Source organism: Streptomyces sp. FXJ1.172 (assembly GCF_001636945.3).
Lineage (GTDB): Bacteria > Actinomycetota > Actinomycetes > Streptomycetales > Streptomycetaceae > Streptomyces.
In genome coordinates, this window is sequence record NZ_CP119133.2 from 5,668,399 (window position 1) to 5,726,069 (window position 57,671).

Consider the following 57,671-nt stretch of genomic DNA (forward strand, 5'->3'; position numbering starts at 1 on the left):
CACCCTCCGCAACAACGTCCACACCACCCGCCTGCTCGTCTCGCTGTTCGAGGCGCGGATGTCCCCGGACCGGCAGAAGGCCGGCCTCGAGATCACCGACGCCCTGCTGGAGGAGCTGGACGCGGCCCTGGACCAGGTGGCCAGCCTGGACGAGGACCGCATCCTCAGGTCCTTCCTGACCGTCATCAAGGCGACCCTGCGCACGAACTTCTTCCAGGAGGCGGCCGACGGCGCGCCGCACGACTACGTCTCCATGAAGTTCGACCCGCAGGCCATCCCGGACCTGCCCGCGCCGCGCCCGGCGTACGAGATCTGGGTGTACTCGCCGCGCGTCGAGGGCGTGCACCTGCGCTTCGGCAAGGTCGCGCGCGGTGGCCTGCGCTGGTCCGACCGGCGTGAGGACTTCCGCACCGAGATCCTCGGCCTGGTCAAGGCGCAGATGGTGAAGAACACCGTCATCGTGCCGGTCGGCGCCAAGGGCGGCTTCGTCGCCAAGCAGCTGCCGGACCCGGGCGTGGACCGCGACGCCTGGCTGGCCGAGGGCATCGCCAGCTACAAGACGTTCATCTCGGCACTGCTCGACATCACCGACAACATGGTCGCCGGCGAGGTCGTGCCCCCGCAGGACGTGGTCCGCCACGACGGCGACGACACCTACCTGGTGGTCGCCGCCGACAAGGGCACCGCGACCTTCTCGGACATCGCCAACGGGGTCGCCGAGAAGTACAACTTCTGGCTCGGCGACGCCTTCGCCTCCGGCGGCAGCGCGGGCTACGACCACAAGGGCATGGGCATCACCGCGCGCGGCGCCTGGGAGTCCGTCAAGCGGCACTTCCGCGAGCTGGGCGTGGACACGCAGACCGAGGACTTCACGGTCGTCGGCATCGGTGACATGTCCGGTGACGTGTTCGGCAACGGCATGCTGCTCTCCGAGCACATCCGCCTGGTGGCCGCCTTCGACCACCGGCACATCTTCATCGACCCCACCCCGGACGCGGAGACGTCGTACGCCGAGCGCCGCCGCCTGTTCGAGCTGCCCCGCTCCTCCTGGGCGGACTACGACAAGGAGCTGCTGTCGGCGGGCGGCGGGATCTTCCCGCGCAGCGCCAAGTCGATCCCGGTCAACGCCCACATCCGCGAGGCCCTCGGTATCGAGGACAAGGTCACCAAGATGACCCCGGCCGACCTGATGAAGACGATCCTGCACGCGCCGGTGGACCTGCTGTGGAACGGCGGCATCGGCACGTACGTGAAGTCGTCGGCCGAGTCCAACGCCGACGCCGGCGACAAGGCCAACGACGCCATCCGGGTCGACGGCCGGGACCTGCGCGTCAAGGTCGTGGGCGAGGGCGGCAACCTGGGCCTGACCCAGCTCGGCCGCATCGAGTTCGCCCTGCACGGCGGCAAGATCAACACGGACGCGATCGACAACAGCGCCGGTGTGGACACCTCCGACCACGAGGTGAACATCAAGATCCTGCTCAACGGCCTGGTCGCGGACGGCGACATGACCGTCAAGCAGCGCAACAAGCTCCTCGCCGAGATGACCGACGAGGTCGGCGCACTGGTGCTGCGCAACAACTACGCGCAGAACACCGCCCTGGCCAACGCGCTGTTCCAGGCGGGCGCCATGCTCCACGCCCAGCAGCGGTTCCTGCGCCACCTGGTGCGCGAGGGGCATCTGGACCGGGCGCTGGAGTTCCTGCCGGCCGACCGGCAGATCCGCGAGCGCCTCTCCCAGGGCCTCGGCCTGACCAGTCCGGAGACGGCGGTCGTCCTGGCGTACACGAAGATCACGGTCGCCGAGGAGCTGCTGCAGACCTCGCTGCCGGACGACGCGTACCTGCGCGGCCTGCTGCACGCGTACTTCCCGACGGCGCTGCGCGAGCGCTTCGCCGACGCGATCGACAACCACCCGCTGCGCCGCGAGATCACCACGACCGTGCTGGTCAACGACACGGTCAACACGGGCGGTACGACGTATCTGCACCGGCTGCGCGAGGAGACCGGCGCCTCCCTGGAGGAGATCGTCCGGGCGCAGACCGCGGCCCGCGCGATCTTCTGCTCGGCCCCGGTGTGGGACGCGGTGGAGGCCCTGGACAACAAGGTCGACGCGGCCGTCCAGACCCGCATCCGGCTGCACTCGCGCCGGCTGGTCGAGCGTGGCACCCGCTGGCTGCTGAACAACCGGCCGCAGCCGCTGCAGCTCGCCGAGACGGTCGAGTTCTTCGCCGAGCGGGTCGAGCAGGTCTGGCAGGAGCTGCCGAAGCTGCTGCGCGGCCCGGACCTGGAGTGGTACCAGCACGTATACGACGAGCTGTCCGAGGCCGGCGTCCCGGACGAACTCGCCACCCGCGTGGCCGGTTTCTCCTCCGCCTTCCCGGCGCTCGACATCGTTTCGGTGGCCGACCGGATGGGCAAGGAGCCACTCGACGTCGCCGAGATCTACTACGACCTCGCCGACCGGCTGAACATCACGCAGCTGATGGACCGCATCAGCGATCTGCCCCGTAACGACCGCTGGCAGTCCATGGCCCGCGCCTCCATCCGCGAGGACCTGTACGCGGCGCACTCCGCGCTCACCGCGGACGTGTTCGCGGCCGGCAACGGCACCTCGAGGCCGGAGCAGCGGTTCAAGGCCTGGGAGCAGAAGAACTCCGCGATCCTGAGCCGGGCACGCACCACGCTGGAGGAGATCCGCAGCTCGGACTCCTTCGACCTCGCCAACCTGTCGGTGGCGATGCGCACGATGCGGACGCTGCTGCGCACGCACTCGTAGGCACCGTACGGTCGTCACGACACCGAGGACGCCCCGGGCACCATCGCCCGGGGCGTCTCGTCTCTTGCCGGACCTTAGGAAAAAGATGTACGGCGAATTTACTGTTTCCCGCTAAACGATGGGTTTCGGATAGGGTCGGCGCGTGACACCGAACCTCGAGACCCGCCCGGCACCCCCGGCGCCCGCGCCGGTACGGGCGGCCCGGGGGGCACTGTCCATCGCGCTCGCTCCAACCTTCCGTTCTGTCGTCTATCGCACCCGGGTGTTCCAGCAGGATGCACACCGCACCATCTGACACCGAGCCCGTGAGCCGTACGGAGCCGCTGCCCACCACCGCCCGAGCCGGGCGGGCGCTGCCACAGGCCGTCGCCGCGCTCGTCGTGGTGCTGATGCTCCTTGTGATCGTCCGCCTGCCCTGGGCGGGCGACCTCGGCATGCACGCGGCCACCGTCCAGCGCCTGAGCCACAACCTCCTGCATCCCGGCAATCCGCTGGTCGACGCGGACACGCCGAGCCCGTACTACTCGCCGTGGATGGTGGTGCTCGGCTGCCTCGCCAAGATCACTGGTCTGTCGGTGTTCATGGTCCTGCGCATCGCCGCGGTCATAGGCCTCGGCCTGCTGGTCACGGGGGTCTGGCGGTACGTCCGCACGCTCAGCGCCCACCGCGCGGCACCCGCCCTCGCCCTGCTGAGCCTGCTCCTGCTCTGGGGCCCGGTGCTGTTCAACTGGTCCGGCTTCCTGGGCCTGAACTCCCTGGCGCTGACGGTGTCGTACCCCAGCGTGTTCGCACTCGGCCTCGCCTTCCACTTCTGGGCGTGGCTCACGCGCACGCTGCGCGAGCCGGAGCCCGCCTCATGGGGGCGCTGGCTGCCGCTGGGCCTGCTCTGGGCCCTGATCCTGCTCTGCCACCAGTTCACCGGGGTCGTGTCGACCCTGGGCGCGCTGGGGATGGTGATCGCGGCGCGGCCCACCCGTGCGGTGCTGCTGCGCCTGGCGGCCGCGCTGGCGCTGGGCATGCTGCTGCTGGGCCTGTGGCCGTACTACGACTTCTTCTCGCTCTTCTCGGCGGGCTCGAACCTGGAGGCCATCCACAAGCCGCTCTACGAGCAGCTGGCCGGGCACTTCGGTTTCGTCCTGCTGGGCGTGGCCGCCCTGGTCCTGCGCTTCCGCCGTGACCGCTGGGACCCTCTGGTCCTGTTCTTCGCCCTGGGCGCGCTGATGTTCGCCGCGGGCGGTCTGACCGGCCACTACTCGTGGGGCCGGGCCCTGCCAGCCGCGCTGATCCCGGCCCAGCTGGCGGCCGCGCTCGAGGTCGTGACGGCGGGTCGGCGTGCGGTGCGGACCGGTGCGGCGTGCGTACTCGGTGCCGTACTGGCCGTGGGGGCGTGGACGCAGGCCGGGACGCTCGGGTACGTGATCCCGAAGAGTGCGCTGCCGTCGGCCGTCGCGGACAAGTACGAGACGCCGTGGGTGGGCTACCACTGGCTCACGCCGTGGGTGAAGTACGGGGACGTGGTGATGGCACGCACGCTTCCGTCGCGGCAGATCCCCGCGTACGGGCCGTACACCGTGACCACCGGATATCCCGATTTCTTCCTGCCGGACGAGGCGAAGCGGGACGCGGCGGTGGAGCGGTACTTCGCCGACGGGACGTCCGCCGCCGAACGGCAGGGGATTCTGCGGGAGTACAAGGCGCGGTGGGTCGTGGGCTCGCGGCGCCTGGCCGGCCCTGGCCTGCGCAAGGTGACGACCGGTCCCGATCACCAGGTCCTGTACCGAGTGGTGCGCTGAGCCACGAACACGTGAATGCCTGAAGGGGCGCGGGGAAGTTCCCCGCGCCCCTTCAGCGCAACGGCGCTAGGAGGTCACCGGAGCACGCTGGACAGGAGCTTCGCCGCCTTGCGGACCTTCGGGCGGGCGACCTTGCGGACCACCGGACGGATCACCTTGGCCGTGACCCCCACCGGGCGCCAGCGGATCTGCAGGCGGCCGGGGTTGCGGCCCTCCGGCTCTATCGTGACGTCGTGCGGGGTCGCGCCGGAGCGGTAGTCGACGCGGGCCGTGATCGCCGGGAAGTCCAGCGGGGCCAGCAGGACACCCGAGTGGGCCAGGCCCTGCTGCTGGAGGCGGATCTGCGGGTGGCGAAGGCCCTCGAAGCCCTGGAACGGGACGGGCGCGGCCGACAGGTCCAGCCGGACGGTGCCTTCGAAGAGGCCCGGGCTGACCGGGTCGAGACGGAAGGGGACCGTCATCCTGCGGTTGCCGGGCGACAGCAGCAGGCTGGCCCGCTGCGGGCCGACCGGGAGGCGCAGGCCCGGGTCGTACGTACGGATCGAGAGCGTCAGCGTCGCGCCCCGGCCGCGCTCCAGCCCGGTGATCTCGTGGCGGAACTGCGCGCTCGGGAACGGACGCGTGTCCAGCTCCAGGTCGGAGAGGTCCAGCTCACGGCGGGCACGGTCCGTGGTGGGGACCTCATCGCCCCAGTACGGCACACCCGAGGCGTCGGCGGTGACGTGGCGCGGTGCCACCCTGTCGCCGAGGCCGCGCGCCGCGAGCTGGGCGTCGGCCAGGCGGCCGTCCCGCAGCAGCTGCAGCACCACCCGCTCCGGGCGCGGCAGCCGGGCGTACGCACCCTCCGCCAGCGTCTCCAGGTACGGGTTCATGATCTCGGCGAAGGCCTCAAGCCACTCCTCGTCCCGGTAGGGCAGGTCGCCCGCGTACATCCGGAAGTCGTGCTTGAGGAACTTGAAGTCCTTGTCCTCACGCAGCCCGGCGTGCCCGCTCTCCACCAGGAACTCGTCGATCAGCGTCTGGACGTACACGCGGTCGCGGACGTTCGTGACCTTGTGCCGCTGGTTGGAGATGGACGCCGAGGCCGCCGCCGCGTACGGGTCGATGTACCAGACGTAGACCGGGTCCGGGATGATCGTGAACGCCTTCGCCAGGCAGTAGGCCTGGGCCGAGAACAGCTGGTCCTCGTAGTGGATGCCCTCGGGGAAGCGCAGGTCGTGCCGGTCCAGGAAGGAGCGCGCGTACATCTTGCTGGTCGACAGGTGCTCGAACAGCAGGCGCGGGTCCTTCTCGATGCCCTCGACCGTGCGCTTCTCGGTCACCACGTGCGGCATCCAGGTCGAGCGCTTGCCGTTGTCCACCCGCACGCGGCGGACCGCGCCCATGGTGAAGTCGACCTCGCGCTCGCGGTGCGCGGCGAGCAGCAACTCCACCGCGCGGGGCGGCAGTTCGTCGTCGCTGTCGAGGAACATCAGGTACGGCGCCCGGGCGATCTCGATGGCCCGGTTGCGCGGGGCGCTGCAGCCGCCGCTGTTCTCCGGCAGCCGGAGGTAGCGCACGCGCTCGTCCTGCGCCTCCAGCCGGCGCGCCACGGTGGGCGTGTCGTCGGTGGAGTGGTCGTCGCTGATGATGATCTCGATGTTCGCGTGCGTCTGCGCGCGCAGCGACTCCACGGCCCGGGGCAGGCGCTCCGCGTCGTTGAAGACGATGACCGTGACCGTGACGTCAGGGGTCGTGGTCGTGGTCGTCATGCCGAGGCCTCCTCGGGGGTCGGGGCGGGGGTGCGTTCCTCGATCGGGAGCACCGGGGGCAGGGACTCCTCCGGCTCGCCGAGGAACACCCGGCGTACGACCCGTTCGGCGGCGCGGCCGTCGTCGTACTCACAGAACCGGCGCCGGAACGCGGCCCGTGCCTTGGCCGCGCTCTCGCCGCGCCAGGCGCCGGAGACGAAGATCTCCGTCAGTTCCTCCTGGGTGCGCGCGACCTGGCCGGGGTGTTCTTCCATCAGGTCGAAGTAGACGCCACGGGTGGTCCGGTACGTCTCCCAGTCGTCGGCGTAGACGACGATCGGGCGGTCCAGGTTGGCGTAGTCGAACATGATCGACGAGTAGTCCGTGACCAGCGCGTCGGCGGCCAGGCACAGCTCCTCGACGGGGTCGTAGGAGGAGACGTCGATGATCCGCCCGGAGCGGCGCAGGCCGGTGAGCGGGGAGGCGGCGCCGCCGTAGAAGTAGTGGGCGCGCACCAGCAGGACCGTGTCCTCGCCGAGCCGGTCGGCGAATTCCGCGAGGTCCAGGCGCGGGGTGAAGCCGGCCTCGTAGTCGCGGTGGGTCGGGGCGTACAGCACGGCCTTCTTGCCGGGGGCGATGCCGAGGCGCCGGCGGGCGGCGCGCACGTCCTCGGCCGTGGCCTTGTAGAAGACGTCGTTGCGCGGGTAGCCGTAGTCCAGCGAGGTGAAGCGGGCCGGGTAGGCGCGCTCCCACATACGGGTCGAGTGGCTGTTGGCGCTGACGCTGTAGTCCCACTTGTCGATACGGCCCAGCAGGGCGTCGAAGTCCAGGCCCTTGGCGGCGGCCGGGTGCTCCATCTGGTCCAGGCCCATGCGCTTGAGCGGGGTGCCGTGGTGGGTCTGCAGGTGGATGGCGTCCGGGCGCTTGACCACCGCGTTGGGGAAGTTGACGTTGTTCACCAGGTACTTGGCGGTCGCCAGGATCTCCCAGTAGCGGCGGGTGCCGGGGATGACGTAGTCGGTGCCGGGCGGCAGCAGGGCCTCGTTGCTCTTCGACACCACCCACACCGGGTGGATGTGCGGCGCGAGTTCGGCCATCTTGGCGGCGATCGCGGCCGGGTTGCAGGCCACACCGCGCTCCCAGTAGGCGGCGAACACGGCCAGGTGCGGGTTGACCGGGCGGTTCAGCGCGCGCTGGTACTGCTGGTCGCGCAGCTTGGCGCCCAGCTCCTTCTTCCGGGTCCTGACGGCCTTCTTGGCGGCGCGGCGGGTGCGGTTGGCGGCCTGGAACGCGCGGTACTTGGTGTACGCGCCCTCCTCCAGCAGGGCGTGCCGTACGCCCTCCACGCCCGCCGGGCGCTCGTGGTTCTCGGGGCGCCAGCGGACCGCGGCGAGGGAGGCGCGGCGGAAGAACTCGCGGGCGATCGCGTCGGGGAGGTTCTCGCCGGCGAAGGTGCGCACCAGGTCGCGCATCATCAGGTCGTACAGCACCGCGCGGGTGGCGCGGCGGTCCCGGGTGAGCGGGAGCAGCGACTCGTAGCGGTCGATGAGCGCGAAGCGGTCCTCGGGGTCGAGCGGCGGCAGGCTCTCGGGACGCAGCTCGCGGTTCTCGTACGCCGCCTGGTTCAGGCAGGCGACCCGGTCGGCGTGCAGCAGGACGGCGTGGGCGGCGTGCGCCTCGTCGCCGGCGGTGAGCTGCTCCTCGTGGGCCCGCCAGAAGTCGGCGCGCAGCGCGCGGTTGCCGAGGATCGGGGTGAGGCGCAGCAGGTCGGCGGACTCGTTCAGGGCGAAGCCCTCGCGGCCGACGGCGGCGAGCAGACGGCCGTCGCGGGAGGCCCGGGCGGCGGTCTGCCAGGTGGTGACGACGTGGTCGAAGAGGAGCACGTCCACCGGGGCGCCGGTGGCCTCGGCGTCGAGTTCGGCGGTGCGCTCGGCGATCTGGCGCGGGGCGCCGGCCGGCAGGCTGTCCTTGGCGTGCACGAAGTGCAGCCAGCGGCCGGAGGCGCGGGCGGCGCCGGCCGCGCGGGCCGCCGCGTCACCGGTGCCCTCCGGCAGGGGGACGACGATCGTCTCGGGGGCGTGGCCCTCGGCCGTCTCCTGCGCCCAGTCGCCGACCGCGGCGACGACGATCTCGGCGTCGAGGAGGGGATGGGCTTCAACGGAGTCCAGTAGCTCTGTCAGATGCCCCTGTGCGTTCGGTCCGTAGACGATGACGCTGAGTTGGGGCATCGCAGGGGACTCCTTAAAACTATGGGTGTGGCCACTCTTCATAACATATGTTCACTCAGTGGATGAAAGCGATCATGCCACGTGGGGGAAGAGGCGGACCTAGGCAGGAAGACGAACTTCCGTGGGCTGGGGTTTCTTCCCGCGTAACTTTCCGGCCGCCTTCTTACCGTCGTTTCTTGCGATGCGCTTACTGTATCGATCCGGCACAGGGGCCCCGGTCAGGCCGCCTTCTTCTTGTCGCCCTTGTCGCCGGTGAAGGCTTCGTACTCCTTCATGACGTCCTCGGTCGGACCGTCCATGCGCAGCTCGCCGCGCTCCAGCCAGATGGTCCGCTCGCAGGTGTCGCGGATCGACTTGTTGTTGTGGCTGACCAGGAAGACCGTGCCCGCCTTCTCGCGCAGCTCGCGGATCCGGTCCTCGGAGCGCATCTGGAACCTGCGGTCACCGGTGGCGAGGGCCTCGTCGATCAGCAGTACGTCGTGGTCCTTGGCGGCGGCGATGGAGAAGCGCAGACGGGCCGCCATGCCGGAGGAGTACGTTCGCATCGGAAGAGTGATGAAGTCACCCTTCTCGTTGATTCCGGAGAAATCCACAATGTCCTGATAACGCTCCCTGACCTCCTCGCGGGACATGCCCATGGCGAGGCCGCCGAGCCAGACGTTGCGCTCGCCGGTGAGGTCGTTCATCAGGGCCGCGTTGACGCCGAGCAGGGAGGGCTGGCCGTTGGTGTAGATGCGGCCGTTCTCCACCGGGAGCACGCCGGCGATCGCCTTGAGCAGGGTCGACTTGCCGGAGCCGTTGGTGCCGATCAGGCCGACCGCCTCGCCCTTGTAGGCGACGAACGAGACCTTCTTCACGGCGTGCACCCGGCGCACGCCCGCCGCCTTCTCGGTCTGCTTGCGGCGCAGGATGCGGTTGAGGGCGGCGGTGGCGGAGCCGCGGCCGGAACCGGTGCCGTGGACGCGGTACACGATGTCGACGTTGTCGACGACGATGGTGGGGATCTTCTCGCTGCTCGCGAGGCGCTCGCGCCGCTCGCGCATCATGCGCTCGTCGGCGCTCTCCTCGGTGATCTCGGCGATCTCGGTGATCTCGGGGTTCTGGGGGGTCTGCTCAGCCACGGCCGTACTTCTCCTCTGCCTTCCAGAAGTAGATGAAACCACCGATGCCGACGACCAGGGCCCAGCCGATCGCCGTGGGCCACACGTGCGGGGGCAGCTGCTTGGCATGGAAGCTCTTGATCAGGGCGAACCGCATGAGGTCGATGTAGACGGCGGCCGGGTTGGTCTCCAGCAGCGTCGTGACGATGTGCGGCAGGTGGTCCTTCTTGGTGAGGCTGTGGATGCTCCACATCACACCGGACACGTACATCCAGGTGCGCAGCACGAACGGCATCAGCTGGGCGATGTCCGGGGTCTTGGCGCCCATCCGCGCCATGATCAGCGACATCCCCGCGTTGAACACGAACTGCAGGACCAGTGTGGGGATCACCAGCAGCCAGGAGATGGAGATCGGCACGCCCAGGCTGAGCAGGATGACGACCAGCGCGGCCATCGAGAACAGCAGCTGCTGCAGCTGCTGGATGCAGAAGGAGATCGGCAGGGCGGCGCGCGGGAAGTGCAGGGCGCGCACCAGGCCGAGGTTGCCGGAGATCGCCCGGGTGCCGACCTGGATCGAACTCTGCGTGAACGTCCACACGAACACGCCGGTGACCAGGAACGGGATGTAGTCCGGAACGCCCTTCTTGGTGCCGAGCAGCACGCCGAAGATGAAGTAGTAGACCGCCGCGTTCAGCAGCGGGGTCATGACCTGCCAGATCTGGCCGAGCTTCGCCTCGCTGTACTGGGCCGTGAGCTTGGCCGTCGCGAAGGCGGTGATGAAGTGGCGCCGGGCCCACAGCTGACGGACGTATTCGGGCAGGGTGGGTCGGGCACCGCTGACTGTCAGGCCGTGCCGGGCGGCCAGTGCCGCGAGGTCGTCGTCCGGGACCTGGGTAGGGGGCGGTGTGTCGAGGACCTGGCTCACATCCGCTGCTTTCGCTCGGGGGAGGGGGGATGCGCGTCCGGCTGGCCGCCGGGGCGCGTCGGGCCGTCCGTCCGATGTTTCCTTACGTTTCTCTTCACGTTCTCTTACGTCAGGACGGGACCGTATCGTCGCATCGCGAGAGTAGAACCAATCGACGTCGGAACGCAACCGTATCGTCGTCACGGACCTATGCTGTGAGTCATGACGACGAACGCCGACGAGCTCCCGAAGCGTGAACGCCGCAGGGCTCCTGCCGGAGCCGCCGTGCTCCGGCAGGACGTGACCGAGGCCATCCGGGCGGCGGTCTTCGAGGAACTCGCGGCGGTCGGGTACGCCCGGATGTCCATCGAGGGCATCGCGCGCCGCGCGGGCGTCGGCAAGACCGCGGTGTACCGCCGGTGGCGTTCCAAGCTGCACCTGGTCCTGGACGTGGTGTCGGCGATGGCGGTCCTGGGCCTGCCGGTGCCCGACACCGGCTCCCTGGAGGACGACCTGCGCCTGCTGTACGAGGTCACGTCCCGGGCCCTGCGCCATCCGGTGGCCTCGCAGATCATCCCCGACCTCCAGGCCGAGGCGGCCCGCAATCCCGACATCGCCGAGGCCTTCCAGAAGGCCCTGCGGGACGGCCAGGAGGGTGTGGCCAGCAAGATCGTCGCGGCGGCGGAGGCGAGGGGAGAGGTGGGGCCGGGCATCGATCCCGACCTGGCCCTGGACCTGATCTCCGGGCCGCTGTACTGGCGAGCGGTGGTGATCCGGTCGGCCAAGCTGCCGAAGGGATACCTGGCGAATCTGGCCCGGGCCACGGCGGGGGCGCTGAAGGCGCTGTAGGGCGCGTGGCGCGGGGGCTACGCGGCTTTCGGGGTAAGGAGCCTCTCGGTCAGTTCCGTCAGGTCCCGGGCGCGCAGCACCCGCCCGCCGAATCCCGGCAACGGCACATGCAAGGGCCCGGTCCAGCGGGCCGGCAGCGCGCTCACTCCGTACACCGCGCCCGCCAGCGCTCCCGTGACCGCTGCCACCGTGTCCGTGTCGCCGCCGAGGTCGACCGCCGCGCGGACCGCGTCCTCGTACGACCCCGTGGTCCGCAGGGCCCACACCGCCGAGCCCAGGCACGGCCAGACCGCTCCGTTGAACTCGGTGGCCAGGTCCGGGTGCCAGTCACGGGCGAGGACCACGGCGTACCGCTGCCGGTGCGCGGGGTGCAGGGCGGTCAGGGTGTCCGGTACGGCGCCGAGCGGGTCCGCTCCGGTCAGGGCGACCCGGATCAGTTCGTGCAGGGCCGCCGTGCCCTCCCCGGCCGCGGGGTCGCCGTGGGTGAGGGCGGTGAGGCGGCGGGCGGCGGTCATGGTGGATTCGCGGCCCCGGTGGGCGAAGTGGACTGCTGAGGGGGCCGCTCGCATCAGGGCGCCGTTGCCCGCCGCCCGCCCGCTGCTGCGGAAATGGAGGGCCGCGGCCGTGTCCCAGGGGGCGCCGCCGGTCAGGACCGCCTCTGTCTGGAGGCCGATGTCCTTCGGGTCGGCGCCGGCCCACCGCTGGAAGCGGCGGAAGACGTCCGCGGGATCCAGGCCGCCGCGCTCCACCAGGGACTCGGCGGTCAGCACCGCCATCTGGGTGTCGTCCGTCGCCTCGCCCGGGTCCCAGCCGCCGCCCCCGCACATCTCGCCGCCGTGCCCCGGACGCGGGAAACGGGCGGAGAACGCGCCCTCGGGCCCGAACTCGAAGGGGGCTCCGAGGGCGTCGCCCACGGCGGAGCCGAGCACGGCGCCGAGGGCGCGTTCCATGGGGGTCATGCCCGGCGGGCTACGACCGGGCCGCCTCCGGGTGGTGGTGGACCCAGCCCTCCCAGGCCGAGGTGATCATGTCGTGGACGTCGTACTTGGCCTGCCAGCCCAGCTCGGTGCCGATGCGGGTCGCCGAGGCGACGACGCGGGCCGGGTCGCCGGGGCGGCGCGGGGTGACCGTCGGGGGGCGGTCGTAGCCGGTGACCGCGTTGATCCGGTCGATCATCTCGCGGACGGAGACGCCTTCGCCGCGGCCGATGTTCAGGGTCAGATCCGTGCCGGGGGCCGAGCGCAGGGCGCGGGCGACCGTGACGTGGGCCTCGGCCAGGTCGACCACGTGGATGTAGTCGCGTACGCAGGTGCCGTCCGGCGTGGGGTAGTCGTCGCCGAAGATGCGCGGCGGGGCGCCCTCGGTGAGCTTCTCGAAGACCATCGGGATCAGGTTGAAGACCCCGGTGTCGGCGAGTTCGGGAGTGGCCGCGCCCGCCACGTTGAAGTAGCGCAGGGACGCTGTGGACAGGCCCGTCGCCTTGCCCGTCGCGCGGACCAGCCATTCGCCGGCCAGCTTCGTCTCGCCGTACGGGGACAGCGGGACGCAGGGCGTCTCCTCCGTCACCAGGTCGACGTCCGGCATGCCGTAGACGGCCGCCGACGAGGAGAACAGGAAGGACGGGACCTGTGCGGCCGTGACCGCCTCCAGCAGGACCCGCAGGCCCTCCACGTTCTCGCGGTAGTAGTGCAGCGGGAGGTCCACCGACTCGCCGACCTGTTTCTTCGCCGCCAGGTGCACCACCCCGCTGATCTCGTGCTCGGCGAGGGTGCGGGCCACCCGCTCGGCGTCCAGGGTGGAGCCCCGCACCAGCGGGACCTCCGCCGGCACGCGCTCGGCGATGCCCGTGGACAGGTCGTCGTAGACGACCGCGCGCTCGCCCGCCTCGGTCATCGCTCGTACGACGTGTGCCCCGATGTATCCGGCACCGCCGGTGATCAGCCAGGTCATGAGAAGGCCGTCCTCTTGTCAGTTGGCCCGTGGAACCGCTCGGTGGAGCAGCGGGCGTCTTTCAGTGAAGCAGCAGGTGTGAAGCACCCGCGACACGGCATGCGCGCAGCGGGTGCGACGGGTGGCCGGTGGCACGCGCGCGTACCAGTGCCCAACAGGGGCACTAGCGCAGCAGCCGCTTCAGGCGCCTGCGGGCCACCCGCAGGGCCCCGCCCGCGCCGCTCGCCACCCGCAGGGCGAGCGCGCCGGAGTGCGTAGCGTACGGCTGTACCAGGAGCACACCGTGCCGGACGTTCGGGACGGCGCGCCGGAGCAGCCGGCCGGCGCCCGTCAGGGCGTGCGCCGTGACCTCTCGCTCCGTGCCGTCCGCGAAGCGCACGGTCAGGCGCAGGTCCCAGGTGCCCGCGCCGAGCGCGGCCAGGTCGACGGGCACGTCGGCGGACCAGCCGTCCGCGTCCGCGCCGGAGGGGGTGAGCGGGACGGTCGTGCGTTCCCGCGCCCGTTCGTCGTCGCGTGCGCCCCACTCCACGTCCACCTCGCGCGGGCCCGCCTCGGCCACCCTGCCGTACATCTCGTGCAGCGTCAGGCGCAGGCGTGCGGCGCGTGCGCGCAGGCGCAGTTCCGCGTCCACCGCGAGCGGGAGGAGTTCGGTGGGGCGGGTGAGGAACGGCGCCAGGGAGACCTGGGGGAGGTCGGCGGACCAGACGGGGACGCCCTCGGCGTCACGGGCGTACGGCGGCAGCAGACGCGCCGGGCGCGCGGCCAGCTCCCGCAGGCGGGGCAGGTCGCGGGGCTCGGGCGACTCCAGGACGACGCGTGCGAGGACGCGGCCCGGGGCGCCCGGGTTCAGCTCCCAGTCGGCGGCGTCGTAGCGCGTCAGGTACTCCTGGGTGTGCGTCCACCACGCGCGCTGGTAGTGCGCGTCGCGCAATCCCAGCTCGCGCGTGTACATACGCACCTCGTGGTCGAGGAACTTGGCCCGCGCCGCCCGCGCCAGCTCCTTCTGCCCGGCGCCCAGCAGAATCTCGTACGCCAGCGCGCACGCCTGCGTACGCGCCTTCCAGTTGTCGATGCGGTCCCGGTCCAGCGAGAGCGACAGCTGCTCGGCGCTGCGGCGCACGTGCCACACGTACACACGGTCCGGTACGAGCGCCATGCGCGGGTCGGCGGCCAGCACGCGCGAGGTGAAGACGATGTCCTCGTAGAGGAAGCGGCCCTCCGGGAAGCGGATGCCGTGCTCACGCAGGAAGTCCGTGCGGTACAGCTTGTTGACGCAGAGCGTGTCGTGGACCAGGCGGGGGTGCCGGGCGGGGCGGGCGAGGACGGTGTGCTCCGTGTAGAGGGGCGCCTGCCAGGGCTGTTCGCGCCCCGAGGGCAGCTCCCGGCGGACACACAGCCCGGCCGTGACCTCGGCACGCGCCTGCGTCGCCGCCGCCAGCAGCGCGTCCACGGCACCGGGCGGCAGTACGTCGTCGCTGTCCAGGAACATCACGTAAGGCGCCGTCACCGCGTCGATGCCGTCGTTGCGCGGGCTGCCGCAGCCGCCGCTGTTCTCGCTGCGGCGCACCACCCGCAGCCGGGGTTCCCCGGCGGCCAGCCGCTCGAGCAGGTCGGCGCTGCCGTCCGCGGAGCAGTCGTCCACGGCGATGACCTCGGCGACCGCGGGCCCCTGTGCCAGCGCCGAGCGCACGGCATCACCCACATGGCCGACGTCGTTGTAGCCGATGACGACGACGGCGACCTGCGCCGGGCGCGTCGGCTCAGGGTCGCCGGCCGGGTCGGCCGCGCCGGGCACGTCGGCTATGTCTGCCACGCCCGACGCGTCAGGCGTGTCGGGCGTGTGCGGGTCTTGCGGGTCTGGTCGCATGGGGTCCACGGGCCGGGAGCGTAGAAATTTTCGGTAATACCAAGGTAAGGATACGTTAAGGGACGCTTACGGCTTGCCCCGGAAGGCGATCAGGACCGACCAGGGGTTCCACCCTGTGCGCCGTCCTTTCCTCCGGTCGTGCCGCCCGCCACAGCCGGACGAACGACAGCACGGCCGCGCAGGCCAGGAGCCCGTTGCGCGCCAGCATCAGCAGGCAGCCGGTCCAGGTGCCGTCGATCACCTCGCCGTAGGTCATCGGGAACACCACCGTACTCAGCGCGGTCGCCGCCAGGATCAGCACCGCCACCGGCCGCTGGCTGGTGTGCCGTGAGGTCAGGCACACCGCGGCGAGACCGAGCAGCCAGATCATGTACTGCGGGCTGATGACCCGGCTGGTGACCGTGAACAGCAGCACCGCGCTCAGTGCAGCGTCGAACGGGGTGGCCTCGCTCCAGCGCCGCGCCCGTACCCGCCACACCACCAGCAGTGCGGACGAGACCGCTGTCAGCGCCAGGCAGGCCGCGGCGACGGCGTTCACGTGTGGGCCGACCAGTTCGGCGGAGCCGTACTGGTAGCGCTCGTGGCCCGGCCAGCCGGCGTGCCGCGCCAGGTTCAGCGCCGTACCGCCGAGCGACTCGATCTGCACCCCGCGCCCGCCCTGCTGCCGCACGAAGGACAACGGGTTGCGGAACGCCAGGGTGAGCAGCCCCAGCGCGACGGCCCCGGCCGCCGCCGCCCACTTCCACGCCCCGCGCGTCACCGGCCCCCGGGGCATCCCCAGCAGCACCAGCGCCGGCCAGACCTTCACCAGCGTGCCCAGCGCCGCGCACACACCGCCCGCGCGTGGGGAGCGTGCGGTGGCGAGCAGGGAGAGCACGGCCAAGGCGGTGACCTGCACGTCGTAGCGGACGAGCGGGACCTGGAGCAGCAGCGGCAGGCCGCCCGTCCACAGGGCCGCGCCGCGCAGACTGCGCCCCGCGCGCGTGCCCGCGCGGACCAGCGCCGCCGTGACCAGCGCGTCCACGGCCAGCGTCAGCACCACGAACGCCTGGAAGTACGTCAGCCCCGGCACCAGCCCCGGCGCCAGCAGCACCGCGCCCGCGCCCGGCGGGTACTGCCACAGCGTGTCGTGCGCCGGGAAGGCGCCGTGCGCGAGGACGCCGTACCACCGGTGGTACAGGTGCGACACCTCGCGGGCCACCGCGCCCCCGCCCAGCAGCGGGGCGCTGTCGTGGAGGAGGAGCCACAGCATCAGGGCGCGAGTGGCCGGCCAGAGAGCGGTGACGCCGAGGACCCCGCCGGTGTTGACACGGTGACGGTTCATCGCATGGGAGCCTAAGGCGAAAGAAAGGTGCATCCATGCCGATACGCCGTCATGACCGCAAAAGGATTGGTTAATCAGAAAAGATCGGGCGGACCGTGGCGAACGTCGGGCTTCCTGCGACACCCCAGCCGCCGACACCCCAGCCGCCGGCACCCCGAGCCGTCGTCGTACCGGGCGGCGTGGCACCGCCCGGGCCGGTGGACCGCGGGGCGCGACTTCGCCGCCGGGCCGCCGTGTGCGGGCCCGCGCTGGTGATGCTCGCGGTCGGGCTCTGGGGGCTCGACCGGGGCGGGATGTGGCGCGACGAGGCCGTCACCTTCCAGGTCGGGCGCCGCTCGGTGCCGCAGATCTGGCGGCTGCTGCACGGGGTGGACGCCGTGCACGGCCTGTACTACCTCCTCATGCACGCCGTCCTCGCCGTCCACCCCGGCGAGGTCGTCCTGCGGCTGCCATCGGTGTGCGCGGCGGCGGTGACGGCCGCCCTGGTGGCCGCGCTGGGCACCCGGCTGGCCCGGCCGCGCGTCGGGCTGTGGGCCGGCCTGCTCTACGCCGCCGCGCCCATGGCCGGCCACTACGCCCAGGAAGGCCGCTCCTACGCCCTCGTCGCGGCCGGCGCGACCGGCGCCACGCTGCTCTTCGTACGGGCCGTGCGGGGTGGCTCCTGGTGGGCCTACGGCGCCGTCCTCGGCGTCACCTGCTGGCTGCACGAGTTCGCGGTGCTGCTGCTGTGCGCCCACGCGGTGTCGCTGGCGTCGGCCCGGGCCGGGCTGGGAGTCGCCCCGCCCGAGCGAGGCCGGGAGTGGGGGAGGGTATGGCGGGGCTGGGGGTGCGCGGCGGGCTCGGTCCTGCTCGCGCTGCTGCCGATGGTGCTCGTCTCGCGGGGGCAGGCGGCGCAGGTGGCGTGGCTGCGCAGGCCCACGGCGGATACGGCGCAGGAGCTGCTGCGGGTGTTCCTGGGGCCGGGCCGGGCGGTGTACTGGGTGTGTCTGGTGCTGGCCGGGACGGGCCTGGCCGGGCTGTTCGGGCGGCGGGGGGACCTCACGCTCGCCGGGGTGGCCCTGCCGCTGACGGTGGTGCCGCCGGGGGTGCTGATGCTCGCTTCCCAGGTCTCGCCGCTGTTCGACGACCGGTATGTGCTGTACGCGCTGAGCGGGGCGCCGTTGCTGGTGGCCGCGGGGGCCGAGCGGGTGGCGGCCGCGGCCGGCACGCTGAGAGGCCGCGCTCATCCACGGGCCGGGCATCCGCGGTCCCGGCTGTTGTCGGCGCGGTTTCCGCGGCCTGGGTCGCCGCGGGCCCGGTTGCCGCGGCCCAGGCTTCCGCAGTCCCGGCAGCCCCGGCAGCCCCGGCAGCCCCGGCTGCCACGGCCCCGGCTGTTGCCGGCCCGGCACCCTGAGTGCGTTCTCCTGTGGTCCCGTCTCGGCACCCTCGTCGGTGTTCTCGCGATCGCCCTCGCCTTCCTTCACCGGCTCCCCCTCCTCCGGGCGGACCGGGACCCCGCGACACGGCCCGACGATCTCGCCGCCGTTTCCCGGGTCGTCGCGCGGGAGGCCCGGGCCGGGGACCCCGTCGTCTTCCTGCCGGCGAGCGCGCGGAATGCGGCGCTTGCCTATCCGGGGGCGTTCCGGGGGAGTGCGGGACGTGGGGCTCGTGGCGGCCCCGGCCGCGTCGGGGACCTTGTACGGGCGGGAGGCGGGACCTCGTGGGATGCGGCGCAGGCTGGAGCGGCTCGACCGGGTCTGGGCCGTGGCCGACGACGATCTGCTCGCCGGGCGCTGGAGTCCCGGCAGCCGCACCGAGCGGGCCAAACTCGCCGTACTGGCACGGGAGTTCACCGGGCGCGAGACGATCGTGCGGGGCGGGATGACCGTACGGCTCTACGTCCGCGGCCCCGCCGCCCCGCGTCAGTCCCGCTGACCGGCGTCCCGGGCTGCCGCCGTCGCCGCCGCGTCCAGTGCGTCGGTGAGCTGATCGAGGCGTTCGCGCAGGTCGGCGATCTCCGCCGGGTCGAAGCCGGTGGCGCCGACGATGCGGCGGGGCACCTCCAGGGCCCGCTCGCGCAGGGCCGTGCCCTCCTCGGTGAGCCGCACCCACACCGAGCGCTCGTCCTCGGCGCTGCGCTCCCGGCGCACCAGACCGGCCGCTTCCAGCCGCTTGACCAGCGGGGACAGCGTGCCGGAGTCGAGTCGCAGATGTTCACCGAGCTTCTTGACGGGCAGGTCGCCCTGCTCCCACAGCACCAGCATCACCAGGTACTGGGGGTAGGTGAGCCCGAGGTCCTTCAGGACCACGCGGTAGACGCCGTTGAAGGCGCGGGACGCGGCGTGCAGGGAGAAGCAGATCTGGCTGTCCAGGCGGAGCCAGTCCGCGTCGGCGGCTGTGCGGGTCGTGGCGGTCATGCCCCCAGGGTAGCTCTTGCGAGCCATTCGATTGCGCACAACTTAATTGTGTGCTCTACTTGTGGTCGTGAGGCGGTCAGGACAGGGGCCGCCGGACACCGACTTCGTAAAGGGATGGTCTTCATGGACGCGCTCTACACCGCCGTAGCCACTGCCACCCACGGCCGTGACGGTCGTGCCGTCTCCTCCGACGGCAAGATCGACCTCAAGCTGGCCCCGCCGGTGGAGCTGGGCGGCAACGGTGAGGGCACCAACCCCGAGCAGCTCTTCGCCGCCGGTTACGCCGCCTGCTTCGGCAGCGCCCTCGGCCTCGTGGGCCGGCAGGCGAAGGTCGACGTCAGCGACGCGGCCGTGACCGCCGAGGTCGGCATAGGCAAGCAGGGCGAGGGCTTCGGGCTGAAGGTGACGCTGCGCATCGAGCTGCCCGACACCGTGGACCAGGAGACCGGCCGCAAGCTGGTCGAGACCGCCCACCAGGTCTGCCCGTACTCCAACGCCACCCGCGGCAACGTCGAGGTCGACCTCGTCGTCGAGTAACCCGCGCATGTCCGAGGGGGCCGGTGCCACGCCTGCACCGGCCCCCTCGCGCGTACGTCCCCGGGACCGGAGCCGTTCAGCGGCTCTCGGCGACGGGAACGCGACCGGAAGGCCGCGGCACGGTGGCCGACGGGGAGAAGGTGGCCGCCGGCGGCACCGGATTGCGTCGCGCGAGCGGTACCACCGGCGGCCGGTCCGGCTCGCGCAGCACCACATGGCGTACGACCCGTTCGGCCGCGCGCCCGTCGTCGTACGGGCAGAACCGCTCCCGGAACGCCGCCCGCAGCTGCGCCGAGCGCGAGCCGCGCCAGTGGCCGGTCGCGAAGATGTCGATCAGCTCGTCCTCGCTGCGCGCGACCGCGCCCGGCGGGCAGGCCCGCAGATCGAAATAGCAGCCACGGGCCGCCTCGTACGCCTCCCAGTCGGCGGTGTGCACCACGATCGGCCGGTCCAGTCCCGCGTAGTCGAACATCAGCGACGCGTAGTCGGTGAGCAGCGCGTCCGAGGCCAGACAGAGGTCCTGCACGCGCGGACGGCCGCGGACGTCGATGATCCGGCCGCCCCCGGCATCCGGGTCGTACGGCGTACGGGCCAGGAGCACGAAGCGCGGGCCGAGGCGGCGCGCGATCCGCGCCAGGTCCAGCAGCGGGCGCTGGGTGCGCAGATGGTCGCGGGGGGCCGGTGCGTACAGGATCGCGACCGCGCCGTGCGGGATGCCCAGCGACTCGCGCAGCCGGACCACGTCCGCCGAGGTCGCCCGCTGGAAGACGTCGTTGCGCGGGGCGCCGTACTCCAGCGTGGTGTAGCGGCCGGGCAGGACCCGCTCCCCGACGAGCGTGGAGTGCCGGTTGGCGGACAGGACGTGGTCCCACCGGTCGACGTCCCGCAGCAGCTCGGCGAAGTCGGTGTCCCGGGCCGCCGCCGGGCGCTGGAGCAGGTCCAGGCCCATGTGCCCGAGCGGGGTGCCCTGCCGGGTCTGGAGCAGCACCTGCCCGGGCCGTTTGCGCAGCCGCCGGTCCAGGGCGCCGTCGGTGACCAGGTACGCGGAGCGGGCCAGCGCCGTCCAGTAGGCGGCGGTCCCGGGGCGGATGCCGCGCGGACCGGACGGGAGCGCGGGTCCGTGCCCGGGGCGGGCGATCCATGCGGTCCGGATGTGCGGGGCGAGGGCACGGAACGCCTCCTCCAGCGCGCCCGGATCACCGCCGCCCGTTTCGGAGGCGAACACCGCCCGGTCGGCGCGCACGGGCAGCCGCAGCTGGATCCGGTAGTGCAGCCGCAGCACGCCGGCGTGCACGGCACGGGCGGGCTTCACCATCGCCTTCAGCGTGCGCCGGCGCACGGCCGAGGCCAGCCGGAGCGCGAGGAAGGTGCGGTGCAGGCCGAAGCGGATCAGGACGCTGCGTCGCCGCATCCGGACGCCCGGGACCCGGTAGCGGCGGTAGTGGGCGCGGGCCCGGCGCAGGAACTCGGCGTGGCTGCCGCGCGGCAGCCGGCCCCGCCTGGTGAACACCGTCGCGTAGTGGTCGATCATGCGGCGGAACAACGCCGGCCGCCACCGCGCCAGTTCGGGCCGCCCGGCGAGGTAGGCGAACACCCGGTCGTACTGTTCGAACAGGTCGAAGTGGCTGCGGCTGGTGGTGGACAGGATGTTGCCCTGCCTGCGCTGCCGGTAGCCCACGCACACCCGGTCCAGGGTCGCGATCGACTCCGCCGTCATCAGCACCGGGAACGTCCAGGGCGTGTCCTCGTAGTAGCCCGGCGGGAAGGTGAAGCCGTGCTCCGCGACGAACTCCCGCCGACAGGCCTTGTTCCAGGCCACCATCAGCACCCGCAGCAGCTCCGGCCGGTCCTCGAGACGGAACGGCGCCGGGCCCCGCTCGGTGAGCAGGCCGGCGAGGTCGTTGCGCACCGTGCGGCCGTCCCAGTACGTGCGCGCGTAGTCGTACACCAGGACGTCCGGCTCCCCGGTCTCCTCGATCCGGTCCGCGATCGCCCTGAGCGCGCCCGGGGCGAGGGTGTCGTCGCCGTCCAGGAAGATCAGGTAGTCGCCGCTCGCCTCGGCCGTCCCCGCGTTCCGGGCGCCGCCGAGTCCCTGGTTGCGGGCCAGGTGGACGGCCTTCACGCGCGCGTCCCCGGCCGCGTACTCGTCGATGATTGCGCCGCAGGCGTCCGGTGAGCAGTCGTCCACGGCGATCAGTTCCAGATCGGGACACGACTGCGCGAGCACCGAGTCCAGGCACTCGGAGAGATACGCCTGGACCTGGTACGCGGGGACAATGACACTGAACCTGGGCACGGGACATCCAAGGGTCGGCGGTCGGCGCGGGGCTGTGACCGGGAACGGCCGTTGGAGTGAATTGGTTACGCCCCGTGTACGGCAAGTGGGGGACGCTCGGTGAACGCCAGGGGGCGGGCCGTTGAAGACCCGCCCCCGGCCCCGTGCCACGGGTGACTACTTGACCGCGCCCGCCATCACGCCGGACACGAACTGCCGCTGGAACGCGAAGAACACGGCCAGCGGGATCACCATGGAGACGAACGCGCCGGGCGCCAGCACGTCGATGTTGTTGCCGAACTGCCGTACCTGTGTCTGCAGCGCGACCGTGATCGGCTGGGTGCCCGACTTGGTGAACACCAGGGCGACCAGCATGTCGTTCCACACCCACAGGAACTGGAAGATGCCGAGGCTCGCGATCGCCGGCCCGCCGAGCGGCATCACCACCCGTGCGAACAGCCGCAGTTCACCGGCGCCGTCGAGGCGGGCCGCCTCGAGGAGTTCCCTCGGGATCTCGGCGAAGAAGTTCCGCAGCAGGAACACCGCGAACGGCAGGCCGAAGCCGGTGTGGAACAGGATCACCCCGAAGATCGTCCCGAACAGGCCGATCCTGCCGAACAGTTCGGCGATCGGGATCAGCGCCACCTGCACCGGCACCACCAGCAGGCTCACCACGCCCAGGAACCACCAGTCCCGGCCCGGGAACTCCATCCACGCGAACGCGTAGCCCGCGAGGGAGCCCACCACGACGACCAGGACGGTCGCCGGGACCGTGATCAGCACGGTGTTCCACAGGGAGTGGGTGATGTCGCCGTTCTCCAGCAGCTTGCGGTAGCTGTGGAAGGTCAGCTGGGACGGCTTGGAGAACACCGTCCACCAGCCGCTCGCGCTCATGTCCTCGGGCGCGCGCAGCGAGGAGACGAGCAGGCCGATGGTCGGCACCAGCCAGAACAGGCCGACGACGATCAGGAACACCCGGACCAGACCGCCGCCCAGCTTCCCGGCGATGCGCGAGCCGAGCGGCTGCCGGGCCCTCACCACCGTGGCGGCCGGGGCCGGCTTCCCGACACTTCCGGCGGTCGCCGTCATCGCCTGACCTCCCGCCTCAGCCGGCGAACGTTGAACAGCATCACCGGGATGACCAGCACCAGCAGCAGTACCGCGATCGCGCTCGCGATGCCCGGCTGGTCCTCCGCGAAGCCCTTGCGGTACAGCTCCAGGGCGAGCACGTTCGCGTCGGCCTGGGAGGAGCCCGGGGCGATGATGTAGACGAGGTCGAACACCTTCAGCACGTTGATCATCAGGGTGACGGTGACGACCGCGAGGACCGGTGCGAGCAGCGGCACGGTGATCTTGCGGAACACCTGCCACTCGGTGGCGCCGTCCACCCGCGCGGCCTCCAGCAGCTCCCGGGGCACGCCCGCGAGCCCGGCCGCGATCAGCACCATCGCGAAGCCCGCCCACATCCACACGTACGACCCGATGATCGCCGGGGTGACCAGCGCCGGGCCGAGCCATTCGACCCCGTTGTACGGCTCCCTGAAGTTGCTCGCCGGCAGCCGCAGCCTGGCCCCGTCGGCGGACGCGGGCAGGGTGAAGGTGCCGTCGCCGGCCGCCTTCGTGGAGGCGACCACCTTGCCGTCCTTCACCGCCTCGATCCGCATCCCGGCATACCCCAGCTCGGACGGGTCGGGCCGGCCGAGCCGTCCGACACCCTTGCCGCGGGTGAAGTCCTGCCAGGTGGTGCCGGTGATCCTCGTCGGATCCGGCTTCGCGGCCACGGCCTTCTTCGCGCCGTCCGGCATCTGGTCGGGTGCGACGCCGACGAGGGGGAGCATGACCGGCTGCCCGGCGTGGACCGTGGCCGACGTGATGAACCCGCCGTGGTCGGGTTCCAGCGGCGACTCGCGGCCCGGGTGGGCCTTCGGGAACGCCGAGGACTGGGCGAAGGTGTCGTGCACGCCCACCCACACCGCGTTCGCGACGCCCTTGTGCGGATCCTGGTCGTACACCAGCCGGAAGATGATCCCGGCCGCCAGCATCGAGATCGCCATCGGCATGAAGACGACCAGCTTGAACGCCGTCCCCCAGCGCACCCTTTCGGTCAGCACCGCGAAGACCAGACCGAGCGCGGTGGAGACCGTGGGCGCGAACACCACCCAGATGACGTTGTTCTTGAAAGCGGTGCGGATGCTGTCGTCGGTGAAGAGGGCCTTGTAGTTGCCGACACCGGCGAAGCCGTGGCCGGAAGCGCCCACGAAACTGCGCACCAGCGAGTACCCGATCGGGTAGACCACGAGCGCGCCCAGCAGCACCAGGGCGGGCAGCAGGAACAGCGCTGCCACGGCCTTGCGGGTGCCGGTCACGCTCTGACGGCTCTTGCGACCGCGGGGCGCGGCGGGACCCGGTGGGGCCCCGGCCGCCGCTGCCGACGCCATCGCCGGGTCAGCTCCCGCTTCCGTACGCCGCCGCCGCGTCCTTCTCCAGCTTCGCCTGGGTGCCCGCCACGTCCGTCGGGTTCTTCAGGAAGTCCTGGAGGTCCTGCCACTCACCCTTGCCCGGGGTGCCGCCGAAGGCCTGCGGGGCCTGGTCGGACATGTCGAAGCGGAAGTCGTCGCCGGACGCGATCAGCGCCTTGGCGATCTTCTGCTGCACCGGGTTCGGGTACGCCGAGACCGGCACGTTCCTGTTCGGCGAGAGATAACCGCCGAGCTTCGCCTGGATCGTCGCCGCGTCCGGGGAGGCGAGGAAGGTGACCAGGGCCTGCGCCGCCTTGGAGTCCTTCAGGACCACCGCGGCGTCCCCGCCGGTGACCACCGGCGCGGTGGACCCGACGGCCGGGAACGGGAACACCTTCGCGTCCGTGCCCACCTTCGCCTTGGTCTCACCGATGTTGACCTGCACGAAGTCGGCCTCGTAGACCATCGCGGACTTCGGCTGGTCGCCGCCGGTGAAGGTCTGGGTGACCGAGGCCGGGAACTCCGTCTGCAGCGCGCCGCTCTGGCCGCCCGCCAGGTACTCCTTCTTGCCCCAGATCTGCGCGAGCGTCGTCAGCGCCTGCTTGACCGAGGGATCCGTCCACTTGATCTTGTGCTGGGCGAGCTGGTCGTACTTCTGCGGGCCGGCCTGGGACAGGTAGACGTTCTCGAACCAGTCCGTCAGCGTCCAGCCGTCCGCACCGGCCACCGAGAACGGCGTGACACCGGAGTCGTACACCGCCTGCGCGGTGGCCAGCAGGTCCTTCCAGGTCTTCGGCTCCTTGGCGTTCGCGTTCTCGAAGACCTTGGCGTTGTACCAGACCAGCGACTTGTTGGCGGCCTTGTAGTAGACGCCGTACTGCTTGCCGCCGACCTTGCCGATGTCCTGCCAGCCCTGCGAGTAGTTCTTCTGCAGTTCCTTCAGGGCGTCCGGGCCGAGCGGCTTGGCCCAGTTGTGCTGCACGGCCTGTTTGATGGCGCCGGGCTGCGGCAGCATCGCCACGTCCGGCGGCTGGCCGCCCGCGATCTTCGAACCGAGGAAGTTGATGATCGGGTCCTGCGCGGGCACGAAGGTCACCGTCGCGCCGGTGCGCTGCTCGAACTCGGCGAGGACCTTCTTGAAGTTGGCCTGCTCGGCGCCGGTCCAGACGGCGGCCACCTCCAGATGGGCGCCGTTCAGCTTCGGCAGGGTGACGGTGGAGCCGCTGGGGGCCTGAGTGCTGCCGCTCGTCTTGGTGCCGTCGTTGTTGTTGCCGTTGTTGCCGTTGCCGCCGCTGGAGCATGCCGAGAGCGCGAGGGCCCCCGCGAGCAGCGTGGCGAGTGTGGTGACGGTCCTGCGTGTCCGGATGGTGTCGCTCTGGCTGCGCATCACTTCCCCGTTCGTCGTTCGTCGCTGAACGTCAAGAAGACTGTCCCATGCGGTCCGGTGTACGCGGGCCGCACGAGGCGGGCAAGAGCGCCTGCCGTGTCAACCGGCCCATCGTGACCGGCTCGTGACCAGGGGTGTATGCGCGTCTCTCCGGCTGTCCCCGGCTGCCCCCGACCGGCCTCGGCGGTGATCGGCGGTGATCGGCGGTGTTCGGCTACAGCAGGGACGGCACCTCGGCCGCCGACACCTCGCGAGCCGCCCGCTCCACGGCGCTCGCCAGCAGGGCCAGGTCGGTGGGGCCGTTGCCCAGCTCCCGCACGGGCCGGCGGGCCGGCGGGTCGCCCATGCGCTGCCAGTCCAGCGGCACGACCGTGGGCCGCTGGGTCGCCGTACGCGGGATACGGCCCGTCACCCGGCCGGCCTGGAAGCCGACGGTCCGCCCGTCCTCGTACGCCAGCTGCCCGCGCCCCGGCGCCGGCTCGTCCGGTCCCTCCTGCGGGGCGTCGAGCAGGACCCGCAGGGCCGCCCTCCGCGCGGGCTCGGTCTGCGCCGTACGGCCCCCCGTCCCGGACCCCGCCACCAGGTGCACCCCGAGCCGCTCGCCCTCCCGGGCCACCGCCTCCAGCGCCCGCATCACCGACCCGGCGGCGGGCCGGCCCGGCGAGCCCAGCGCGGGCGAGACCAGCGCGTCCAGATCGTCCACGACCACCACGAGCCGCGGCAACGGCGGGACCGCCTCGGCCTGCCGGCGAGCGGCCGCCCCCGGACGCAGCCGCAGGGTGGTGCTGGGTGGCGCCTCTATGTCCCCGGAGCCGGAGGTGCGCTGCGCGACGATCCGGCCCGGCACCGCACGCCCCGCGTGCCACTCGGCGAAGTCCGCCCGGCCCAGCAGCTCCGCGCGCCGCTTCAGCTCGGCGGCCAGCGACTGCGCGAACTCCCGCATCCGTACCGGGTCGTTGGCGATGAGGTGGGTGGTGACATGCGGTATGTCGGTGCACACCCGCAGTCCTTCGCCGTGACCGGCGCCGGTCCCGACCCCGTCCCGGCCGTCTATCAGCACCATGCCCAGCCGGTCCGGCCGCTCGGCGGCGGCCAGCGAGGCCACCACGGCCCGCAACAGCTCCGTACGGCCGCTGCCGGCCGGCCCCTCGATCAGCAGATGCGGTCCGTCGGCCACCAGGTCGGCGGTGAGCGGCCCGCGCGGTCCGGCACCGAGCACCGCCCGCGCCCGCCCGCCCAGGGCCTGGGTGTCGTCCGCGGCGTCCGCCCAGCGCGCCATCAGCGACGCCGGGGTGGCCCGGGCCAGCCCCAGCTCGTCCAGCAGGCGTGCCGACCGGGGCAGCGGCGTGGCCACGCGCGTGTGCCGCTCGGCGACCGGGCCGTCCGGACGCAGCGGCGCCAGCGCCCGCGCGAACCGCTCCGCCCAGGCGACGGACACGGCGTCCACGGCGGCGAGGGCACCGGGACCCACGGGCCCGCCCGGCGCCACCCGCATCAGGTGCAGCGCGGTCGCGACGTCCCCGCCGAGCAGCGCCGCGGCACCGCAGTGCCGGAACGTCGGCGTCACCGCGCACGCGGCCTCGTACGCCGCCGCCGCGGGGGAGGCGGGCGAGGCGGGCTCGGTCTCGGCGAGACACACCAGGTGGACCCCGGCCCGCGGACCGGCCACGGCCAGGCGCGCGAGGGCGTCCCGCAACGCGGCTCCGCCGGGGTCGCCGTCCACGACGACGACGGTGTAGGGCCCTGGGAAGCCTCCCCTCCCGGCGACGTCCGCACCGTCCTTGGCCCAGGAGGGGCGCCGGGCGGGGGCGGCCCCGGCGGGGGAGAGGGCGGCGGGGTACGCGCCGGGGCCGGAGGCGGCCGGGGTGCCGGGGGCGGGTGCGCGGGTGCCGGAGGCCGTGGGATGCGCGGGCATGCCGGGTGAGGCGGACAGCGGGCCGTGGGCGGGGGTCCCGGGCACGGGGCGGCCGACCGCCGGGTCGTGGGCCGCCGAGGGGGAGCCGTGGGCGAAGCCGCCCGGTGCGTCCGAGGGCGATCCGGACGTGGGAAGGCCCGGTGCGGTTGGCGCGGGGTCCCGCTGCGGGGCTGCAGGCGTGCCGGAGGCGGCGGGCCGGCCCGCGGCGCCGGGTGCCGCGGGAGGGTGCGGGGAGGCGCTCTGCGCGGGCGGGCCCGAGAGCGGGGTCTGGGCGTGGCCGCCCGGGAAGGAACCGGGTGCGGCCGCGGTGGACGCACCGGGCGCGGTGGCGCCGGGCGCCGTACCGGGCGTCGGGGTGCGGGTGCCGGCGGGGTGGGTGCCGGTGGGGTGGGCCGCGCTTCTGTCCGCCGCGGCGTGGTCGTCCACCCGGCGCAGCAGCTCCTCCGTGCGGGCCGCCGCCTGTTCGCGGTCGTAGGCCAGCAGCAGGCGGCAGTCCTGGCCGTGGCCCGGCCGGACGTGCGGGAGCCAGCCCAGCCAGGACCACTCGGCCGTGCGCTCCTCCACCGGACGGGAGCGGTCGGCACTGATCAGCACGATCTCCAGCAGGTCGGGGGAGTGCACCGCGGCGAGCTGGGCCAGCACCGCGCGGGCCAGCCCGGACAGCCGGGGGCGCGGCCCGGCCAGGCCCAGTGACCCCGCCTCGCGCAGCGCCGCCGTCACCGGCACGGCGGGCAGCAGGCCCGAGCCGTCCGGCGCGCTCCGGTCCGCCGTGCCGAGCCGCACGGTCAGCGCCTCCGGGTGTCCCGGCCCGCGCTCCCACAGCCGGGGCCCGGGGCCCAGCGCCGTCAGCAGCAGCGCGGCGGGATCCGGCCAGGTCTCCGGCTGCCGCGCACCGGCCGCCGGGGTGGCACCGGGGGAGTGGGCGGCCGCCGCGGTGTCGTACGCCTCCTCGCCGCCCGGCTGCTCGGTGCGTCCGCCGGCCAGCCGGCGCGCCCACTTGCCGAGCCCGCGCCGCCGCGTGCCGTGCGGGGCGTCGGTGCCGCGCAGGGGTGTGTTCTTACGGCCACCGCCCGGCGGCTGCTCGCCCGGTCCGCCGACGCCGAAGCGCCCCGCGTGCGTGTCATTGCCGAAGGCGGCACCGGGCCCGTTCTCGATCCGGGGCGCTCCGCCCTGCCCGGGCACCGCACCGGTCCCGGCACGCTGATGCTCCACCGCCTCGCCGCCGGAGGGCCCCCGGCCGGCGGGGTCCTCACCGCGGTGCACCGGATCCACGGACGCGCGATCCCCCGCGGCCACGGACGCCGAGCCGCCGCCGCGACGCTCGCCCGCACCCGCGGACGGAGCCCCGCCTGCGGAGGCACGGTGCGCACCCGGCGACGAAACCCGCGCGGACGGTGCGGGCGGCAGACCCGGTCCGGCCGGAGGCCGGTCGGCGGGGCCGTCCCCCAGGGTGACCCGGACGCACCCCTCCCCGTCGGCGACCGTAGGCACCCGCGCCCCGGGCCCCCCGGACGGAGCAACCCGCAGCGCCGACTCCCCGATCCGCAGCAAGCCCCCGGCGGGGAAGCGCACGGGCTGCTCGCCCACCCGTACCCCGTCGAGCGCCGTGCCGTTCGTGGAGCCGAGGTCGGCGACCGAGACATGGCCGCCGGCGTCGACCGTGACCGCGCAGTGCAGGCGGGAGACGTCGGGGTCGTCCAGCGGCACGTCCGCGTCGGCGGAGCGGCCCACGCTGATCCGGCCGCCGTGCAGCAGATGGACGCCGCCCGCGTCCGGCCCCGCCACGACGTGCAGCTGGGCCGGCGCGTCGTCCAGCTCGGGGTGCGGCTCGGGGGCCGCCGGGGCGCCCAGGGACAGCACGGCGCCGTCGACCAGCGGAGGCTCGCCCAGGGTGCAGCGGCGCGGGTCCAGACGGTCGGTGCCGGCGTACAGCACCACGGGGGAGCCGGAGGCGTCGCGGCCCGCGCCGCTCTCCCCGGTGACCGCCCCGGCCAGCGCGGAGGCGACCGCGGCCAGGTCCGTGCCCGTGGGCGCCGTGACCAGCACGTCGCGGCTCGCGGCGCGGCCCCGCTGCGGGGACGGGCCCAGCGGGTCTACGACGGTCAGCCGGATCTGCATCCCCACCCCAACACGAGCACGTCGGCCAGTACTGGAAGGCATCCTCGCACCTGCCACTGACAGCGTGCCCGGCACCCGGTAACAAGTGATCTTGATTGGTCGGCTCTGCCCCCAAAAGTGCCTGACCAGTGGTCCACCGGCGATCAGTTGAGATCGGTCACGTCCGGTCCCGGCAACCAGCGGACCGGGAAGCGCGTCTTCCCGTCGAACACCTGGCGCCCCGAGGGCGGCACTACAGTGGGTCGGAACAACCGGGACGACAACCGGAATGCAGCCAAGCAAGCATCAGCAAGCAGCAGGGAGCGCGTGACGTGCGGCCAGTCGGCAGCAAGTACCTGCTTGAGGAGCCGCTCGGACGCGGCGCCACAGGCACCGTCTGGCGTGCCCGCCAGCGCGAGACCGCGGGCGCCGAGGCGGCCGTGGCCGGTCAGCCCGGCGAGACGGTCGCGATCAAGGTCCTGAAGGAGGAGCTGGCGAGCGATCCGGACATCGTGATGCGCTTCCTGCGCGAGCGCTCCGTCCTGCTCCGGCTCACCCACCCGAATGTCGTCCGGGTCCGCGACCTGGTCGTCGAGGGCGATCTGCTGGCGCTGGTCATGGACCTCGTCGACGGCCCCGACCTGCACCGCTACCTGCGCGAGAACGGCCCGCTCAGCCCGGTCGCCGCCGCGCTGATGACGGCCCAGATCGCCGACGCGCTCGCCGCCAGCCACGCCGACGGCGTCGTGCACCGCGACCTGAAGCCCGCCAACGTGCTGCTCGCGCAGAACGCCGGCCAGATGCACCCGATGCTGACCGACTTCGGCATCGCCCGCCTCGCCGACTCCCCGGGCCTGACCCGCACCCAGGAATTCGTCGGCACGCCCGCGTACGTGGCACCGGAGTCCGCCGAGGGCCGCCCGCAGACCTCCGCCGTCGACATCTACGGCGCCGGCATCCTGCTGTACGAGCTGGTCACCGGCCGTCCGCCGTTCGCCGGCAGCACCGCCCTGGAGGTGCTGCACCAGCACCTGAGCGCCGAACCGCGCCGCCCCTCCACCGTCCCGGACCCGCTGTGGACGGTGATAGAGCGCTGCCTGCGCAAGAGCCCCGAGGAGCGGCCCAGCGCCGAGAACCTCGCGCGCGGCCTGCGCGTCGTCGCCGAGGGCATCGGCGTGCACGCGAACGCCGCGCAGATCGCCGCCGCCGAGGGCGTGGGCGCGCTGCTCGCCCCCGACCCGGCGCCGACCGCCGTACCGGGCGTGCCCGGCGCCGCCGACCCCACCCAGGTGCTGCCGAACACCGGCCCCCAGGGCGCGTACGACCCGAACGCCGCGACCAGCGCGCTGCCCCACACCGGCGGCCCGGCCGGCGCCGCCGACCCCACCGCCGTCCTGCCGAACACGGGCGCGGCGGACCCCACCGCGGTGCTGCCGAACACCGGCCCCCAGGGGCAGCAGCCCGACCAGCCGCACCCCTGGCAGACCCAGCTGCGCGCCGCCCGCGACCGCAACGAGCAGACGCAGGTCCAGTACCTGGCCCCGGAGGACGACCCGCTGCGCCACCGGCCCCAGCGCCAGGTCGCCCGCCCCCAGCAGCAGCCGCGCCAGGCCCCGCAGGCCCGCCCGCAGCAGCCGCGCGGCCGGCAGCAGGGGTACCAGCAGGGGTACGGCTATGCGCCGCAGCAGCAGCCCCAGCAGTACGCCCCGCCGCAGCCGCAGCGCCCCGCGCGCGAGCCGCGTGAACCGCGCCGGCGCAGCGCCAACCCGATGAGGATCCCCGGACTCGGCTGTCTGAAGGGCTGCCTGTTCACGATCGTCATCCTGATCGTGGCCAGCTGGCTGATCTACGAGCTGACTCCCGTGCACACCTGGATCGGCCAGGGCCGGAGCTACTGGCACGAGGTGACCCACTGGGTCAGCCAGACGAGCAAGTGGATCAAGGATCTGGGCGGCTCCTCGGGCGGCGGCAACTGAGCGGCAGCCGGGCGACAGCCGAGCGGCGGCCGGGCGGTGCGTACTCGCGGTAACTGATCGCGAGTTTGCGGATTTGTCGACATCTGACGGGTGATTTCCGTCTCCGCGGTGAAGGTTGGCTCCTCGTACGCGTAGTTTTAGCGACAACACGCGTCTGTAGGAGCAGTCTTGGCACGGAAGATCGGCAGCCGGTACACCGCGAACCAGATCCTGGGGCGGGGCAGCGCCGGCACGGTGTGGCTGGGCGAGGGACCGGACGGGCCCGTCGCCATCAAGATGCTGCGCGAGGACCTCGCCTCCGACCAGGAACTCGTCGGACGCTTCGTCCAGGAGCGCACCGCGCTGCTCGGCCTGGAGCACCCGCGCATCGTCACCGTGCGCGACCTCGTCGTCGACGGCAACGACCTGGCCCTGGTGATGGACCTCGTGCGCGGCACCGACCTGCGCACTCGGCTGGAGCGCGAGCGGCGGCTCGCCCCCGAGGCGGCCGTGGCGATCGTCGCCGACATCGCCGACGCGCTGGCGGCGGCCCACGCGGCCGGGGTCGTCCACCGGGACGTCAAGCCCGAGAACGTGCTGCTGGACATGCAGGGCCCGCTCGGCCCCGGCGGCTCCCACCCGGCGCTGCTCACCGACTTCGGCGTCGCCAAGCTGATCGACTCGCCGAAGCGGACGAAGGCCACGAAGATCATCGGCACCCCGGACTACCTGGCCCCGGAGATCGTCGAGGGCCTGCCGCCGCGCGCGTCCGTCGACATCTACGCCCTCGCGACCGTCCTGTACGAGCTGCTGGCCGGCTTCACCCCCTTCGGCGGCGGCCACCCCGGCGCGGTCCTGCGCCGGCACGTCACCGAGACCGTCGTACCGCTGCCCGGCATCCCGGAGGAGCTGTGGCAGCTGATCGTGCAGTGCCTGGCCAAGGGGCCCGCCTCCCGGCTGCGGGCCTCGGAGCTGGCGGCACGGCTGCGCGAGCAGCTGCCGATGCTGGCCGGGATGCCCCCGCTGGACGTGGACGAGCCCGACCAGAACGAGGAGCCGGCGGCGCAGGAGCCGGCCCCGTCGGCTCCGGCCGGCGGCGAGCCGGTACGGCGGCGGGGCGCGGTGTCGCTGGTGCCGGGCGCCAAGCCGGACTCCAACCGGGACACGCACACCTCGATGCGGGTGCCGGGGCCGGACGAGCTGGCGGGGGGCGCCCACGGGACCGCCCGCGCTCCCCGGGCCGCCGGTGCGCCCCGGCCGGGCTCGGCCCGCCACAAGGCGGCGCTGCGGCGGCGCCGGATCACGCTCGGCGTGGCAGGGGCGGTCCTGGCGGCCGTCGTGGGGGTCGGCGCGTGGCTGGCCTCTTCCGGCGGGGACGACCGGCCGGCGCAGGACACCCACAGCACGTCGACGCCCTGAGACGCACGGCCCGGGCTCCTTGCCACAGCCGTTACGCTGGATGCGTGGCAGTCGTCGATGTATCCGAAGAGCTGAAGTCCCTCTCCTCGACCATGGAGTCGATCGAGGCCGTCCTGGACCTCGACAGGCTGAGGGCAGATATCGCCGTGCTCGAGGAGCAGGCGGCCGCGCCGTCCCTGTGGGACAACCCGGACGAGGCGCAGAAGATCACGAGCAAGCTCTCCCACCTCCAGGCCGAGGTCCGGAAGGCGGAGGGGCTGCGCGGCCGGATCGACGATCTCGCCGTCCTCTTCGAGATGGCCGAGGAGGAGGACGACCCCGACACCCGCGCCGAGGCCGAGTCCGAGCTGGTCGCGGTGAAGAAGGCGCTGGACGAGATGGAGGTGCGCACCCTCCTGTCCGGCGAGTACGACTCCCGTGAGGCGCTGGTCAACATCCGCGCCGAGGCCGGCGGTGTCGACGCCGCCGACTTCGCCGAGAAGCTGCAGCGCATGTACCTGCGCTGGGCCGAGCAGCGCGGCTACAAGACCGAGCTGATCGAGACGTCGTACGCCGAAGAGGCCGGCATCAAGTCGACCACCTTCTCCGTGCAGGCGCCGTACGCCTACGGCACCCTCTCCGTCGAGCAGGGCACGCACCGGCTCGTCCGGATCTCGCCCTACGACAACCAGGGGCGCCGCCAGACCTCCTTCGCCGGTGTCGAGGTCCTCCCCGTCGTCGAGCAGTCCGACCACGTCGAGATCGACGAGAGCGAGCTGCGGATCGACGTCTACCGCTCCTCCGGTCCCGGCGGCCAGGGCGTCAACACGACCGACTCCGCCGTGCGCATCACGCACCTGCCGACCGGCATCGTGGTCTCCTGCCAGAACGAGCGCTCGCAGATCCAGAACAAGGCCACGGCGATGAACGTCCTCCAGGCCAAGCTGCTCGAGCGGCGCCGCCAGGAGGAGCAGGCCAAGATGGACGCCCTCAAGGGTGACGGCGGCAACTCCTGGGGCAACCAGATGCGTTCGTACGTCCTGCACCCGTACCAGATGGTCAAGGACCTGCGCACCGAGTTCGAGGTCGGCAATCCGGAGGCCGTGTTCAACGGCGAGATCGACGGGTTCCTCGAGGCCGGTATTCGCTGGCGCAAGCAGCAGGAGAAGTAACTTTGTCGACATGACAACTGCCGCCCGCGAGGCGGCAGTTGTCTTTATGTCTGGGTTTTACATCACAATTACAGGCTTCAACTCGCCGTAAACGCCCATGCAATGGACATTGCGCCCGCAATGGCCTTGACGTTGCTTTGAAGAATGGGAAGAGTTGCACGCGGCATGCGTACTTGCGGGGCGCATGTGAACCGGGGGAATGAGTTGACGCGCTTCGTCACCGGCTGCCTCCCGTCGATCACGGCAACGCCCCACGCGCCGCCTCATTGACGAACAGCTACTGGGGGTAGCAACCATATGACGAAGAAGACGCGGATCCGGGTCGCGCGGATAGCCGCGGGCGCCGTGATCGCGGCCGGTGCGTCACTGACCGCCGCCGGCGCGGCCTCCGCCGCCGGACTCGACGTCCAGGCCGGTCCGATCAGCCTGGGCGTGCACACGGACGCGGGGAACGACGACGGCGGCACCGATGGCGGCTGCCCGGTCGCCGTCTGCACCGACGGCGGCACCACGGACGGCGGCACCACCGGCGGTAGCACCGGTGGCACCACTGACGGTGGCACGACCGACGGCGGTACCACCACCGGCGGTACGACCACCGGCGGTACGACCGACGGCGGCACCACTGACGGCGGCACGACCACCGGTGGCATCGGCGGCATCGGCGGCACCGTCTCGATCGGCGGCACGACCGACGGCGGTACCACCACGGACGGTGGCACGACCACCGGCGGCACCACGACCGGTGGCACTACGACCGGTGGCACGACCACCGGTGGTACCACCACCGGCGGCACCACGACCGGCGGCTCCACCACCGGCGGCTCCACCACCGGCGGCTCCACCACCGGCGGCTCCACCACCGGTGGCACCAGCAGCACCGGTGGCACCGGCTCCACCGGCGGCTCCGGCAGCACGGGCGGCTCCGGCAACTCCGGCGGCTCGGGCACGTCCGGTGGCAGCTCCACCGGCGGCTCCAGCACCTCGGGCGGCTCCGGCAGCACCGGCGGTTCGAGCAGCACCGGCGGCAACAACGACAACCCGCAGGGCGGCAGCGGCAAGGCCACCCAGGACGCGGGCTCCTCGACGCTGACCGACACGGGCTCCGACAACAAGGCCCAGGCCCAGGGCGGCGACAAGCAGCTCGCCGAGACCGGTGCCGGCCCGACCGAGTTCCTGCTCATCGGCGCCGCGACGATGATCGCCGGCGGCATCGGCTTCCGTGTGCTGCCGCGTCTCATGAACGGCCGGGGAGGCGCCGCGGCCTGATCGTAGCCATACGGTCACGCAGCGCACGCACTCCGCATGCGCAAGGGCCCGGAGCTTGGCGCTCCGGGCCCTTCGCCGTCTTCACGACGGCACCTTCCGCTGCGGCTCAGGCGGTCTGGTGCGCCAGCAGCGCCACCGCGGCGATCAGCACCGCCAGCAGCGCGATCAGCGCCATCGGGTTCACCCCGCCCAGAAGGCCCTCTTGCTGCAGTCGCTCGCGGTTGGCACGGCACACCGGGCACCGGCCCTCACTCACGGGCGCCGCACAATTCGCGCACACCAACCGGTCGTACGTCATGCGCTCGCCCTCCTTGCACCGGCCATCACTACGGAAACGCTCACGGGAACGAGAACGTTCCCCACTCCACTGTGCCAGGTTCCCGTACGTCGTGCGCGGGCCCCCGGGAGAGCGGGACGGAAACCCGGGCCGGTACAAAAACGTACAAGTCTTGCCCAAGCTCTACCTGCGACTGCACTTGCACACCCGGTTCGCGTATGGTCACGCTCATCTACCCCCGGCGACCCGTGGTGCATCCGTGATCCGATTCGACAATGTCTCCAAGGTCTACCCCAAGCAGACCCGCCCCGCACTCAGGGATGTCTCCCTCGAGGTGGAGAAGGGCGAGTTCGTCTTCCTCGTGGGGTCCTCCGGCTCCGGAAAGTCCACCTTCCTGCGGCTCGTCCTCCGCGAGGAGCGGTGCAGCCACGGACAGGTGCACGTGCTGGGCAAGGACCTCGCGCGCCTCTCCAACTGGAAGGTGCCGCAGATGCGCCGCCAGCTGGGGACCGTCTTCCAGGACTTCCGGCTCCTGCCGAACAAGACCGTCGCCGAGAACGTGGCCTTCGCCCAGGAGGTCATCGGCAAGTCCCGCGGCGAGATCCGCAAGTCCGTGCCGCAGGTGCTCGACCTCGTCGGGCTCGGCGGCAAGGAGGACCGTATGCCCGGTGAGCTGTCCGGTGGTGAGCAGCAGCGCGTCGCCATCGCGCGGGCCTTCGTCAACCGGCCCAAGCTGCTCATCGCCGACGAGCCCACCGGCAACCTCGACCCGCAGACCTCCGTCGGCATCATGAAGCTGCTCGACCGCATCAACCGGACGGGCACGACCGTCATCATGGCGACGCACGACCAGAACATCGTGGACCAGATGCGCAAGCGCGTCATCGAGCTGGAGAAGGGCCGCCTCGTCCGCGACCAGGCCCGCGGCGTCTACGGCTACCAGCACTAAGCAAGTTCACGACGGAAAGGCTTGACCCGACGCCATGCGCGCCCAGTTCGTCCTGTCGGAGATCGGAGTCGGTCTCCGCCGCAATCTGACGATGACCTTCGCGGTCATCGTCTCTGTCGCCCTGTCCCTGGCCCTGTTCGGTGGCTCGCTGCTGATGAGCGACCAGGTGTCCACCATGAAGGGCTACTGGTACGACAAGGTCAACGTCTCGATCTTCCTGTGCAACAAGCACGACGCCGAATCGGACGTCAACTGCGCCAAGGGCGCGGTCACCGACGACCAGAAGAAGCAGATCCTCGCCGACCTGAAGAACATGCCGATCGTCGAGAAGGTGTCGTACGAGTCGCAGGACGAGGCGTACAAGCACTACAAGGAGCAGTTCGGCAACTCCCCGCTGTCCAGCTCGCTGACACCGGACCAGATGCAGGAGTCGTACCGCATCAAGCTCAAGGACCCGCAGAAGTACCAGGTCATCGCGAGCGCCTTCAACGGGCGTGACGGTGTGCAGTCGGTGCAGGACCAGAAGGGCATCCTGGACAACCTCTTCCAGCTGCTGAACCTGATGAACCGCGGCGCGCTCGGCGTGATGGCGATGATGCTGATCGTCGCGCTGCTGCTGATCGTCAACACGGTGCGCGTCTCGGCGTTCAGCCGCCGGCGCGAGACCGGGATCATGCGCCTGGTCGGTGCCTCGGGCTTCTACATCCAGGCGCCGTTCATCGCGGAGGCCGCGGTCGCCGGACTCATCGGCGGCGGGCTCGCCTGCGTGGCCCTCGTGGTCGGCCGGTACTTCACCATCGACCACGGCATGGACCTCGCCCACAAGCTCCAGTTGATCAACTTCGTGGGCTGGGACGCGGTGTTGGCCAAGCTGCCGCTGATCCTCGCCACGAGCGTGCTGATGCCGTCCCTTGCGGCGTTCTTCGCGCTGCGCAAGTACCTGAAGGTGTGACGCATGCCAAGAGGGCCGTACGGGCAACGGTCCGTACGGCCCTTCGCGTTGTCCTAGACTCACGGCCATGTCAGGCCGAGACCTGTTCTGCCAGCCCCGCCGCATCCGCCGCGGGGCCACCCTGACATTGGTCTTCGCCGGCGTCCTGGTCACCGGCGCCGCCACCGGCTCCTTCCCGGAGGCCGGACAGCCCACCCGCAAGCCCGCGTTCGGCCCGGCGGCCACGGTCACCACCCCGCACGAGGACGTCCAGAAGGCCGCCGCCGAGGCCGCGGCCGACGGCAAGTCCCCGATGGAGGCCGCCGAACGGGCGGTCAGCCGCAGCGGCGACCGCTGGGGCGCCGTCTACTCCGAGGGCGAGTACCAGGAGTTCCAGGAGGCCCTCGACGGCAAGTACACCGGCGTCGGCCTGTGGGCCCGCCGGGAGCAGGACGGCCGGATCGAGGTGACCAAGGTCCAGCCCGACTCGCCCGCCGCCCAGGCCGGCATCCGCGAGGGCGACCGGCTGACCAGCGTCGACGGCAGCAAGGTCGACGGCCGCCCGGTCACCGACGTGGTCTCGTTACTGCGCGGCGACGCCGACGACGCGGCCGCCGGTACGACCGTCACCCTGGGCCTTCGGCGCGGCACGCGCGCGTGGAGCGAGAAACTGCGCCGGGCCAGCCTGTCCACCGACTCGGTGACCGTGCGCAGGCTGCCCGGCGGGGTCACCGTCATCAAGATCGCCGCCTTCACCAAGGGTTCCGGTGACGCCGTCCGCGCCGCGGTGCGCGAGGCCCCGGCCGACGCCGGGATCATCCTCGACCTGCGGGGCAACTCCGGCGGCCTGGTCACCGAGGCCGTGGAGACCTCCTCCGCGTTCCTCGACGGCGGCCTGGTCGCCACCTACGACGTCGACGGCGCCCCGCGCTCCCTGCACGCCGATCCCGGCGGCGACACCACCAGGCCACTGGTCGCCCTGGTCGACGGCGGCACGATGAGCGCGGCCGAGATGCTCACCGGCGCCCTGCAGGACCGCGGCCGCGCGGTGGTGATCGGCTCCCGCACCTTCGGCAAGGGCTCCATCCAGATGCCGACCGAGCTGCCCGACGGCTCGGTGGCCGAGCTGACCGTCGGCCACTACCGCACCCCCTCCGGCCACGCCGTCGACGGCCGGGGCATCACCCCCGACCTGGAGGCGGGGGCGGACGCGCCGAAGCGGGCCGAGACGGTTCTCACCGGCCTCGGCGACGCCGATTAAGGACTGGCCGCGGGACCCCTCCGTAGTGCGAAAATGGACGGCACTATGAGCAAGGGAATGTACGTACCCAAGGAGTCCCAGCCCAAGCAGGGCGGCGGGGCCGGCAAGGCCAGGGACGGCGAGAAGGGCGGCAAGCGCAAGATCGTCGCCCAGAACAAGAAGGCCCGGCACGACTACGCGATCATCGACACCTACGAGGCCGGGCTCGTGCTCACCGGCACCGAGGTCAAGTCGCTGCGCGAGGGACGGACCTCACTGACGGACGGCTTCGTCCAGATCGACCGGGGCGAGGCGTGGCTGCACAACGCCCACATCCCCGAGTACCACCAGGGGAGCTGGACCAACCACTCCGCGCGCCGCAAGCGCAAGCTGCTGCTGCACCGCGAGGAGATCGACAAGCTGGAGTCCAAGGCGCAGGAGACGGGGCACACGATCGTGCCGCTCGCCCTGTACTTCAGCAACGGCCGCGCGAAGGCCGAGATCGCGCTCGCGCGAGGCAAGAAGGAGTACGACAAGCGCCAGACCCTGCGGGAGAAGCAGGACCGGCGTGAGTCGGACCGCGCGATCGCGGCGGCGAAGCGGCGCCAGCGCGGCGTGTAGCCCGGGAATACGGTGGCATCGGCGTGCGTTGGTCACGTACGATGGCACCAACACCGGTTGAACCCGGTGTGCGCATTGAAAACACAACATGGGGATGATCGGTTTCGACAGCGGCTGTCGAAGCAGGGGAAGCGTGTCGAGGAAGCGGCAATGATCTCGTAAACCATATGTCGCAAAAAATAATCGCCAACACCAAGCGCGATTCCTTCGCCCTCGCTGCCTAAGTAGCGACTTGCGAAGTGTCAGCCCGGGGCTGTTCCCGACCCGGATCCTGGCATCAGCTAGGGAACTAAACCTTGATCCCGGTCACGGGGTGAAAAGGGAAATCCAACAGTGACTGGGCCCGTCGGCGACTTGTTCGCGTGATCGCCGGGGCCGAGAAAAGCGCAGCGAACTGCACACGGAGAAGCCCTGATTCCGCACCGTTGGACGCGGGTTCGATTCCCGCCATCTCCACGATCGGAAGGCTCGCGAGCCCTCCGTACCCCATGTGGGCAAAGGCCCCGTCGCTTCGAGCGGCGGGGCCTTTGTCATGCCTGCGGGCACGCTGAGCTGTGCGTCTTGTCAGGAATCCGTGCAGGCGATGCGGCCGAGCCGGCCGATCCTCGTCGACGACGTCTGGATGAGCAGCGCGAGGGCGGCCGCGGCGGCCGGGACACCGAGGGCACCGGCGGGGGAGAGGTGCTCGGCCGCCCAGCCGCCCGTCGCCGAGCCGCAGGCGATACCGGTGAGCAGCCCGGTCACCATCAGGCTCATGCCCTCGTTGAGCCGGTCGGCCGGGGTGCGCCGCTGCACCAGGGTCATCGCCGTCACCATCGTCGGCGCGGTCGCCATGCCCGCGACGAGCAGCGCGCCCGCGAGCACCGGCAGCGGACCGGCCGCGCCGGCGACCGCCCACGGCAGCGTCATCAACGCGGCCATCGCGGCCAGGCAGTGCTCCAGCCGCACCCCGGCCGGCCGGCGCGCGCCGAACACCAGGCCCGCCGTGCACGAACCCGCCGCCTGGAGCGCGAGCACGGCACCGGCCGCCGCACGGTGTCCGTGCGCGTCGGCGTAGGCGATCGTGCCGACCTCCATCGAGCCGAAGACCGCGCCGGTCGCGACGAAGCAGGCCAGCAGCGGCGGGATGCCCGGGCTGCGCAGTGGTGTCCGGCTGGAGCGGGCGGCCTTGACGGGCGGCTCGGTGGCCCGCTGCGCGGTGAACAGCAGCATGCCGGCGAGCAGCAGCACCGCCCCGGCGAGCGTGCCCGCCTCCGGGAAGAACGTGCCGGTCAGGAAGGACGCGAGCACCGGGCCGAGCATGAAGCACAGCTCGTCGGCGGCCTGCTCGAAGGAGTTCGCGGTGTGCAGCGCGCCGGGATCGTCGCCCAGCAGATGGGCCCAGCGCGCGCGGGACAGACCGCCGATGTTGGGCGTGGTCGCGGTGAGGGCGTAGGCGGCGAACAGGGTCCAGTCGGGGGTGTCGTAGCGCACGCACAGCAGGAGCGCGAGGCTGCCGAGCACGGAGACGAGCGTGGCCGGGACGGCGATCCGGGCCTGCCCGTGCCGGTCGACCAGCCGGGCGATCCAGGGTCCGGCCAGCGCGGTCGCCGCGAGCCCGGTCGCGGTGACGGCACCGGCGAGGGCGTACGAGCCCCGGGACCCGGCGATCATCACGACCGCGCTCACGCTGAACATGCCGATGGGCAGCCGGGCGAGCAGATTGCCGGTGGTGAAGGCGCGGGTACCGGGAAGGGAGAAGAGACGGCGGTAGGGACGCAGCGCGGATATGAGCGGGGGCATGGATCCACCTTCGCGCGCAGTGGATCAAGGGGTCCAACACCTTCTGGACGACGATTCACGCGGCTGTGTTGTAAATTCCCCGCCATGCCCGCCCACCTGGAGCCGAGACTGCTGCGCGCCTTCGTCGCCGTCGCCGAGGAACTGCACTTCACCCGGGCGGCGGCCCGTCTGTACATCGCCCAGCAGGCCCTCAGCCGCGATGTGCGGCGGCTGGAGCGGGAGTTGGGCGCCGAGCTGCTCGTGAGGACCACCCGGCAGGTGACGCTGACGCCCGACGGCGAACGCCTCCTGCCGCATGCCCGCAGGGTCCTTGCGGCGCAGGACGAGCTGCTGGCGGCCTTCGGACCGGCCCGCCCGCTGCTGGTGGACCTCAACTCGCCGGGCCTGGCCACCGGCCGCCGGGTGCTGCACCGGGCGCGGGAACTCGCCCCCGACTGCGAGCTGATGGCCCGCTACGAGAGCGGCCTGACCGGAGCGGCCGAACAGATCCTGGCCGGCTGGCTGGACGTCTCCTTCGGCCGTTTCGCCGGGCTGGACCCGGCGCTGCGGTCCGGCCTGGAGCACCGGCCGGTGCGCTGCGAGGCGATGGCCGTGCTCCTGCCCGAGGACCACGCCCTGGCCGCCCTGCCCGAGGTGCCGGTGTCCGCGCTGGCCGGGGAGACGGTGTACGCGGGCGCCGGCAACCCGCGCACCCCGGAGTGGACCGACCTGGCGTCGAGCCTCTTCGCGGAGCACGGCATCCGGCTCGCCCCGCCGCTGCCGCTGGCCGTCGGGGACGAGGAGTTCGAGCGGATCATGGCCAAGAGCGGCCATCCGGTGCTGGCGGTGGTGGACTTCCCGCCGCTGCCCCGCACCGTCCGCCGTCCCCTCGTCGACCCGGTCCCGCTCTCACCGGTCTCGCTGGTGTGGCGCAAGGGCCTGGTCCATCCGGGCCTGGACGCGCTGCGCCGGGCGGCCGCCGAGCTGGCGCAGGCACAGGGGTGGCTGCGGCGGCCGGACGGCAGTTGGCTCCCCGCGGCGGACGGGACGGCGATGACCGGCTGAAGGGGCCACCGGGTCGGCTTCAACCAGGCGGCCCCTCGGTGGGTTGAGGATCAGCCGTTCGCGCCCGCCGGGGTCGTGGTGGTCTTCAGGCCCTCCAGCTTGTTGGCCTGGATCACGAAGTCGTTGGTGAACGTCTTGCTCAGGTCGATCGAGGAGCTGGCGTTGCCGACCAGTTCCTCGGTGGCCAGGACGGTCTTCGGGCCGCCGGCCGGCATGAGGCCGTCCGGGAGGAACTGCCCCTTGTCCTGGTTCAGGGCCGTGATGTAGTCGGCCTTGGTGACCAGTTGGTTCTGCACGAACGACTGCGGCAGCTTGTCGGCGATGTCGGCGGCGCTGTGCGTGTTGATCCAGTGCATGGTGGCCACGAGCGCGTCGACGACCTTCTGTACGGCCTCCTTGTGCGAGTTCACCCAGTCGGTCCGGGCGATGACGCTGGCGGCCGGCCAGGCGCTGCCCAGCGCGGCGGTGGCGCCCTGGGTGGTGGCCAGGTCGATCGCGGAGGTGCCGACACCCTTCTTCTCCATCGCGGCGACCGTCGGCTGCGTCGTCATGACACAGGCGGTCTTGCCGTTCTGGAGCGCGGCGACGGCGGTGGAGCCCGCGCCGACCCCGATCCGGCTGAAGTCGCTGGTCTTGAGGCCCTTCTTGGCGGCCAGGAACTTGGTGAGGGTGTCGGTGCCCGAGCCCAGGTCGGTGACGCCGAGCGTCTTGCCCTTGAAGTCGGCGGCCGAGTGGACGCCGCTCTTCGGGGTGCACATCTCCCGCTCGCCCGGCGCACCGGACAGCTGGATGACGTCCTCGACCGCCTTGCCCTTCGCCTGGAAGTCGATCGTGTGGTTGTACCAGGCGCCGGCCATGTCCACCTGTCCCGAGGCCATGGCGTCCTCGGCGCCGGTGCCGCCGTCCTGTTCGGTGCTCAGGACGACGTTGACGCCGTACTTCTTGTAGAAGCCGAGGTTGTCGGCGAGCTGGTACGGCAGGTAGATCTGCTTGTCGATGCCGCCGACCATGATCTTGACGGTCGGGGTCCCGCCGGCGGCCGACGAGCCGCCGGAGCTGCCGGAACTGCTGGAACACGCGGTGGCCGCGCCGAGGGTGAGGGCGGTGACGATCGAAGCGGTGAGGGCTCTTTTCAGCATGGCGGCTCGTACCTTTCGGACATGCGAGGGGGAGGAGAGGAAGAGGGAGGAGAGAGGGAGCGGAGGAGCGGAGGAGCGGAGGAAGTCGGGGGCTGTCAGAGGGAGTTCGCCTCGGTGGGGGCCGGCGGGCGCCAGGAGAGCAGCCGGTGTTCGAGCTTGGCGATCAGCCACTCCGCGCCCAGCACGATGACCGAGATGACGAGCATCGTGGCGAACACGCCGTTGGGGTCGAAGTTGTTCTGCGCGGTCTTGATGACGAGACCGAGGCCGCTCTGCGCGCCGAGCACCTCGCCGACCAGCGCGCCGACGATGGCGAAGCCGAAGGCGCTGTGCAGGCTGGCGATGATCCAGGTGAGCGCGGAGGGCACGATGACGTGCCGGATGATCTGCATCTGGGAGGCGCCGAGGACCCGGGCGTTGGCGAGGATGTTGCGGTCGACCTCGCGGACGCCCTGGAAGGCGTTGAAGAAGACGATGAAGAACACCAGCACGGCGGCGAGCAGGATCTTCGGGGTCACGCCGATGCCGAAGGCGACGATGAAGATCGAGCCGAGGACGATGCGCGGGATCGCGTTGACCATCTTGATGTAGGGCCCGAGGACGTCGGAGAGATAGCGGCTCTGGCCGAGGGCCACGCCGAAGACGACTCCGGCGACGGATCCGACGGCGAACCCGATGAGCGCTTCCTGGATGGTGGTCCAAATGTTCGCGTAGAAGGAGCCGAACTCGGTGCCGTGCTGGAAGAGGTCGACCAGCCGCTTCCAGATGCCGGACGGCTGTCCGAAGAAGAACGGGTCGACGATGCCCCAGGTGGTGAAGGCCTGCCAGCCGCCGATGACGAAGACCGCGATGCCGATGCGGCCCGCCCACACCGACGCGACCCGCCGCCGGGCGGCCTGCTTGGCGGCTGCCGCCGCGGAGGACTGCTTGCCGTCGGCGACCCGCGCGGTGGAAGCGGTGGACGTCGTACTCATGCCTTGCCTCCTGCGGTGCGTGCGTACGCGCGCTCGACCTCTTCGCGCAGCGTTTCCCAGATCTGTTGCTGGAGTTCGATGAAGCGGGGCTGGAAGCGGATCTCCTGGACGGCGCCGCGCGGGCGCGGCAGGTCGATGTCGAAGACCGCCTTGACCGACCCGGGGCTGGAGGTCATCACCACGACCCGGTCGGCGAGCGCCACGGCCTCGTCGAGGTCGTGGGTGATGAAGACGACGGACGGCCGGATCTGCTCCCACAGGCCCAGCAGCTCGGTCGACATGATCGCCTTGGTCTGCACGTCCAGGGCGCCGAACGGCTCGTCCATGATCAGGATCTTGGGTTCGTTGATCAGCGCCGCGGCCATCGCCACGCGCTTGCGCATACCGCCGGAGAGCTGGTGCGGATAGCGGTCCTCGAACCCGGTGAGGCCCACCCGGCGCAGCCAGTCCCGGGCCGAGGCCTGCGCCTGCTGCTTGGGCACACCACGGAAGACGGGCCCCATCAGCACATTGCCGAGGACGGTCTTCCAGGGCAGCAGCGCATCCGCCTGGAACATGAAGCTGACGCCGTCGGTGATGCCGTCCACCTCACGGCCGCCGACCTTGACCGAGCCCTCGCTGGGCCGGTCGAGTCCGGACACCATGCCGAGCGTGGTCGACTTGCCGCAGCCGGTGGGTCCGACCACCGCACAGAACTGGCCCGGCTCCACGGTGAACGACACGTCCTGCAGCGCCGTGAACACCTCACCGGATGGAGTCAGGAATCGTTTGGTGAGCCCGGAGATCTCGATGCGCGCGTCCTCGCGGTCGGCTGCGCCGGCGATGGGGCTCGTCGCGACATCGTTTCGCGAAGCCATGGGGGCGGTCTCCTTTCGCCCTCGGAGGTCGAGGTGAAGGCAGACGCTAGGAGCCACCCACTGTTACGTCGCTGTTTCCCGGGTATCTCGCGATAGCCGCGTAAACCGGGGTTCTGCTCGTTCTGCTCAGTGATACGGGGGTGGGCAGAAAATCGGCCATCAGGCACAATCACGCCACCACGGGTCTGGCGCCGTGCCGGCCCGGACCATCCAGAACAGGCGCGAAGGGGCACCTGTGACATCCATCCGTACCTGGATCGGGCGCGGCGGGAGGGGGAGACTGTCCGCGCGGATCCTGGCCAGCCAGCTCGCCATCCTGGCGCTCACAGGCGTCATCGGTTTCGTGCTGTTCGCCTTCGCGCAGCGCTCCACGCTCGACCGCACCTACGAGGAGCGGGCCGTGGCCATCGCCAAGACGACGGCCGCGGACCCGCAGATCCGGCGCGCCATGCAGTACGACGACGGCGGCGGCGCCGTCGTACAGGCCGTCGCCGAACGCATCCGGCAGTCGTCGGGGGCGTCCTACGTCGTGGTGATCGACCTGCACGGCATCCGCCACTCGCACCCGATGCCGCAACTGGTCGGCTCGCCCGTGGCCGAGCCGATCGCGGTGCGCGACGGCCGCCCGCACGTCGGCACCGACCAGGGCGCGACCGGGCGGTCCGCCAACGGCAAGGTCCCGCTGTACGGGCCGACGGGCGAGCTGGTCGGCGAGGTGTCGGTGGGCATCCCCGAACATGACGTCCTCGGCGAGCTGTGGCACGAGCTGCCCACCTTCGCCGTATACGCCGCGATCGCCACCGCGCTCGGTTCCGCGGCCGCGTACCTGCTGGCCAGGCGGCTGAAGCGGTCCACGTTCGGGCTGGAGCTGGAGGAGATCGCCGGGCTGCTGCAGGACCGCGAGGCGATGCTGCACGGCATCCGGGAGGGCGTGCTCGCCTTCGCCCCCGACGGCAGGATCACCGTGGTGAACGACGAGGCCCGCCGCCTGCTCGGCCTCGGCACCGCACTCGGCAGCACCCTGGAAGAGGTGCTGCCCGACGGGCGGCTGCGCCGGGCCCTGGACGGCACCCTGACCGGCACCGACATCAACGTGCTGACCGACGAGCACTGTCTGGTCGTCAACCGGATGCCGGTGACCCTGCACGGGCGCGCGCTGGGCGCCGTGGTGACCGTCCGCGACCGCACCGAACTGGTCGGACTGCTGCGGGAGCTGGACTCCGTGCGCGGGCTGACCGACGCGCTGCGGGCGCAGCAGCACGAGTTCACCAACCGCATGCACACGCTCGCCGGGCTGCTGGACATCGGGGCGTACGACGACGCGTACGAGGTGGCCGTCGAGTCGGCCGGTGCCGGGCAGGCGCTCACCGAGGCCGTGCGGGGGCGGATCGGCAACCCGCTGATGGTCGGTCTGGTCGTGGCCAAGACCACGGTCGCCGCCGAGCGCGGGGTGCGGGTCGTGCTCGACGACGACTCCGCGCTGGGCGAGGACCCGCCGCAGCTGCCCCGGCTGCTGACGATCGTCGGCAACCTGCTGGACAACGCGATCGACGCGGCCGGCGACGGGCCGCCCCCGGCGGGCGGCCGCACGGTGGCGCTCACGCTCGCCGAGGACGAGCGGGCCACGACCGTACGGGTGGCGGACACCGGCCCCGGCGTTCCGCCCGGCGCCCACGAGTCGATCTTCGAGGACGGCTGGTCGACCCGGCCCGAGCGGGGCACCGCCCGCCGTGGCCTGGGCCTCGCCCTGGTCCACCGCCTGGTGTCGCGGCACGGCGGCACGATCACCGTCAGCGAAGGGCAGGGCGCGGTGTTCACCGTCCGGCTGCCGTCGTCCTCTCCCGTGCCGCCGGGAGAGGGGCTCACCAAGGCGTTGCCCGTGGGATCCGTGGGAGGGGAGCGCTGATGATCCGTACCCTGGTCGTGGACGACGACTTCCGGGTCAGCCGCATCCACTGCGACTACGTGTCCCGGGTCCGGGGCTTCGAGGTGGTGGGCGAGGCGGCGACCGTGGCCGAGGCGCTGCGGGCGGCCTCCGAACTCCGCCCCGACCTGCTCCTGCTGGACATCTTCCTGCCGGACGGCAGCGGACTGGACGTCCTGCGGCGGCTCACCGGGGACGCCGGCGGGGCCCGCCCCGACGCCTTCGTGATCACCGCGGACCGGGACATCGCCTCGGTGCGCACCGCCATGAAACTCGGCGCGGTGGGCTACCTGGTCAAGCCCTTCGGCGCCGCCGACCTGGCCGAGCGGCTCACCGCGTACCGCGAACTCCAGCACCGCGTCGACACCCTCGGGGAGACCACGGAGACCGAACAGGCCGATGTGGACGCCCTGTTCAGCGCGGTCAGGCCGCCCGCCGTCCCCCGGGTGCCGGCCAAGGGCCACTCGGCGCCGACGCTCGCCCTGGTCCAGCAGACGCTGCGCACCGCCCACCGCGACCTGTCGGCGGCCGAGGCCGCGGAACTGACCGGAGTCTCCCGGGCGACGGCCCAGCGCTACCTCTCCTACCTCGTCAAGGAGGGCATGGTGCGCCTGATCCTGCGCTACGGGGCGACGGGCCGTCCCGAGCACCGGTACCGGATCGCGTCCTGAGGCGCGGCCGGTTTCCCTCACCGGTCCGCTTTCGCGCGAGTGAGAGCAACGTTCCCTTCCGGTCACCCACAGCCACAGCGCGGAAACGCGTGCTCCCTACCTTCGGGCTCAGTCAGTCGAATAGCGGACCGCCGTATGACAGAACGAGCAGCCGGAGCCCCGTGGAGGAGCGATGACAGCCCCAGCCGTACCCCGCCGCAGTGGCCGCTGGATCGAGCAGTGGGATCCTGAGGACGAGGGATTCTGGAAGGCGACCGGGGAGAAGACCGCCCGCCGCAACCTGTGGTTCTCGGTGCTGTCGGAGCACATCGGCTTCTCGGTCTGGACCCTGTGGTCCGTCCTGGTCCTCTTCATGGGCCCGAAGTACGGCCTGACCCCCGCCGACAAGTTCCTGCTGACCTCGATGGTCACGCTGGTCGGCGCCGTGGTCCGCGTCCCGTACACCTTCGCGGTGGCGGTGTTCGGCGGCCGCAACTGGACGGTCATCTCGGCGAGCCTGCTGCTCGTGCCGACGGTGGCGGCCTTCGCGGTGATGAAGCCCGGCACGTCCTTCACGACGTTCTTGCTGGTCGGCCTGCTGGCCGGCATCGGTGGCGGCAACTTCGCCTCCTCCATGACCAACATCAACGCCTTCTTCCCGCTGAAGAAGAAGGGCTGGGCGCTGGGGCTGAACGCCGGTGGCGGAAACGTGGGCGTGCCGGTCATCCAGCTCGTGGCGCTCGCGATCATCGGCGCGAACGGCGGCCCGCGTGTCCTGCTGGGGATCTACATCCCCCTGATCGTGCTGGCGGCCGTGCTGGGCGCGGTCTTCATGGACAACCTGGCGACGGTGAAGAACGACACCGGCGCGGCGAAGGACGCGGCCAGGGACGCCCACACCTGGATCATGTCGTTCCTCTACGTCGGCACGTTCGGCTCCTTCATCGGCTACAGCTTCGCCTTCGGCCAGGTCCTGACGAACCAGTTCGGCCGCACCCCGCTCCAGGCGGCCTACCTCACCTTCATCGGCCCGCTGCTCGGCTCCCTGATCCGCCCGGTCGGCGGCTGGCTCGCCGACCGCTACGGCGGCGCCCGCATCACGTTGTGGAACTACGTGGGCATGGCGGCGGCGACGGCGATCCTGGTCGTCGCGAGCATGCAGAAGTCCCTGCCGCTGTTCGTGAGCGTCTTCGTGGTGCTGTTCGTCCTGAGCGGTCTGGGCAACGGCTCGACGTACAAGATGATCCCCGGCATCTTCCAGGCGAAGGCGCTGGCCAAGGGGCTGGAAGGGGAGGAGGCGGTGTCCTACGGCCGCCGCCTGTCCGGTGCCTCGATGGGCCTGATCGGCGCGGTGGGGGCACTCGGCGGGGTCGGCATCAACATGGCCTTCCGCCAGTCGTTCCTCTCCTACGGCTCCGGGACGGGCGCGTTCGTCGCCTTCCTCGCCTTCTACGGCGTGTGCTTCGCGCTCACGTGGGCCGTATACCTTCGCCGCCCGGCGGGGCAGGCTGTAACGGAGGCGACTGCGGAGACGAAGCCGCAGCTCAGCTACGCGGAAGTGTGACGTAACACCGGTGCAATGAAGTCGAACCGAGCCTGTCACGCGCTGTTGACAGGCTCGAACGGCATACCGGTCAGACGGGGCGTGCCGGTCAGCTAGGAGAGCCGAGCCATGTACGACGAAGAGCAGCACCCCGAGCACGGTCCGCTCGCGGGCTTCACCGTGGGCGTCACCGCCGCGCGCCGGGCCGAGGAGCTGGGCGCTCTGCTCCAGCGGCGCGGCGCCGCCGTCCTGCACGCGCCCGCCCTGCGGATCGTGCCGCTCGCCGACGACGGGGAACTCCTCGCCGCGACGAAGGAGATCATCGACCAGGTCCCGGACGTGGTGGTGGCCACCACGGCCATCGGCTTCCGGGGCTGGGTGGAGGCGGCCGAGGGCTGGGGCCTGGGCGATCCGCTGCTCGGCAGGCTCCGGGAGGCCGAGCTGCTGGCCCGGGGCCCGAAGGTCAAGGGAGCGATCCGTGCGGCCGGCCTGACGGAGGAGTGGTCGCCGTCCTCGGAGTCGATGGCGGAGGTCCTGGACCGCCTCCTGGAGGAGGGCGTGGAGGACCGCCGTATCGCGGTACAACTCCACGGCGAACCGCTGCCCGGCTTCGTGGAGTCTTTGCGTGCCGGTGGCGCGGAGGTGCTCCCGGTCCCGGTGTACCGCTGGATGCCTCCGGAGGACACGACCCCGCTGGACCGTCTGCTGGACGCGACGGTGGCGCGCTCGGTGGACGCCCTGACCTTCACCAGCGCCCCCGCGGCGGCGTCCCTGCTCTCCCGGGCCGAGGACAGGGGCCTGCTGCCGGAGCTGCTGTCGGCCCTCTCCCACGACGTGCTGCCGGCCTGCGTGGGCCCGGTGACGGCGCTCCCGCTCCAGGCGCAGGGCGTGGACACGGTCCAGCCGGAACGCTTCCGCCTCGGCCCGCTGGTCCAGCTGCTCTGCCAGGAACTCCCGGGCAGGGCGAGGGCGCTGCCGATTGCGGGTCACCGGGTGGAGATCCGGGGCCACGCGGTCCTGGTGGACGGCGACCTCAAGCCGGTCCCCCCGGCGGGCATGTCCCTGCTGCGGGCCCTGGCCCGCCGCCCGGGCTGGGTGGTGGCCCGTTCGGACCTGCTGCGGGCGTTGCCGGGCGCGGGCCGCGACGAACACGCGGTGGAGACGGCGATGGCCCGCCTGCGCACGGCCCTCGGCGCGCCGAAGCTGATCCAGACGGTGGTCAAGCGGGGTTACCGCCTGGCGCTGGACCCGGCGGCGGATGCGAAGTACGCGGACGTGTGAGGGAGCCGCCCCACCCCCGTACACGGCGGTGATCCACGAGTGCGCGCTGCACATGGGTTACGGCGGCCCCGAAACTGTGCGCGCCCAACTTCACCACCTCGTGGAGATGAGCGAGTTGGACCACGTGACCGTGCGGGTCATCCCGTTCGGCAAGGGCTCCTTTCCCGGCACGGGACAGTCCATCGACTATCTGGCCGGGTCGGTTCCGCAGCTCGACACCGTCCAGTTGGATGCCCACCATGGCTGCGAGTTCCTCGATGCCGAAGCCCAGTTGGAAAAGTACCGGCTCGTTCTCGACCGCATGGAGGACAACGCCCTGAAGCCCGCAGAGTCCCGTGACCTGATCCGCCGCATCGCGCAAAGCATCTGAGGTACCCGTGCCCGAACTCCACTGGAAAAAGTCCAGCTACAGCCCCGACGCCTCCAACTGCGTGGAAGTGGCCCCCACCCCCACCCCCACCACCATCCACATCCGCGACTCCAAAACCCCCACCACCCCCCACCTCACCGTCACCCCCTCCACCTGGACGGAGTTCCTCAGGTACGCGGAAGCCCACTTCGGGGAAGAGGGGTGACCCTCTCCCCAGAAGTGGGCGGCCGGGTCGTGATGGTCCGGAGCCTCGCTCACTCCTCGTCGTACTCATCGTGCCGCCGCCACCACACGCCCTTCTCGTTGCGGCCGAGGGGGGCGCGGTCGAGCCACTGGTACATGCCCCAGAGGGCGTCCAGTCCGCGGGAGTACGACGAGTAGGTGTGGTAGACCGTGCCGTCCTCCAGGGCGAACGCGCTCATGCCGGGGCCCTCTCGGCGGTAGGTCTCCCAGTCCGTGCCGACCATCGACTCGCTGAAGGTGTCGTGGGAGGTCTTCTCCTCGGGCGTTGCCGGACGCAGGTCCTGCTCGCCGAAGTTGTACGCGACGACTCCCGCTTCCCACTCCTCCTTGGTGTGCGCCACCCCGAAGTCGAAGTTGAAGTCGCTGCCGTGGGACGACGCCCAGGGGAAGGTCCAGCCCATCCGCTCCCGGTACGCGTGGAGCTTGGCGAGCGGGGCCCGTGACACCGCCCAGAACATGACGTCGTGGTGGGCGAGATGGGTCACGGTGTCGTTGAAGCCGTCGGCGATCGCCGAGCAGGACGGGCATCCGGCGGTGTAGTCGGGGCCGAACATGAAGTGGTAGATGAGGAGCTGGGAGCGGCCCTGGAACAGGTCGGCGAGCGACGCCGTACCCTCCTCGGTCTCGAAGCGGTAGTCCTTGTCGACCCGGACCCAGGGCAGTTCCTGCCGGCGCCGGGCCAGTTCGTCGCTGCGCCGGGTCAGCTCCTTCTCGGCGTCGAGCAGCTCCAGCCGTGCGGCGAGCCACTCCTCGCGTGTTCCTGTCTTGTGACTGGTCATGGCCTGTCTCCGGTTCTTGTTCCGTTCCTTGTTCCGTGTCGTTACATCCCTGGCGGCATGAGCCCCGGAACCAGCGCGGGCTCGACGACGATCACGAGTCCGAGCCCGACGATCGCCAGCGCCAGCGGAACGTCGACCACGCTCCTCGCGGGCAGCAGCTTCTGGGCGGAGGCGAGGACGGCGACCACCGACATCCACAGCAGGCTCATCACGCCCAGCGCCACCAGCATCGCCATCAGCCCGACGGTCGAGCCGGCGCAGTACAGCCCGAACCTCAGCCCGGACCCGGACCCAGGGCTGGAATCGTCGCGGCAGCGCGCGCGGAAGTGCCGTTTGACCGGTGTGAGTTCGTACACTCCCGCCGCGATCACCACGACGCCGGCGACCGCCGATCCGTGCGGCCGGTCCACTGCGTACGGCACGACACCCGCGAGCGCCCAGACGGCCAGGTAGCCTCCGGCGAAGGGCAGCGCGGCGCGCGGTCCGCCGGTCTTGCGGACGTGCCGGGCGACGGCCGGAGCCGCGCCCGGCAGCATCATCGCCGCCATCATCGTCGTCCACGTCAGGGCGAAGAACCCCGGCGGACCGGGGCTGGTCGCCGTCCCCATGTCCATGCCGTGCATCAGCCCGGCCGCGGCTGCCCAGCATGCCGCGGCGAGCCCGAGCGTCACCCCCAGTGCGATCGCCGACGCGGCCGGCCGGCGGAAGTCCGCGTTCGCGTTCACGGTCGGTTCTCCCTCCGTGGTGGGCGCGGGCGCGCCCGGACCCCGTCACGTGGAGCCGCGTGCCTGCCCGTCAAGGTGGTCTTTCAGCGCGTCGAGCGGGCTGTCCCAGTCGCGTGCCAGCGCGGCCAGGAACTGCTGGGCTATTCGCATCGGCGCGGACCTCAGCCGGTACCGCACCCGGCGTCGTTCACCCGGTTCGGCCGTCACCAGACCGGCCTCGGCCAGCAGGGCCAGGTGTTTGGCGATCGCCTGCCGCGTGATCGGCAGCCGGCCGGCCAGGTCCGTGGCCGTGGCCGGGCCCCCCGAAGCGAGCGCGGCCAGGATGGCGCGCCGGCTCGGGTCGGCCAGGGCGGCGAAGACCTGCTCGGCGATCGCCTCGATGTCAGGCTGCGACATCGAGGTGGTCGACCAGCTCGCCCAGCTCGCGCGCCCAGCCCTCGGCGTGGTCGTCGTACTCGCTGCGGCGGGTCTCGTCCGGCAGCTGGGCGAAGCCGGTCTCGACCACCGTCAGCCGGGTGCCGGAGGCGACCGGTTCGAGGGTGAACTCCACGTAGGTGCGGCGCGGGTCGTCCTCGGGCAGTCCGGGCACGCGCCACGTGTAGCCGAACACCGTCGGCTCCTCCACCCGCTCCACCCGCATGTCGGCGAAGTGCCCGCCGTCCCACTTCATCCAGGCCGAACCGCCCGGGCGCAGATCGATCTCGGCCTGCTGGCCGAACCAGGCGCTCAGTCCCTCAGCCGTGGTGAGCGCCGCCCACACCGCGGCAGGGGGGTGCGCGATCTCGACGGTCCGCTCGATGCGATCAGGGAATGCCATGACTGCCTCCACAGGTTTATAGCAACCATCTGATTGCGACAGTATGGCAACCGGACGGTTGCGTCAAATCGTCGGTTCCGCCGCCTGTCGGTGCGTAATCCCACCGGCGATTGCCTGCGCATATGTTTGCCATGACCTTCCCTTTGTCCGCCTCCCCTAGGGTCGGAAGCCGCAGTTGCGAACCGGGGGGAGACGACGGCGATGGGTGACGGCAAGGTCCCCGGCAAGGTGCTGGACATCAAGACCGCCGACATCAAGGCGGCGGCACCGGCCTTCCAGAAGGGCGCCGTCGACCTGAGTACGGCCCTGACCACTTTGATCAAGACACTGGACGGCCTCGGCGAACCCTGGGGACATGACGACCAGGGCAATCAGTTCGGCGGCGCCTACAAGCCGCACCAGAAGTCGATCGAGAGCGCGGCGGGCATCCTGGTCCTCGGTCTGACGAGCATTCACGAGGCCATGGTGGACATGTCGGACGGGCATGTGGACAACGACAAGCTCGTCGCCGGAATGTTCACGGAAGTGAAGACCCCCAAGCAGAGTGACGGTGCCGGTGAGCGTTGAGTCCAAAGCCCGCCACATCCTTCTCGACCTGGGCCTGTGGTGGCCGGAGGCCGACCCCGACAAGCTGCGGGACGCTGCGAAGGCGTGGCGTGCGTTCGCCGACTCCGTGGACGACGTCCGGGCCCCTGTGCACCGCAGCGCGTCCTCGATCATCCACAACAACACGGGTGAGTCGATCGAGGCGTTCCACAAGTTCTGGGACCGCTACGCCAAGGGCAAGGACGGCGGCTGGCTGAGCGACCTCGCGAAGTCCTCGCGGGACATGGCCGCCATGCTCGACAAGTTCGCCCACATCATCGACGACGCGATCAACAAGCTCTGGGCGCGGATCGCCATCGACGCGGTCGTGATCGCGGGCGGAGTCACGCTGGCCGTGCTCACCGCGGGCATCGCCTCGGGTGCGGCGGCAGCGGCGGCGGACGCGGTCATCGAGTTCGGCGCCACGATCGGCGTCGGGGTCACCGGCGCGGTGGCCGACATCATCGCAGGTGCCTTCGTCGGTATCGGGTTCGGCGGGGTCGAGTCGGTCACCATCGACGCCGCCGTGGCCCAGCCGCTGCAGATGGCGGCCGGACTGCAGCACGGCTTCAGCCTGGACGAGGTCAACCAGGCCGCCAAGGACGGCATGATCTTCGGCGGCGCCCTGGGAGCAGGCGGCGGCCTGCTGAAGGCGAGCATGGAAGGCGGCCTCGCCGACACCACCCCACTCCCGCTGCGCCCGCCCTCCCTGCGCCCCGACCTGGTCGATCTGGGCACGGCGGCCCGCAACGCCGACGACACCCCCTGCGTGGGCGAACCCATCGACGTGGCAACCGGCGCCATGCTGATGACCCAGACGGACCTCACCCTGCCGGGGAGCCTGCCGCTGGAGTTCACCCGCGCCCACCTGTCCTCGTACCGGGGCGGCGTCCGCTTCGGCCCGACCTGGATCTCCACCCTGGACGAGTGCCTCCAGATCGACGGCGAGGGCGTCGTCTTCGCCGCCGCGGACGGCATGCGCCTGGTGTACCCGGTCCCCGAACCCGGCGTGCCGACCATGCCGGTGAAGGGTGCCCGCTGGCCCCTGGAGTGGGACGGCAAGCCGGACGGCGCGATGACGGTCACCGACCCGTCGACGGGCGTGACCCGCACCTTCGCCGCCCCCGTACCCTCCCCCTCCTTCGGTGTGTTCCACCTGGCCCTGGACTCGTGGAGCGACCGCAACGGCAACCGCATCGACGTCGAACGCGACGACGAAGGCATCCCCTTCGGCATCCGCCACTCAGGCGGCTACTACGTCGCCGTCGACACCCAAGGCCCCCGCATCACCGCCCTGCGCCTGCTGGACGAGCCGCCCTCCCGCTACCGCCGGGGCACCGCGACCGACGAGGGCACGGTCGTCATGCGCTACGGCTACGACGCCTCCGGCAACCTCACCGAGGTCATCAACTCCAGCGGCGAGCCACTGCGCTTCACCTACGACAGCGAGGGCCGCGTCACCCGCTGGACCGACCGCAACGGCACCTGGTTCGGTTACGTCTATGACGAGCGCGGTCGGGTCGTCCGCACCGAGGGTGTCGACGGCATCCTGTCCGGCTCCTTGGACTACGACGACGCGAACCGCACAACCAGGTACACAGACTCCCAAGGCCGTGTCTCCGTCCACCAGTACAACGCCGCGGGCCAGGTCGTGGCGGTGACCGACCCGCTTGGCCACGTGACTCTCACCGAGTGGGATGAGCACGGAACCCGACCACTCGCGGTGACCGACCCGCTGGGACACACGACCCGGTACACCTATGACGACGTCGGCAACCTCACCGAACTGACCCTGCCCGACGGCTCGGTGGCCCGCGCGACGTACAGCGCGCTGAGCCTGCCGACGCAGGTCATCGAGCCCGGCGGCGCGACCTGGCACCACACCTACGACGAGCGGGGCAACCTGCTGACGACGGTGGACCCGACCGGCGCCGAGACCCGGTACGCGTACGACGATGCGGGCCGTCCGACGGCGATAACGAACGCGCTCGGCCACACCCGCACCGTGGCTTACGACAGGGCGGGGCTAGCCGTCGCCCTGACGGACGAGTTCGGCCTCACGACTTCGCTCTGCCGGGACTCCTTCGGCCGCATCGTCAAGGTGACGGATCCGCTGGGCCACACCATCCGCATGGGTTGGACCACCGAGGGCAAACCGTCCTGGCGGGAACAGCCCGACACTGCACGGGAGATGTGGACCTGGGACGCGGAAGGCAACCTGCTCGCCCACACGGACCCGGCAGGCATGACGACCCAGCTCACTGCGACACACTTCGACCTGCCAGCTGCCCGGACAGATCCGGACGGTGCCAGTTACGACTTCACCTATGACACCGAGCTGCGCCTCACCGCTGTCCGCAACGCCCAGGGGCGCACCTGGTCCTACATTTACGACGAGGCCGGCCGACTGGTCGCCGAGACGGACTTCAACGGGCGCACCCTGACGTACGCCCATGACACGGCGGGTAACCTGACCGCCCGGACCAACGGCGCGGGCGAGGTCTTGTACTTCACACGGGACGCGCGTGGCCGAGTCATCGAACAACATGATGACGCGGGCGACATCACGAGATATGAGTACGGTGGCGACGGCAGGTTGTCACGGGCTCACAACGCGGACGCCGAGATAGTGCTGGAGCGGGACGCGTTGGGACGCGTGCTGTCCGAAGCCGTGAACGGCGGTACTACGACGTACGAGTACAACATGCTCGGGCGTTGCACCCGTCGGGTCACACCCTCCGGACTGGTGTCGACCTGGACATATGACGAGGCGGGACGCCCGGCGGCACTGCACTCGGACGCCGGCTGGCTGGCCTTCACACACGACGCGCTGGGCCGTGAGACCGAGCGCACGGTGGGTGAGAGCGTGAGCCTGGCCCAGCGCTGGAGTGCTACGGGCCGACTGACCACGCAGTCGGTGACAGCGACGGCGACATCGAGCGAGGCCGATCGACTTCTCCAGCATCGCAGTTACGCGTACCGAGCTGACGGCTACATCACCGAGATCCGCGAGCTGACGTCTGGCACCCGCCAGTTCGACCTGGACGGCGCAGGCCGTGTCACGACTGTGCACGCTCAGGGCTGGACTGAGACGTACGCCTACGACTCGGTGGGGAACCTTGTGCAGGCGACGGCACCCGGACACAGCTCTCCCGGTGAGCGCGAGTTCGACGGCACGATCATCCGCCGTGCGGGCCGTACCTCCTACGAACACGACGCGCAGGGAAGGCTGATCCGTAAGACGCGCAGGTTGCTCAACGGGCAGACACGGACCTGGACGTACTGTTGGAGCGCCGAGGACCGCTTGACCGAGGCGGTCACACCGAACGGTGACCGATGGCGGTATGTCTACGATCCATTCGGTCGGCGTATCTCCAAACATCGTATCGCCGAGGACGGATCGCCAGCAGATCGTGTCGAATTCTCCTGGGACGACACCCGCCTCATGGAGCAGGTTCGTACCGACGGCAGAGTCACGACGTGGGACTACGAGCCAGACACGCACCGTCCGGTCGCACAGACCGACCACAGCCGAGTCGATCGCAGCTCCGGCACT

General features: G+C 71.5%; 45 protein-coding genes, 1 other RNA gene and 2 pseudogenes (2 of these 48 only partly in view). 25 read left to right on the top strand and 23 right to left on the bottom strand.

Annotated elements, in window-relative coordinates:
- The 3 genes from A6P39_RS25355 to A6P39_RS25365 form a co-directional block, all read left to right on the top strand.
- On the top strand, positions 1-2,779 hold the 3' portion of the coding sequence (locus tag A6P39_RS25355) for an NAD-glutamate dehydrogenase (RefSeq protein ID WP_067048047.1). It extends 2,162 nt beyond the left edge of the window; the window shows 2,779 of its 4,941 coding nt (coding positions 2,163-4,941); its start codon lies beyond the left edge, outside the window; the stop codon is at positions 2,777-2,779.
- A gap of 142 nt (positions 2,780-2,921) precedes the next feature.
- Complete coding sequence (locus A6P39_RS25360) at positions 2,922-3,074, top strand: hypothetical protein (RefSeq protein ID WP_159396104.1); 153 nt, start codon at positions 2,922-2,924, stop codon at positions 3,072-3,074.
- Positions 3,055-4,572: a hypothetical protein gene (locus A6P39_RS25365; RefSeq protein WP_443052964.1), complete on the top strand. Its 1,518-nt coding sequence runs from the start codon at positions 3,055-3,057 to the stop codon at positions 4,570-4,572. Before A6P39_RS25360 ends, A6P39_RS25365 begins: the two co-directional genes overlap by 20 nt.
- 74 nt (positions 4,573-4,646) lie before the next feature.
- Here the strand turns inward: A6P39_RS25365 and A6P39_RS25370 are convergent, their stop codons facing one another.
- The 4 genes from A6P39_RS25370 to A6P39_RS25385 form a co-directional block, all read right to left on the bottom strand.
- Complete coding sequence (locus tag A6P39_RS25370) at positions 4,647-6,323, bottom strand: glycosyltransferase family 2 protein (protein WP_067048049.1); 1,677 nt, start codon at positions 6,321-6,323, stop codon at positions 4,647-4,649.
- A complete protein-coding gene (locus A6P39_RS25375) occupies positions 6,320-8,530 on the bottom strand; it encodes a CDP-glycerol glycerophosphotransferase family protein (protein WP_067048051.1) in 2,211 nt (736 codons plus the stop codon). Before A6P39_RS25375 ends, A6P39_RS25370 begins: the two co-directional genes overlap by 4 nt.
- Positions 8,531-8,748: 218 nt before the next feature.
- Positions 8,749-9,573, bottom strand: coding sequence for an ABC transporter ATP-binding protein (locus A6P39_RS25380; protein ID WP_067048453.1), 825 nt, complete (start codon positions 9,571-9,573; stop codon positions 8,749-8,751).
- Between the two features lie 70 nt (positions 9,574-9,643).
- A complete protein-coding gene (locus tag A6P39_RS25385; RefSeq protein ID WP_067048053.1) occupies positions 9,644-10,555 on the bottom strand; it encodes an ABC transporter permease in 912 nt (303 codons plus the stop codon).
- Positions 10,556-10,756: 201 nt separating this feature from the next.
- On the opposite strand from A6P39_RS25385, the gene A6P39_RS25390 reads away from it, so the two are divergent.
- Positions 10,757-11,383, top strand: coding sequence for a TetR/AcrR family transcriptional regulator (locus A6P39_RS25390; protein ID WP_067048055.1), 627 nt, complete (start codon positions 10,757-10,759; stop codon positions 11,381-11,383).
- A 17-nt stretch (positions 11,384-11,400) separates the two neighbouring features.
- Here A6P39_RS25390 and A6P39_RS25395 read toward each other — a convergent pair whose 3' ends face one another.
- From A6P39_RS25395 to A6P39_RS25410, 4 genes are all read right to left on the bottom strand, one after another.
- Entirely contained in the window at positions 11,401-12,333 is a 933-nt protein-coding gene (locus tag A6P39_RS25395; RefSeq protein WP_443053074.1) for an ADP-ribosylglycohydrolase family protein, read from the bottom strand.
- A gap of 19 nt (positions 12,334-12,352) precedes the next feature.
- Positions 12,353-13,333, bottom strand: a complete 981-nt coding sequence (galE, locus tag A6P39_RS25400) for a UDP-glucose 4-epimerase GalE (protein ID WP_067048059.1) — start codon at positions 13,331-13,333, stop codon at positions 12,353-12,355.
- Positions 13,334-13,496: 163 nt separating this feature from the next.
- Positions 13,497-15,200 carry a glycosyltransferase family 2 protein gene (locus A6P39_RS25405; RefSeq protein WP_079133497.1) on the bottom strand — a complete coding sequence of 568 codons (1,704 nt, stop codon included), beginning with the start codon at positions 15,198-15,200 and terminating at the stop codon, positions 13,497-13,499.
- Between the two features lie 55 nt (positions 15,201-15,255).
- Positions 15,256-16,524 carry a glycosyltransferase family 87 protein gene (locus A6P39_RS25410; protein ID WP_067048061.1) on the bottom strand — a complete coding sequence of 423 codons (1,269 nt, stop codon included), beginning with the start codon at positions 16,522-16,524 and terminating at the stop codon, positions 15,256-15,258.
- 254 nt (positions 16,525-16,778) lie between these two features.
- On the opposite strand from A6P39_RS25410, the pseudogene A6P39_RS45545 reads away from it, so the two are divergent.
- A pseudogene (locus A6P39_RS45545) lies at positions 16,779-18,149 on the top strand (glycosyltransferase family 39 protein); the annotation flags it as partial.
- Between the two features lie 79 nt (positions 18,150-18,228).
- Positions 18,229-18,438: a hypothetical protein gene (locus A6P39_RS25425; RefSeq protein ID WP_234378975.1), complete on the top strand. Its 210-nt coding sequence runs from the start codon at positions 18,229-18,231 to the stop codon at positions 18,436-18,438.
- Here A6P39_RS25425 and A6P39_RS25430 read toward each other — a convergent pair.
- Complete coding sequence (locus A6P39_RS25430; protein ID WP_079133498.1) at positions 18,426-18,947, bottom strand: MarR family transcriptional regulator; 522 nt, start codon at positions 18,945-18,947, stop codon at positions 18,426-18,428. The genes A6P39_RS25425 and A6P39_RS25430 overlap by 13 nt on opposite strands.
- 96 nt (positions 18,948-19,043) lie before the next feature.
- On the opposite strand from A6P39_RS25430, the gene A6P39_RS25435 reads away from it, so the two are divergent.
- On the top strand, positions 19,044-19,457 hold the full coding sequence (locus A6P39_RS25435; protein WP_067048458.1) for an organic hydroperoxide resistance protein: 414 nt from the start codon (positions 19,044-19,046) through the stop codon (positions 19,455-19,457).
- Positions 19,458-19,533: 76 nt separating this feature from the next.
- Here the strand turns inward: A6P39_RS25435 and A6P39_RS25440 are convergent, their stop codons facing one another.
- From A6P39_RS25440 to A6P39_RS25460, 5 genes are all read right to left on the bottom strand, one after another.
- Positions 19,534-21,753: a bifunctional glycosyltransferase/CDP-glycerol:glycerophosphate glycerophosphotransferase gene (locus tag A6P39_RS25440; RefSeq protein WP_067048063.1), complete on the bottom strand. Its 2,220-nt coding sequence runs from the start codon at positions 21,751-21,753 to the stop codon at positions 19,534-19,536.
- A 156-nt stretch (positions 21,754-21,909) separates the two neighbouring features.
- Positions 21,910-22,821: a carbohydrate ABC transporter permease gene (locus A6P39_RS25445; protein WP_067048065.1), complete on the bottom strand. Its 912-nt coding sequence runs from the start codon at positions 22,819-22,821 to the stop codon at positions 21,910-21,912.
- On the bottom strand, positions 22,818-24,170 hold the full coding sequence (locus A6P39_RS25450) for a carbohydrate ABC transporter permease (protein WP_079133499.1): 1,353 nt from the start codon (positions 24,168-24,170) through the stop codon (positions 22,818-22,820). Before A6P39_RS25450 ends, A6P39_RS25445 begins: the two co-directional genes overlap by 4 nt.
- A 7-nt stretch (positions 24,171-24,177) precedes the next feature.
- Positions 24,178-25,578 (bottom strand): ABC transporter substrate-binding protein, encoded by a 1,401-nt coding sequence (locus tag A6P39_RS25455; RefSeq protein WP_067048069.1) that lies wholly within the window; start codon positions 25,576-25,578, stop codon positions 24,178-24,180.
- Positions 25,579-25,792: 214 nt separating this feature from the next.
- Positions 25,793-29,611, bottom strand: coding sequence for an FHA domain-containing protein (locus A6P39_RS25460; RefSeq protein WP_067048461.1), 3,819 nt, complete (start codon positions 29,609-29,611; stop codon positions 25,793-25,795).
- Between the two features lie 311 nt (positions 29,612-29,922).
- Here A6P39_RS25460 and A6P39_RS25465 point away from each other — a divergent pair, with 311 nt between their 5' ends.
- From A6P39_RS25465 to A6P39_RS25480, 4 genes are all read left to right on the top strand, one after another.
- Positions 29,923-31,566: a serine/threonine-protein kinase gene (locus A6P39_RS25465; RefSeq protein WP_067048072.1), complete on the top strand. Its 1,644-nt coding sequence runs from the start codon at positions 29,923-29,925 to the stop codon at positions 31,564-31,566.
- A 168-nt stretch (positions 31,567-31,734) separates the two neighbouring features.
- Entirely contained in the window at positions 31,735-32,964 is a 1,230-nt protein-coding gene (locus A6P39_RS25470; protein WP_067048075.1) for a serine/threonine-protein kinase, read from the top strand.
- Between the two features lie 44 nt (positions 32,965-33,008).
- Complete coding sequence (gene prfB / locus A6P39_RS25475; protein WP_067048078.1) at positions 33,009-34,115, top strand: peptide chain release factor 2; 1,107 nt, start codon at positions 33,009-33,011, stop codon at positions 34,113-34,115.
- Between the two features lie 297 nt (positions 34,116-34,412).
- Positions 34,413-35,384 carry a hypothetical protein gene (locus tag A6P39_RS25480; protein ID WP_067048081.1) on the top strand — a complete coding sequence of 324 codons (972 nt, stop codon included), beginning with the start codon at positions 34,413-34,415 and terminating at the stop codon, positions 35,382-35,384.
- A gap of 106 nt (positions 35,385-35,490) precedes the next feature.
- Here A6P39_RS25480 and A6P39_RS25485 read toward each other — a convergent pair whose 3' ends face one another.
- Positions 35,491-35,682: a hypothetical protein gene (locus A6P39_RS25485; RefSeq protein ID WP_067048083.1), complete on the bottom strand. Its 192-nt coding sequence runs from the start codon at positions 35,680-35,682 to the stop codon at positions 35,491-35,493.
- A 238-nt stretch (positions 35,683-35,920) separates the two neighbouring features.
- On the opposite strand from A6P39_RS25485, the gene ftsE reads away from it, so the two are divergent.
- The 5 genes from ftsE to ssrA all read left to right on the top strand — a co-directional run bounded on the left by ftsE (position 35,921) and on the right by ssrA (position 39,861).
- The gene (gene ftsE / locus A6P39_RS25490) at positions 35,921-36,610 is read left to right on the top strand and encodes a cell division ATP-binding protein FtsE (protein WP_031159396.1); all 690 of its coding nucleotides are present in this window, start codon (positions 35,921-35,923) and stop codon (positions 36,608-36,610) included.
- A gap of 34 nt (positions 36,611-36,644) precedes the next feature.
- The gene (gene ftsX, locus A6P39_RS25495) at positions 36,645-37,562 is read left to right on the top strand and encodes a permease-like cell division protein FtsX (protein ID WP_067048085.1); all 918 of its coding nucleotides are present in this window, start codon (positions 36,645-36,647) and stop codon (positions 37,560-37,562) included.
- A 67-nt stretch (positions 37,563-37,629) separates the two neighbouring features.
- Positions 37,630-38,802 carry a S41 family peptidase gene (locus A6P39_RS25500; RefSeq protein WP_079133500.1) on the top strand — a complete coding sequence of 391 codons (1,173 nt, stop codon included), beginning with the start codon at positions 37,630-37,632 and terminating at the stop codon, positions 38,800-38,802.
- A gap of 57 nt (positions 38,803-38,859) precedes the next feature.
- Entirely contained in the window at positions 38,860-39,402 is a 543-nt protein-coding gene (gene smpB, locus A6P39_RS25505; RefSeq protein ID WP_067048088.1) for an SsrA-binding protein SmpB, read from the top strand.
- Positions 39,403-39,492: 90 nt separating this feature from the next.
- Positions 39,493-39,861: a transfer-messenger RNA gene (ssrA, locus tag A6P39_RS25510) on the top strand.
- Positions 39,862-39,966: 105 nt separating this feature from the next.
- On the opposite strand, the gene A6P39_RS25515 is transcribed toward ssrA, so the two are convergent.
- Positions 39,967-41,184 (bottom strand): MFS transporter, encoded by a 1,218-nt coding sequence (locus A6P39_RS25515; protein ID WP_067048092.1) that lies wholly within the window; start codon positions 41,182-41,184, stop codon positions 39,967-39,969.
- A gap of 84 nt (positions 41,185-41,268) precedes the next feature.
- Here A6P39_RS25515 and A6P39_RS25520 point away from each other — a divergent pair, with 84 nt between their 5' ends.
- Entirely contained in the window at positions 41,269-42,228 is a 960-nt protein-coding gene (locus A6P39_RS25520; RefSeq protein WP_067048093.1) for a LysR family transcriptional regulator, read from the top strand.
- Between the two features lie 50 nt (positions 42,229-42,278).
- Here A6P39_RS25520 and A6P39_RS25525 read toward each other — a convergent pair whose 3' ends face one another.
- The 3 genes from A6P39_RS25525 to A6P39_RS25535 form a co-directional block, all read right to left on the bottom strand.
- Positions 42,279-43,367: an ABC transporter substrate-binding protein gene (locus A6P39_RS25525; protein ID WP_067048095.1), complete on the bottom strand. Its 1,089-nt coding sequence runs from the start codon at positions 43,365-43,367 to the stop codon at positions 42,279-42,281.
- Between the two features lie 95 nt (positions 43,368-43,462).
- On the bottom strand, positions 43,463-44,341 hold the full coding sequence (locus A6P39_RS25530; protein WP_067048097.1) for an ABC transporter permease: 879 nt from the start codon (positions 44,339-44,341) through the stop codon (positions 43,463-43,465).
- The gene (locus A6P39_RS25535; RefSeq protein WP_079133501.1) at positions 44,338-45,198 is read right to left on the bottom strand and encodes an ABC transporter ATP-binding protein; all 861 of its coding nucleotides are present in this window, start codon (positions 45,196-45,198) and stop codon (positions 44,338-44,340) included. Before A6P39_RS25535 ends, A6P39_RS25530 begins: the two co-directional genes overlap by 4 nt.
- A gap of 235 nt (positions 45,199-45,433) precedes the next feature.
- Here A6P39_RS25535 and A6P39_RS25540 point away from each other — a divergent pair, with 235 nt between their 5' ends.
- From A6P39_RS25540 to A6P39_RS25565, 6 genes and pseudogenes are all read left to right on the top strand, one after another.
- Positions 45,434-47,104 carry an ATP-binding protein gene (locus A6P39_RS25540; RefSeq protein ID WP_234378976.1) on the top strand — a complete coding sequence of 557 codons (1,671 nt, stop codon included), beginning with the start codon at positions 45,434-45,436 and terminating at the stop codon, positions 47,102-47,104.
- Positions 47,104-47,793, top strand: a complete 690-nt coding sequence (locus A6P39_RS25545; RefSeq protein WP_067048100.1) for a response regulator — start codon at positions 47,104-47,106, stop codon at positions 47,791-47,793. The genes A6P39_RS25540 and A6P39_RS25545 overlap by 1 nt, the downstream gene beginning before the upstream one ends.
- A 172-nt stretch (positions 47,794-47,965) precedes the next feature.
- Complete coding sequence (locus A6P39_RS25550) at positions 47,966-49,336, top strand: nitrate/nitrite transporter (protein WP_067048103.1); 1,371 nt, start codon at positions 47,966-47,968, stop codon at positions 49,334-49,336.
- A gap of 108 nt (positions 49,337-49,444) precedes the next feature.
- A complete protein-coding gene (locus A6P39_RS25555) occupies positions 49,445-50,596 on the top strand; it encodes a uroporphyrinogen-III synthase (protein ID WP_067048106.1) in 1,152 nt (383 codons plus the stop codon).
- A gap of 10 nt (positions 50,597-50,606) precedes the next feature.
- A pseudogene (locus tag A6P39_RS25560) lies at positions 50,607-50,966 on the top strand (DUF5753 domain-containing protein); the annotation flags it as partial.
- Between the two features lie 7 nt (positions 50,967-50,973).
- Positions 50,974-51,171 (top strand): DUF397 domain-containing protein, encoded by a 198-nt coding sequence (locus tag A6P39_RS25565; RefSeq protein WP_079133503.1) that lies wholly within the window; start codon positions 50,974-50,976, stop codon positions 51,169-51,171.
- 49 nt (positions 51,172-51,220) lie between these two features.
- Here A6P39_RS25565 and A6P39_RS25570 read toward each other — a convergent pair whose 3' ends face one another.
- The 4 genes from A6P39_RS25570 to A6P39_RS25585 are packed head-to-tail and all read right to left on the bottom strand — an operon-like array spanning position 51,221 to position 53,530.
- Positions 51,221-51,988 (bottom strand): DUF899 domain-containing protein, encoded by a 768-nt coding sequence (locus A6P39_RS25570; protein WP_067048111.1) that lies wholly within the window; start codon positions 51,986-51,988, stop codon positions 51,221-51,223.
- Between the two features lie 41 nt (positions 51,989-52,029).
- Positions 52,030-52,713, bottom strand: coding sequence for a DUF2182 domain-containing protein (locus A6P39_RS25575; RefSeq protein WP_067048113.1), 684 nt, complete (start codon positions 52,711-52,713; stop codon positions 52,030-52,032).
- A 45-nt stretch (positions 52,714-52,758) separates the two neighbouring features.
- Positions 52,759-53,109 carry an ArsR/SmtB family transcription factor gene (locus A6P39_RS25580; RefSeq protein WP_067048114.1) on the bottom strand — a complete coding sequence of 117 codons (351 nt, stop codon included), beginning with the start codon at positions 53,107-53,109 and terminating at the stop codon, positions 52,759-52,761.
- Entirely contained in the window at positions 53,096-53,530 is a 435-nt protein-coding gene (locus A6P39_RS25585) for an SRPBCC domain-containing protein (RefSeq protein ID WP_067048116.1), read from the bottom strand. Before A6P39_RS25585 ends, A6P39_RS25580 begins: the two co-directional genes overlap by 14 nt.
- Before the next feature lie 201 nt (positions 53,531-53,731).
- Here A6P39_RS25585 and A6P39_RS25590 point away from each other — a divergent pair, with 201 nt between their 5' ends.
- On the top strand, positions 53,732-54,097 hold the full coding sequence (locus tag A6P39_RS25590) for a hypothetical protein (RefSeq protein ID WP_067048119.1): 366 nt from the start codon (positions 53,732-53,734) through the stop codon (positions 54,095-54,097).
- Positions 54,087-57,671 carry the 5' portion of a DUF6531 domain-containing protein gene (locus A6P39_RS25595; RefSeq protein WP_267893335.1) on the top strand. It continues 684 nt past the right edge of the window, so the window shows 3,585 of its 4,269 coding nt (coding positions 1-3,585); it begins with the start codon at positions 54,087-54,089; its stop codon lies off the right edge, out of view. Before A6P39_RS25590 ends, A6P39_RS25595 begins: the two co-directional genes overlap by 11 nt.

Bases quoted from the DNA above. Each gene is read 5' to 3' on its own strand.
- A6P39_RS25365 (WP_443052964.1), top strand. From the start codon at position 3,055: ATGCACACCGCACCATCTGACACCGAGCCCGTGAGCCGTACGGAGCCG.
- A6P39_RS25370 (WP_067048049.1), bottom strand. From the start codon at position 6,323: ATGACGACCACGACCACGACCCCTGACGTCACGGTCACGGTCATCGTC.
- A6P39_RS25375 (WP_067048051.1), bottom strand. From the start codon at position 8,530: ATGCCCCAACTCAGCGTCATCGTCTACGGACCGAACGCACAGGGGCAT.
- A6P39_RS25380 (WP_067048453.1), bottom strand. From the start codon at position 9,573: ATGCGCGAGCGGCGCGAGCGCCTCGCGAGCAGCGAGAAGATCCCCACC.
- A6P39_RS25390 (WP_067048055.1), top strand. From the start codon at position 10,757: ATGACGACGAACGCCGACGAGCTCCCGAAGCGTGAACGCCGCAGGGCT.
- A6P39_RS25395 (WP_443053074.1), bottom strand. From the start codon at position 12,333: ATGGAACGCGCCCTCGGCGCCGTGCTCGGCTCCGCCGTGGGCGACGCC.
- galE (WP_067048059.1), bottom strand. From the start codon at position 13,333: ATGACCTGGCTGATCACCGGCGGTGCCGGATACATCGGGGCACACGTC.
- A6P39_RS25405 (WP_079133497.1), bottom strand. From the start codon at position 15,200: ATGCGACCAGACCCGCAAGACCCGCACACGCCCGACACGCCTGACGCG.
- A6P39_RS25410 (WP_067048061.1), bottom strand. From the start codon at position 16,524: ATGAACCGTCACCGTGTCAACACCGGCGGGGTCCTCGGCGTCACCGCT.
- A6P39_RS25425 (WP_234378975.1), top strand. From the start codon at position 18,229: ATGCGGCGCAGGCTGGAGCGGCTCGACCGGGTCTGGGCCGTGGCCGAC.
- A6P39_RS25430 (WP_079133498.1), bottom strand. From the start codon at position 18,947: ATGGCTCGCAAGAGCTACCCTGGGGGCATGACCGCCACGACCCGCACA.
- A6P39_RS25435 (WP_067048458.1), top strand. From the start codon at position 19,044: ATGGACGCGCTCTACACCGCCGTAGCCACTGCCACCCACGGCCGTGAC.
- A6P39_RS25445 (WP_067048065.1), bottom strand. From the start codon at position 22,821: ATGACGGCGACCGCCGGAAGTGTCGGGAAGCCGGCCCCGGCCGCCACG.
- A6P39_RS25450 (WP_079133499.1), bottom strand. From the start codon at position 24,170: ATGGCGTCGGCAGCGGCGGCCGGGGCCCCACCGGGTCCCGCCGCGCCC.
- A6P39_RS25455 (WP_067048069.1), bottom strand. From the start codon at position 25,578: ATGCGCAGCCAGAGCGACACCATCCGGACACGCAGGACCGTCACCACA.
- A6P39_RS25460 (WP_067048461.1), bottom strand. From the start codon at position 29,611: ATGCAGATCCGGCTGACCGTCGTAGACCCGCTGGGCCCGTCCCCGCAG.
- A6P39_RS25480 (WP_067048081.1), top strand. From the start codon at position 34,413: ATGACGAAGAAGACGCGGATCCGGGTCGCGCGGATAGCCGCGGGCGCC.
- A6P39_RS25485 (WP_067048083.1), bottom strand. From the start codon at position 35,682: ATGACGTACGACCGGTTGGTGTGCGCGAATTGTGCGGCGCCCGTGAGT.
- ftsX (WP_067048085.1), top strand. From the start codon at position 36,645: ATGCGCGCCCAGTTCGTCCTGTCGGAGATCGGAGTCGGTCTCCGCCGC.
- A6P39_RS25500 (WP_079133500.1), top strand. From the start codon at position 37,630: ATGTCAGGCCGAGACCTGTTCTGCCAGCCCCGCCGCATCCGCCGCGGG.
- smpB (WP_067048088.1), top strand. From the start codon at position 38,860: ATGTACGTACCCAAGGAGTCCCAGCCCAAGCAGGGCGGCGGGGCCGGC.
- A6P39_RS25515 (WP_067048092.1), bottom strand. From the start codon at position 41,184: ATGCCCCCGCTCATATCCGCGCTGCGTCCCTACCGCCGTCTCTTCTCC.
- A6P39_RS25520 (WP_067048093.1), top strand. From the start codon at position 41,269: ATGCCCGCCCACCTGGAGCCGAGACTGCTGCGCGCCTTCGTCGCCGTC.
- A6P39_RS25525 (WP_067048095.1), bottom strand. From the start codon at position 43,367: ATGCTGAAAAGAGCCCTCACCGCTTCGATCGTCACCGCCCTCACCCTC.
- A6P39_RS25530 (WP_067048097.1), bottom strand. From the start codon at position 44,341: ATGAGTACGACGTCCACCGCTTCCACCGCGCGGGTCGCCGACGGCAAG.
- A6P39_RS25535 (WP_079133501.1), bottom strand. From the start codon at position 45,198: ATGGCTTCGCGAAACGATGTCGCGACGAGCCCCATCGCCGGCGCAGCC.
- A6P39_RS25545 (WP_067048100.1), top strand. From the start codon at position 47,104: ATGATCCGTACCCTGGTCGTGGACGACGACTTCCGGGTCAGCCGCATC.
- A6P39_RS25550 (WP_067048103.1), top strand. From the start codon at position 47,966: ATGACAGCCCCAGCCGTACCCCGCCGCAGTGGCCGCTGGATCGAGCAG.
- A6P39_RS25555 (WP_067048106.1), top strand. From the start codon at position 49,445: ATGTACGACGAAGAGCAGCACCCCGAGCACGGTCCGCTCGCGGGCTTC.
- A6P39_RS25570 (WP_067048111.1), bottom strand. From the start codon at position 51,988: ATGACCAGTCACAAGACAGGAACACGCGAGGAGTGGCTCGCCGCACGG.
- A6P39_RS25580 (WP_067048114.1), bottom strand. From the start codon at position 53,109: ATGTCGCAGCCTGACATCGAGGCGATCGCCGAGCAGGTCTTCGCCGCC.
- A6P39_RS25585 (WP_067048116.1), bottom strand. From the start codon at position 53,530: ATGGCATTCCCTGATCGCATCGAGCGGACCGTCGAGATCGCGCACCCC.
- A6P39_RS25590 (WP_067048119.1), top strand. From the start codon at position 53,732: ATGGGTGACGGCAAGGTCCCCGGCAAGGTGCTGGACATCAAGACCGCC.